Source organism: Donghicola sp., assembly GCF_025210255.1.
Taxonomy (GTDB): domain Bacteria; phylum Pseudomonadota; class Alphaproteobacteria; order Rhodobacterales; family Rhodobacteraceae; genus Donghicola; species Donghicola eburneus.
On the sequence record NZ_JAOARZ010000034.1, the window covers coordinates 1 to 56777 of the forward strand.

54 protein-coding genes (1 of these 54 running past the window's edge) are annotated in these 56777 nt (G+C 58.9%); 16 read left to right on the forward strand and 38 right to left on the reverse strand.

Translation table 11 applies throughout. The features are described from left to right. Positions 1-430, forward strand: a 430-nt coding sequence (locus N4A58_RS15440) for a CoA-transferase (RefSeq protein WP_293711120.1), incomplete at its 5' end; no start/stop codon positions are given. A 53-nt stretch (positions 431-483) separates the two neighbouring features. On the opposite strand, the gene N4A58_RS15445 is transcribed toward N4A58_RS15440, so the two are convergent. After that, on the reverse strand, positions 484-1380 hold the full coding sequence (locus N4A58_RS15445; RefSeq protein WP_072709875.1) for a DeoR/GlpR family DNA-binding transcription regulator: 897 nt from the start codon (positions 1378-1380) through the stop codon (positions 484-486). A gap of 274 nt (positions 1381-1654) precedes the next feature. Here N4A58_RS15445 and N4A58_RS15450 point away from each other — a divergent pair, with 274 nt between their 5' ends. Both N4A58_RS15450 and N4A58_RS15455 read left to right on the forward strand, forming a co-directional pair. Continuing rightward, positions 1655-2839 carry an efflux RND transporter periplasmic adaptor subunit gene (locus N4A58_RS15450; RefSeq protein ID WP_293711121.1) on the forward strand — a complete coding sequence of 395 codons (1185 nt, stop codon included), beginning with the start codon at positions 1655-1657 and terminating at the stop codon, positions 2837-2839. A gap of 5 nt (positions 2840-2844) precedes the next feature. Next, positions 2845-5943: an efflux RND transporter permease subunit gene (locus N4A58_RS15455; RefSeq protein ID WP_293711122.1), complete on the forward strand. Its 3099-nt coding sequence runs from the start codon at positions 2845-2847 to the stop codon at positions 5941-5943. Positions 5944-5998: 55 nt separating this feature from the next. Here N4A58_RS15455 and N4A58_RS15460 read toward each other — a convergent pair whose 3' ends face one another. The 4 genes from N4A58_RS15460 to N4A58_RS15475 all read right to left on the reverse strand — a co-directional run bounded on the left by N4A58_RS15460 (position 5999) and on the right by N4A58_RS15475 (position 9979). After that, positions 5999-6787 carry an inositol monophosphatase gene (locus N4A58_RS15460; protein ID WP_293711123.1) on the reverse strand — a complete coding sequence of 263 codons (789 nt, stop codon included), beginning with the start codon at positions 6785-6787 and terminating at the stop codon, positions 5999-6001. 178 nt (positions 6788-6965) lie between these two features. Continuing rightward, positions 6966-7742, reverse strand: coding sequence for an ATP-binding cassette domain-containing protein (locus tag N4A58_RS15465; RefSeq protein ID WP_293711125.1), 777 nt, complete (start codon positions 7740-7742; stop codon positions 6966-6968). After that, a complete protein-coding gene (locus N4A58_RS15470) occupies positions 7742-8824 on the reverse strand; it encodes an ABC transporter permease (RefSeq protein WP_072709881.1) in 1083 nt (360 codons plus the stop codon). Before N4A58_RS15470 ends, N4A58_RS15465 begins: the two co-directional genes overlap by 1 nt. A gap of 120 nt (positions 8825-8944) precedes the next feature. Beyond that, entirely contained in the window at positions 8945-9979 is a 1035-nt protein-coding gene (locus tag N4A58_RS15475) for a sugar ABC transporter substrate-binding protein (RefSeq protein ID WP_293711127.1), read from the reverse strand. A gap of 201 nt (positions 9980-10180) precedes the next feature. Here N4A58_RS15475 and N4A58_RS15480 point away from each other — a divergent pair, with 201 nt between their 5' ends. Beyond that, positions 10181-11401: an ROK family transcriptional regulator gene (locus tag N4A58_RS15480; RefSeq protein WP_072709885.1), complete on the forward strand. Its 1221-nt coding sequence runs from the start codon at positions 10181-10183 to the stop codon at positions 11399-11401. Here the strand turns inward: N4A58_RS15480 and cysG are convergent, their stop codons facing one another. The 12 genes from cysG to N4A58_RS15540 form a co-directional block, all read right to left on the reverse strand. Continuing rightward, positions 11402-12784 carry a siroheme synthase CysG gene (gene cysG, locus N4A58_RS15485; protein WP_293711129.1) on the reverse strand — a complete coding sequence of 461 codons (1383 nt, stop codon included), beginning with the start codon at positions 12782-12784 and terminating at the stop codon, positions 11402-11404. It lies immediately after the preceding gene. 25 nt (positions 12785-12809) lie between these two features. Beyond that, entirely contained in the window at positions 12810-13799 is a 990-nt protein-coding gene (locus N4A58_RS15490) for a glycosyl transferase family protein (protein ID WP_293711130.1), read from the reverse strand. Next, positions 13796-16426, reverse strand: a complete 2631-nt coding sequence (locus tag N4A58_RS15495) for a nitrate reductase (RefSeq protein ID WP_293711165.1) — start codon at positions 16424-16426, stop codon at positions 13796-13798. Before N4A58_RS15495 ends, N4A58_RS15490 begins: the two co-directional genes overlap by 4 nt. Positions 16427-16473: 47 nt before the next feature. After that, entirely contained in the window at positions 16474-16803 is a 330-nt protein-coding gene (gene nirD, locus N4A58_RS15500; protein WP_293711132.1) for a nitrite reductase small subunit NirD, read from the reverse strand. Further along, a complete protein-coding gene (gene nirB, locus N4A58_RS15505; RefSeq protein WP_293711134.1) occupies positions 16800-19238 on the reverse strand; it encodes a nitrite reductase large subunit NirB in 2439 nt (812 codons plus the stop codon). Before nirB ends, nirD begins: the two co-directional genes overlap by 4 nt. After that, positions 19238-19717 carry a globin domain-containing protein gene (locus N4A58_RS15510; RefSeq protein ID WP_293711136.1) on the reverse strand — a complete coding sequence of 160 codons (480 nt, stop codon included), beginning with the start codon at positions 19715-19717 and terminating at the stop codon, positions 19238-19240. The genes nirB and N4A58_RS15510 overlap by 1 nt, the downstream gene beginning before the upstream one ends. Before the next feature lie 2 nt (positions 19718-19719). Then, entirely contained in the window at positions 19720-21399 is a 1680-nt protein-coding gene (locus N4A58_RS15515; protein WP_293711138.1) for a nitrate ABC transporter ATP-binding protein, read from the reverse strand. Positions 21400-21404: 5 nt separating this feature from the next. Beyond that, positions 21405-22487 (reverse strand): ABC transporter permease, encoded by a 1083-nt coding sequence (locus N4A58_RS15520; RefSeq protein WP_072709897.1) that lies wholly within the window; start codon positions 22485-22487, stop codon positions 21405-21407. Positions 22488-22578: 91 nt separating this feature from the next. Further along, entirely contained in the window at positions 22579-23946 is a 1368-nt protein-coding gene (locus N4A58_RS15525; RefSeq protein WP_293711141.1) for a CmpA/NrtA family ABC transporter substrate-binding protein, read from the reverse strand. Between the two features lie 264 nt (positions 23947-24210). Then, positions 24211-25395 carry an ABC transporter substrate-binding protein gene (locus N4A58_RS15530; protein WP_293711142.1) on the reverse strand — a complete coding sequence of 395 codons (1185 nt, stop codon included), beginning with the start codon at positions 25393-25395 and terminating at the stop codon, positions 24211-24213. Next, positions 25392-25985, reverse strand: coding sequence for an ANTAR domain-containing response regulator (locus tag N4A58_RS15535; RefSeq protein ID WP_293711143.1), 594 nt, complete (start codon positions 25983-25985; stop codon positions 25392-25394). The genes N4A58_RS15530 and N4A58_RS15535 overlap by 4 nt, the downstream gene beginning before the upstream one ends. 137 nt (positions 25986-26122) lie before the next feature. Continuing rightward, positions 26123-29461, reverse strand: coding sequence for a DUF2126 domain-containing protein (locus N4A58_RS15540; RefSeq protein ID WP_293711144.1), 3339 nt, complete (start codon positions 29459-29461; stop codon positions 26123-26125). A gap of 132 nt (positions 29462-29593) precedes the next feature. On the opposite strand from N4A58_RS15540, the gene N4A58_RS15545 reads away from it, so the two are divergent. The 3 genes from N4A58_RS15545 to N4A58_RS15555 all read left to right on the forward strand — a co-directional run bounded on the left by N4A58_RS15545 (position 29594) and on the right by N4A58_RS15555 (position 32811). After that, positions 29594-30997, forward strand: coding sequence for a circularly permuted type 2 ATP-grasp protein (locus N4A58_RS15545; protein ID WP_072709906.1), 1404 nt, complete (start codon positions 29594-29596; stop codon positions 30995-30997). Then, positions 30997-32010 (forward strand): alpha-E domain-containing protein, encoded by a 1014-nt coding sequence (locus tag N4A58_RS15550; protein ID WP_072709908.1) that lies wholly within the window; start codon positions 30997-30999, stop codon positions 32008-32010. Before N4A58_RS15545 ends, N4A58_RS15550 begins: the two co-directional genes overlap by 1 nt. Before the next feature lie 69 nt (positions 32011-32079). Continuing rightward, positions 32080-32811 carry a peptidase gene (locus tag N4A58_RS15555; RefSeq protein WP_072709910.1) on the forward strand — a complete coding sequence of 244 codons (732 nt, stop codon included), beginning with the start codon at positions 32080-32082 and terminating at the stop codon, positions 32809-32811. Positions 32812-32835: 24 nt separating this feature from the next. On the opposite strand, the gene N4A58_RS15560 is transcribed toward N4A58_RS15555, so the two are convergent. Then, positions 32836-33426: a hypothetical protein gene (locus N4A58_RS15560; protein ID WP_293711145.1), complete on the reverse strand. Its 591-nt coding sequence runs from the start codon at positions 33424-33426 to the stop codon at positions 32836-32838. Then, positions 33419-33952 carry a sigma-70 family RNA polymerase sigma factor gene (locus N4A58_RS15565; protein ID WP_072709914.1) on the reverse strand — a complete coding sequence of 178 codons (534 nt, stop codon included), beginning with the start codon at positions 33950-33952 and terminating at the stop codon, positions 33419-33421. Before N4A58_RS15565 ends, N4A58_RS15560 begins: the two co-directional genes overlap by 8 nt. Before the next feature lie 60 nt (positions 33953-34012). On the opposite strand from N4A58_RS15565, the gene N4A58_RS15570 reads away from it, so the two are divergent. Then, complete coding sequence (locus N4A58_RS15570) at positions 34013-34252, forward strand: hypothetical protein (RefSeq protein ID WP_072709916.1); 240 nt, start codon at positions 34013-34015, stop codon at positions 34250-34252. Positions 34253-34480: 228 nt separating this feature from the next. Here N4A58_RS15570 and N4A58_RS15575 read toward each other — a convergent pair whose 3' ends face one another. Continuing rightward, positions 34481-35275, reverse strand: coding sequence for a metallophosphoesterase (locus N4A58_RS15575; RefSeq protein ID WP_293711146.1), 795 nt, complete (start codon positions 35273-35275; stop codon positions 34481-34483). Next, positions 35272-36264, reverse strand: coding sequence for a diacylglycerol kinase family protein (locus tag N4A58_RS15580; RefSeq protein WP_293711147.1), 993 nt, complete (start codon positions 36262-36264; stop codon positions 35272-35274). Before N4A58_RS15580 ends, N4A58_RS15575 begins: the two co-directional genes overlap by 4 nt. 95 nt (positions 36265-36359) lie before the next feature. Here N4A58_RS15580 and N4A58_RS15585 point away from each other — a divergent pair, with 95 nt between their 5' ends. Then, the gene (locus tag N4A58_RS15585) at positions 36360-36542 is read left to right on the forward strand and encodes a PLDc N-terminal domain-containing protein (protein WP_072709920.1); all 183 of its coding nucleotides are present in this window, start codon (positions 36360-36362) and stop codon (positions 36540-36542) included. Between the two features lie 191 nt (positions 36543-36733). Here N4A58_RS15585 and N4A58_RS15590 read toward each other — a convergent pair whose 3' ends face one another. Next, positions 36734-37072 carry a phage holin family protein gene (locus N4A58_RS15590; RefSeq protein WP_293711148.1) on the reverse strand — a complete coding sequence of 113 codons (339 nt, stop codon included), beginning with the start codon at positions 37070-37072 and terminating at the stop codon, positions 36734-36736. Beyond that, positions 37072-37386: a DUF883 family protein gene (locus tag N4A58_RS15595; protein ID WP_072709924.1), complete on the reverse strand. Its 315-nt coding sequence runs from the start codon at positions 37384-37386 to the stop codon at positions 37072-37074. Before N4A58_RS15595 ends, N4A58_RS15590 begins: the two co-directional genes overlap by 1 nt. A 173-nt stretch (positions 37387-37559) precedes the next feature. Between N4A58_RS15595 and N4A58_RS15600 the strand changes: the two genes are divergently transcribed. Both N4A58_RS15600 and N4A58_RS15605 read left to right on the forward strand, forming a co-directional pair. Continuing rightward, positions 37560-37721, forward strand: a complete 162-nt coding sequence (locus tag N4A58_RS15600; protein ID WP_072709925.1) for a DUF1328 domain-containing protein — start codon at positions 37560-37562, stop codon at positions 37719-37721. Positions 37722-37776: 55 nt separating this feature from the next. Next, the gene (locus tag N4A58_RS15605) at positions 37777-38274 is read left to right on the forward strand and encodes a DNA starvation/stationary phase protection protein (protein WP_072709936.1); all 498 of its coding nucleotides are present in this window, start codon (positions 37777-37779) and stop codon (positions 38272-38274) included. A 77-nt stretch (positions 38275-38351) separates the two neighbouring features. On the opposite strand, the gene N4A58_RS15610 is transcribed toward N4A58_RS15605, so the two are convergent. Further along, positions 38352-39170: a response regulator gene (locus N4A58_RS15610; protein WP_293711149.1), complete on the reverse strand. Its 819-nt coding sequence runs from the start codon at positions 39168-39170 to the stop codon at positions 38352-38354. A 93-nt stretch (positions 39171-39263) separates the two neighbouring features. Between N4A58_RS15610 and N4A58_RS15615 the strand changes: the two genes are divergently transcribed. From N4A58_RS15615 to N4A58_RS15635, 5 genes are all read left to right on the forward strand, one after another. Beyond that, entirely contained in the window at positions 39264-39428 is a 165-nt protein-coding gene (locus N4A58_RS15615; protein WP_143095393.1) for a NepR family anti-sigma factor, read from the forward strand. 8 nt (positions 39429-39436) lie between these two features. Then, positions 39437-39982, forward strand: a complete 546-nt coding sequence (locus N4A58_RS15620; RefSeq protein ID WP_072710012.1) for an RNA polymerase sigma factor — start codon at positions 39437-39439, stop codon at positions 39980-39982. Beyond that, positions 39979-41721, forward strand: a complete 1743-nt coding sequence (locus tag N4A58_RS15625; RefSeq protein WP_293711150.1) for a sensor histidine kinase — start codon at positions 39979-39981, stop codon at positions 41719-41721. Before N4A58_RS15620 ends, N4A58_RS15625 begins: the two co-directional genes overlap by 4 nt. Positions 41722-41785: 64 nt before the next feature. Then, complete coding sequence (locus tag N4A58_RS15630) at positions 41786-41923, forward strand: entericidin A/B family lipoprotein (RefSeq protein WP_072709942.1); 138 nt, start codon at positions 41786-41788, stop codon at positions 41921-41923. Between the two features lie 74 nt (positions 41924-41997). After that, the gene (locus tag N4A58_RS15635; RefSeq protein ID WP_293711151.1) at positions 41998-42642 is read left to right on the forward strand and encodes an exopolysaccharide biosynthesis protein; all 645 of its coding nucleotides are present in this window, start codon (positions 41998-42000) and stop codon (positions 42640-42642) included. A 7-nt stretch (positions 42643-42649) separates the two neighbouring features. Here N4A58_RS15635 and N4A58_RS15640 read toward each other — a convergent pair whose 3' ends face one another. The 14 genes from N4A58_RS15640 to N4A58_RS15705 form a co-directional block, all read right to left on the reverse strand. Beyond that, positions 42650-44392, reverse strand: coding sequence for a hypothetical protein (locus tag N4A58_RS15640; RefSeq protein ID WP_293711152.1), 1743 nt, complete (start codon positions 44390-44392; stop codon positions 42650-42652). 4 nt (positions 44393-44396) lie between these two features. Further along, positions 44397-45527 carry a chemotaxis response regulator protein-glutamate methylesterase gene (locus tag N4A58_RS15645; RefSeq protein ID WP_293711153.1) on the reverse strand — a complete coding sequence of 377 codons (1131 nt, stop codon included), beginning with the start codon at positions 45525-45527 and terminating at the stop codon, positions 44397-44399. Next, entirely contained in the window at positions 45524-46360 is an 837-nt protein-coding gene (locus N4A58_RS15650; RefSeq protein WP_293711154.1) for a CheR family methyltransferase, read from the reverse strand. The genes N4A58_RS15645 and N4A58_RS15650 overlap by 4 nt, the downstream gene beginning before the upstream one ends. Beyond that, on the reverse strand, positions 46357-46875 hold the full coding sequence (locus tag N4A58_RS15655; RefSeq protein ID WP_083595786.1) for a chemotaxis protein CheW: 519 nt from the start codon (positions 46873-46875) through the stop codon (positions 46357-46359). Before N4A58_RS15655 ends, N4A58_RS15650 begins: the two co-directional genes overlap by 4 nt. After that, complete coding sequence (locus N4A58_RS15660) at positions 46868-48595, reverse strand: methyl-accepting chemotaxis protein (RefSeq protein ID WP_293711155.1); 1728 nt, start codon at positions 48593-48595, stop codon at positions 46868-46870. The genes N4A58_RS15655 and N4A58_RS15660 overlap by 8 nt, the downstream gene beginning before the upstream one ends. 12 nt (positions 48596-48607) lie before the next feature. Beyond that, on the reverse strand, positions 48608-49108 hold the full coding sequence (locus N4A58_RS15665; RefSeq protein ID WP_072709963.1) for a chemotaxis protein CheW: 501 nt from the start codon (positions 49106-49108) through the stop codon (positions 48608-48610). Then, a complete protein-coding gene (locus N4A58_RS15670; RefSeq protein ID WP_293711156.1) occupies positions 49105-51123 on the reverse strand; it encodes a chemotaxis protein CheA in 2019 nt (672 codons plus the stop codon). The genes N4A58_RS15665 and N4A58_RS15670 overlap by 4 nt, the downstream gene beginning before the upstream one ends. Further along, a complete protein-coding gene (locus tag N4A58_RS15675; protein WP_072709967.1) occupies positions 51123-51488 on the reverse strand; it encodes a response regulator in 366 nt (121 codons plus the stop codon). Before N4A58_RS15675 ends, N4A58_RS15670 begins: the two co-directional genes overlap by 1 nt. 25 nt (positions 51489-51513) lie before the next feature. Beyond that, positions 51514-51822, reverse strand: coding sequence for a hypothetical protein (locus tag N4A58_RS15680; protein WP_072709969.1), 309 nt, complete (start codon positions 51820-51822; stop codon positions 51514-51516). Positions 51823-52069: 247 nt separating this feature from the next. Next, entirely contained in the window at positions 52070-53470 is a 1401-nt protein-coding gene (locus tag N4A58_RS15685) for a TRAP transporter large permease (protein WP_293711159.1), read from the reverse strand. 4 nt (positions 53471-53474) lie between these two features. Continuing rightward, positions 53475-54104, reverse strand: coding sequence for a TRAP transporter small permease subunit (locus N4A58_RS15690; protein ID WP_293711160.1), 630 nt, complete (start codon positions 54102-54104; stop codon positions 53475-53477). Positions 54105-54187: 83 nt separating this feature from the next. Continuing rightward, positions 54188-55198, reverse strand: coding sequence for a C4-dicarboxylate TRAP transporter substrate-binding protein (locus tag N4A58_RS15695; protein WP_293711161.1), 1011 nt, complete (start codon positions 55196-55198; stop codon positions 54188-54190). A 217-nt stretch (positions 55199-55415) separates the two neighbouring features. Beyond that, positions 55416-56429, reverse strand: a complete 1014-nt coding sequence (locus tag N4A58_RS15700; RefSeq protein ID WP_293711162.1) for a glycine betaine/L-proline ABC transporter ATP-binding protein — start codon at positions 56427-56429, stop codon at positions 55416-55418. Next, positions 56429-56777 carry the 3' portion of a proline/glycine betaine ABC transporter permease gene (locus tag N4A58_RS15705; protein ID WP_293711167.1) on the reverse strand. 485 nt of this gene lie beyond the right edge of the window, so the window shows 349 of its 834 coding nt (coding positions 486-834); its start codon lies off the right edge, out of view — the gene reads right to left on this strand; the stop codon is at positions 56429-56431. Before N4A58_RS15705 ends, N4A58_RS15700 begins: the two co-directional genes overlap by 1 nt.

Here is a 56777-nt window from a genome sequence, read left to right on the forward strand (position 1 = left end):
CAACGCCGGCAAGCAGACCATCACCGAACTGCCCGAAACCAGCTATTTCGACAGCTCCACCAGCTTTGGCATGATCCGCGGCGGCAAGATCGCAGCAGCGATTCTGGGGGCCATGGAAGTGGCTGAAAACGGTGATCTGGCGAACTGGATGATCCCCGGCAAGCTGGTGAAAGGCATGGGCGGCGCGATGGATCTGGTAGCTGGCGTAGGCCGCGTGGTCGTGGTCATGGACCACACCAACAAACACGGCGAGTCGAAGCTGCTGAAATCCTGCACTCTGCCCCTGACCGGCAAGGGCGTGGTGGACCGCGTGATCACCAACTTAGGCGTTCTGGACGTGGTCGAAGGCGGCCTGAAGATCGTGGAATGCGCCGAGGGCGTCACCGAAGACGAACTGCGCGCTGCCACTGAAGCGACGATTGTGAATTAACGATTTACCGCACAGGTTTCCGTGCACTCAGGGGGCCGACGGGCCCCCTCTTTTTATTCTTCTTCGTCAGAAGATTCCAAAGTGCGAACGGTCTTGGGCTTGGCTTTGCCCACCTCCGCGATGGCGACGTTGATACCCTTGTCTTGCATGCGGCGCAGGTCCTCGGGGGCGATGTTGTCGTCCACGATCACCGCGTCGAATTCGGTCAGCGAGGCAAAGCTGTGTAGCGCGCGATGGTTGAATTTGGTATGGTCCGCCAAGAGGATGCGCTTGTCCGCGCATTCCAGCATCGCACGCTTGGTTTCGACCATCTCGGGCGACTGGTGGTAGACCACGTCATTCGCAATCGCAGACATTGATACGAACACCGTATCCGCACGGACCTGCGCGATCTGGCTGCGGGTCATCCGGCCCATAAAGGCGTTGCACCAGTTGTAAAACTGCCCGCCCAAAGCGATCAGGGCAATATCGCGAACCTCTTTCAACTCGTTGATCATAAGCAGCGAGTTGGTCAGGACCGTGAGCGGACCCTTGCTCTCCAACAGTTCGACCATCTGCCAAACGGTCGTTGAATCGTCCAGAAAGATCGCCTGACCCGGCTCGATGAACTCCATCGCCTTGGCGGCAATGGCGCGCTTTTCAGCCACCTGACGGGACGAGCGGTAGATATCGCTGGACTCGATCAAGTTGGTTGGCGCAGCAGAGACGATCCCGCGGGTTTTGCGCAGCAGGCCCAGGCTGACCAGTTCGTCCAGATCACGGTGCACGGTCATCAGGCTGATGCCGAACCGCTCGGTCAAATCTTCGATCCGCATTGTACCTTCGGCCATCACGGCTTCGGTAATCATCTTGCGGCGCGCCAACTGCCGCGCCTGACGGCTGTCGGCGGGGGTCTTTTCAGCCATCAAACGGTCAAAGGCGGTTTCAGTGCTTGGCGGGATCTTGGTCATAGTCGTGCTTCTCTTGGTCTCTACCCATTAGAGCGAAAGTGCAGCTAAGGCAAAGACTGCGGGCGGGTTCCCTGCTGAAATGCGCAGAAAACCCTGCGCAAATACAGGATTTGGCCTGAAAAGGTCGCTTAATGTGCGCGTTTGCGCTGACATTTCCGTGATTTTTGCATCTGCAGCATCGGATAGCGACAGAAAAGGTCATAACTAATCGTTTATTGCCTAAGCGCGATTTTCCGTCGCCTTTTCATACCACAACCGAGATCGAGCCCTTTCCATGACTACACTCCCCTCCTGTTTTCGAGCTCGTAAGCTGGCCTTTGGCGCTGCAGCGCTGCTGACCTGTGCGACGCCTATGTTTGCCCAACAGGGTCCGGGCGGCGCGCCGTCCGCCACCCAAGTGGGCGTGATCGAGATGTCGCTAGAAAAGGTGCCCTATCAGGTCACTTTGCCCGGCCGCGCCGTTGCTTATGAACAAACCGATATCCGGCCTCGCGTCGAAGGCGTGATCGAAGAGATCGTCTATGCCCCCGGCCAGCAACTGGAGGTCGGCGATCTGATGTACCGGATCGAGGCTGCATCCTACGACGCTGAGCTGGCTGCCGCCGAAGCTGCGCTCGCGGGAGCCAAGGCGAGCGTGCAGTCTGCCCAAGCGACTGTGGACCGCTATCGGCAACTCGACGGGGTGGGAGTGACCCGCGAGAGTGTCGAGACTGCGGAAGTGGCCTTGATGCAGGCAGAGGCGGACGAGCGCGCCGCAGAGGCATCGCTGCAAACTGCGCAATTGAACAAGGACCGTACAGAAATCCGTGCCCCCATTCAGGGCGTGCCAGAGGTGTCCGAATTCTCGGTCGGAGCGCTGGTGACGGCAAATCAGGCTGACGCGCTAACGACCCTGACACGCTTGGACCCAATCTACGTGGACCTGACCGAATCCAGCGCGCGTCTGCTGCGCACGCGCGAACGGATTGCAGATGGGCAGTTGACCATGGGCGACGAATTGGATGTCTCCCTGACATTGGAAAACGGCCAGTCCTATGACAGCAAGGGATCTCTGGTCAGCCCCGGCACACTTGTGTCGTCGACCACCGGTGGCGTGGAATTTCGCATCCAGTTTGATAACCCTGATCGCTTGATCATGCCTGGCATGTTCCTGCGGGCTCACGTGACCGTTGGCGAAACCGAGGCTGTTTTGGTACCCCAAGGCGCCACTAATCGCGCTGCCACCGGCGAGCTGACAGCCTTTGTCGCGGTGGATGGCAAGGCCGAGCAGGTCACACTGACATCCCAAGGCACCTATCAGAACGCGTGGGTCGTCACCGATGGGATCGAAGACGGTGACATGCTGATCGTGGACGGTCTGCGGAACCTACGGAACGGTGCCGACGTCGAGACTGTAGCTGTGACCATCGACGAAAACGGTGTGGTCTCTGACGCGGTTGAAACCGCCGACGCGGAGTAAGCCCCTTGGTCGATTTCTTTATACACCGCCCTGTTTTTGCGTGGGTTCTGGCGATTGTAACAATGCTCGCTGGGGCGTTCTCGCTGACCCAGCTGCCTGTTTCCCAGTATCCTGACATTGCCCCGACCACCGTCCGCGTTTCTGCCAACTACACCGGCGCGACCGCAGAGGCTGTGCAGAACTCAGTAACCTCGACCATCGAGGATGCCATGACTGGTCTGGACGGCCTGCTCTACATGGTCTCGGATTCGAGCGAAGGCTCCAGCAGGATCACTCTGACCTTTGACGAAAGTGTCGAAGGGATTGATGCCCAAAACGAAGTGCAAACCAAGGTCCGGCAAGTAGAGACGCAACTGCCGGAGCGGGTGCAGCAAGCTGGCGTCAGTGTACAACGCTCCACCAGCTCGATCCTGATGGTGGGGGCGCTCGTCTCGACTGATGGGTCCTACAATCAGGTGCAGCTTGGCGACATGTTGGACCAAACCATCGAAGGCCCTGTTCAGCGAACCGAGGGCGTTGGCGGCATCAATACCTTTGGCTCTGGCTATGCGATGCGCATCTGGCTTGATCCTCTGAAACTGGCGCAGTTCCAACTGACCCCCGCCGACATCACCAGCGCGGTCCAGGCGCAGAACACCACGGTATCTGTCGGCAGTCTGGGCAACCAGCCTGCGGTTCAGGGCCAGCAGTTTACAGCGACCATCACCGCCCAAAGCCAGCTGACCAGTGTAGAAGAGTTCGAGAGCATCCTGCTCAAGAGTGAACTGGACGGCAGTGCGGTATATTTGGGTGACGTGGCCGAGGTTGAAGTGGGGCAGGAAAGTTATGGCGGGGACAGCCGCTTTAGCGGTCTGAACGCTGCAGGTTTCGGTGTGAACCTCGCCACTGGTGCGAATGCGGTCGATACCGCCGAAGCTGTGCGCGAAGTGCTAGAGGGTCTGGAGCCCGCGCTGCCCGAGGGCGTAGAAATCCGCTATGCCTACGACACATCACCCTTTGTCGAGTTGTCGATCGAAAAGGTTTACCACACCCTGATCGAAGCCGTTGTGCTCGTATTCCTCGTGATTTTGATCTTCCTGCAGAACTGGCGCGCCACCATCATTCCGATCATTGCCGTCCCTGTGGTTTTGCTTGGGACCTTCGCAATGCTCGCGGCGCTGGGGTATTCGATCAATACACTGACCATGTTCGCAATGGTTCTGGCGATTGGCCTTCTGGTGGATGACGCCATCGTGGTCGTGGAAAACGTCGAACGCGTGATGGACGAAGACAATCTCGAACCGATGCCCGCAACCGAGCGTAGCATGGGCCAGATCACGGGCGCTCTGATTGGTATTGCCTTGGTCCTGTCGGCCGTGTTCCTGCCGATGGCGTTCTTTGGCGGCTCGACAGGCGTGATCTACCGACAGTTCTCGGTCACGATTATCACCGCGATGGTGCTGTCCGCGATCGTGGCGCTGGTTCTGACACCCGCGCTCTGTGCCAGCATCCTGAAGCGCAGCCATGGGACAGGCATTGCGCCCGCTCGTTGGTTCAACCGGAACTTCGACCGCGTGAACCGTGGATATGAACGCACGGTGGGCCGCATCCTGCGCAAGCCGATCATCATGTTGCTCGTGCTCGCAGGCGTCGGCGTTGGTGCGTGGCAAATCTATGAACGCCTTTCTTCGTCGTTCCTGCCGACCGAAGACCAAGGCATGTTGATGACCATGGTGCAGTTGACCGAAGGCTCGACCTCGCAGCAGACTTTGGCCGTCGTTGAGGAGATCGAGGATTATCTGCTGAACGAAGAGTCTGAGACTGTGGACAGTGTCTTTGCGGCGCTAGGCTTTAGCTTCTCGGGAACTGGCCAGAACAATGCGATGCTGTTCATCAAACTGCATGATTTCGATGATCGCGAGGCCGCAGATCGGGCAGCGAGTGCCTTGTCTGGCCGTGCGAACATGCGGTTCATGAGTCACCGCGCGGGGCAGATATTCTTTATGCAGCCGCCGGCCATCCCCGGGATGGGCAACACCAATGGTTTCTCCATGTACCTCGTGGATAATGGCAGCAATGGTTATGAAAGCCTGATCGAAGCGGCCAATGAATTGGTGCAGAAGGCAAACGAGGACCCCAACCTGACCAACGTGCGCGTTTCTGGCATCGACGCCGAAAGCGCCCTGCGGGTCAATATCGACCAGCAGAAAATCGATGCCTTTGGGGTGTCGCTGTCTGACGTGAACTCGATGCTGTCTGTGGTCTTTAGCGGGTCCGAAGTGAATGACTTCGTTCTCGAAGGGAACCTGCGCCCTGTGATCGTGCAAGCGGCGCCGGAACACCGGATGCAGCCCGAAGACATCGAAAGCTGGTACGTTCGTAACGATTCTGGCGAAATGGTACCGTTTTCCAGCTTTGTCACGACTGAGTGGGTGTCCGTGCAGCCAAAGCTATCTCGCCACTCGGGCGCAGATGCGATCGAGATTTCGGGTAGCAACAGCGACACCGCGTCATCGGGTGCAGCCATGGACGCGATTGAGGCGTTGGCGACCTCGATCGACGGCGGTTACGGCGTCGAGTGGACTGGCATCAGCTATCAGGAGCGTCAGTCCGGCGATCAAGCGCCCTACCTCTATGCGCTTGCCATTCTGGTGGTCTTCCTGTGTCTCGCCGCATTGTACGAAAGCTGGACGGTTCCGTTCTCGGTGATGCTGGCGGTGCCGGTGGGTGTCCTTGGCGCGCTGGCTGCGGCCTACCTGTTTGGCCAGTCGAACGATGTCTACTTTAAGGTGGGCATTCTGACGACCATCGGTCTGGCGGCCAAGAACGCCATTCTGATTGTCGAGTTTGCCAAAGATCTGGAAGAGCAGGGCAAAGAGTTGATCGAAGCCACGATGGAGGCCGCGCGCCTGCGCCTGCGTCCGATCTTGATGACCTCGCTCGCGTTCATGCTGGGGGTTGTGCCCCTTGCGACTGCGAGCGGTGCGGGCGCTGCGGCCCAGAACGCCATCGGCATCGGCGTGCTGGGGGGTATGGCCACGGCGACGTTTATCGGCGTGTTCATGGTGCCCGCGTTCTACGTGATCGTGCGCAAAGCAACAGATCGCAAGCAAAAGACCGCGTGATCCTGAGCCGTTCCTAAAATTGGAAACGCCGCCCTGTGATGGGGCGGCGTTTTTGTTATTCGGCTGCTTGAGAGTGGGGCGGGTCCATGATGCGTGCAATGTCTGGGATGCGGCCGTTATGGGCCAAGACGCGTACAGGCTCTTTGACAAAGGTCTGGATGGGCCCGTGCTCGACCACGCCGCCCGCTGCACTGATCATGGCGAGGCCCGCTGCCGCGTCCCAAATATTCAGGGCGCGCTCGTAATAGGCGTCGAACCATCCCGAAAGAATGCCGATGAAGCCTATTGTCGCCGCCCCATGACGACGGTGATCCATGCCCGCCTCGCGGATGCGGGCGATGCGGTCTGTATATTCATGCATTGGCTGGCGGTCGGAATACCCTAGCGACACCAAGCGTACCTGATCAGGGTGCACCATGCCAAAGTCCACAGGCTTGCCATTCACAAAGGATCCGCGTCCGGCTTGACCGCTGGCCATCAGGTTTTTGTCGGGGGCATAGATCACTCCCAATTCAAAGCTTGCGCCGTTGAAGTAGCCGATGGAAATACCCCAATCGTCCATGCCGCGGCTGAAGTTGGTGGTGCCGTCAATGGGGTCTACGATCCAGCAGCCGTCCACACGGCCTTGCAGGCCCTCTTCTTCGCCAAGTACGCCGTCTTCGGGATAGGTTTCTGCGATGCGCTGGCGGATCAGGGCCTCGACCGCGTAATCTGCATTGGTTGCGTAGTCTTCGGGGGCTTTTATCGTGTAATCCAACCCTCCGGCCTGATCGCGCATAGATTGGGCCAAAGCGCCAGCCTTGCGGGCGAGAGAGACGGCAAAGCCGAGACGGTCAGCGGTCATGAATGCTCTCCGATATCTAAGGGGCGTCATCGAAAGTCCCTATCGGGGTAACGCGGCCCCGTTGATGCTGCAAGCGCGGCACAGACGTAGGGCGCAAAAAAGCACGGGCTGGTTCAGGACCAACCCGCGCATTAAGCAAAAGGCAGAGGTGGGGAGGTGTGCCCCTTGCTGGGAGAGGTTAGGCCGCTTCGGCGGGCGGCTCTGCCGCGCCGGTCATGAAGGCCACCGCGTCGGACATGGTGTAGTCCTTGGGGTTGATCGTGCAGAGACGACGGCCCAAGCGGTGCACATGGATGCGGTCTGCGACCTCGAACACGTGGGGCATGTTGTGGCTGATCAGCACAATCGGGATACCGCGCGAGCGGACGTCTTGAATGAGCTCCAGAACCTTGCGGCTTTCCTTGACCCCCAGCGCAGCGGTCGGTTCGTCAAGGATGATCACCTTGGAGCCGAATGCAGCGGCGCGGGCCACAGCAACACCTTGGCGCTGACCACCGGACAGAGTTTCAACCGCTTGGTTGATGTTCTGGATGGTCATAAGGCCGAGTTCATTCAGCTTTTCGCGGGCAAAGGCTTCCATCGCCTTGTGGTCCAGCATGCGTAGGACGTTGCCAGCGAAGCCGGGCTTGCGCAGTTCACGGCCCACGAACATGTTGTCGGTGATCGACAGGGCAGGGGACAGCGCCAGCGTCTGGTACACGGTCTCGATGCCAGATTCTCGCGCTTCGAGCGGCGATTGGAACTGGATATTTTTGCCTTCGAGAGTGATCTCGCCTTCGTCGGGGATTACGGCGCCCGAGATGGCTTTAATCAAGCTCGACTTGCCCGCACCGTTGTCGCCGATCACAGCGAGGATCTCGCCGGGGTACAGATCGAAATCGGCTTGGTTCAGGGCGGTGACTTTACCGTAGCGCTTTACCAGACCACGGGCTTTGAGAATGGGTTCTTGGGTCATCATGCCGACACCTTCCGGATCCATTGGTCAATCGAAACAGCGAGGATAATCAGCCAACCCACTGCAAACACCTGCCAGAGCACGTCCACACCGGCCAGCTTCAGTCCCGACTGGAACACGCCCACGATCAGCGCGCCAAACAGAGCACCAAGGATCGAGCCGCGACCACCAAAGAGCGAGATGCCACCGATCACAACCGCGGTGATGGACTGCAGGTTGCCCTCGTAGAACGCTTGGGGGCTGATCGAGCCGATGCGGCCCACGCTGCTCCATGCGGCGATGGCGCAGACGACGCCTGCCAGCATGTAGACTTGGGTCAGAGTGCGGTCGGTGCGGATACCGGCCAACTCGGCAGCCTCTTTGTCATCGCCGATGGCGTAGACGTGGCGGCCCCATGCGGTCTTGTTCAGCAGGAACCACAGGGCAAAGAAGACGACGATCATCAGGATCGAACCAAAGGTGATCCGCGCCGAGCCGATGTTAAACGCCTCGCCAAAGAATTTCAGCGCGCCAGCGTTGGCGTCAATGTCCTGACTGCGGATCGATTGCGCGCCCGACAGCCACAGGTTCAAGGCGTAGAAGATGTTCCACGTGCCCAAGGTCACAATGAACGGGGGCAGCTTGAGACGGGTGACCATCAGACCGTTCAGGAAACCGGCAGCACCGCCACCGGCAAAGCCGATGATCAGCGCAAAGAAGGTCGGAACGCCGAACGAGACGGCCAGATTGCCCATCACAACGCTCATCAGCACCATGATCGCGGCGACCGAGAGGTCGATGCCTGCGGTCAGAATGATCAGCGACTGGGCCGCAGCCAAAAGGCCGATGATCGACACCTGCTGCATGATCAGGGTCAAGTTGAAGGCAGAGAAGAAGCGGTCACCGGCGATAAAGCCGAAGACGATGACAGACATCACCAGAACAATCACGGGGACCAGAGTCGGGTTACCGTGCAGCGCTTTCTGGATGTGGTCCATCAGCCCTTTGCTGGTGTGCTCGAACGCAGCGACGGTTTTGTCGCTCTTGTCGAGGGATGATTCAAAATCCTGACCTCGCGGCCGGGATTGGCTCTCGTCGCTCATGCGGCTCCTCCTTCGCTGCCAGACGTGCAGCTTTGGTTTGGATGGTGTGTGGGGAAGAGAAATTTACAAACAAATCGGGGGGCGGAATGCCCGCCCCCCTAAATGGCGGTTAAGCGTTGATTAGCCCCAGCACTTGCCCAGACCCTCTTCCGAGGACAGGCTTTCGATGCCGTCTACAGGCTCGTCGGTGATCAGCTCGACGCCGGTGTTGTAGAAGTCCAGACCTTCGGTGTTCTGGGGCTTCTCACCAGTTTCAGCGAAGTGCTTGATCGCTTCGATGCCTTTGGACGCCATCAGCAGCGGAAACTGCATCGAGGTCGCGCCGATCACGCCATCAGCGACGTTCTGAACACCAGGGCAACCGCCGTCGACCGATACGATCAGAACGTCGTTCTCACGGCCCATGGACTTCAGCGCTTCATAGGCACCAGCTGCAGCGGGTTCGTTGATGGTGTAAACAACGTTCACCTCGGGATCCTTCTGCAGAAGGTTCTCCATCGCGGTACGGCCGCCTTCTTCGTTACCGTTGGTTACGTCGTTGCCAACGATACGCGGATCGTCTTCGTCACCGATGTCGGTGGGGTTTTTGATGTCGACGCCAAAGCCCTGCAGGAAGCCCTGGTTACGCAGATAGTCGACCGAGATTTCCGAGGGGTTCAGGTCGAGCATCGCGATCTTCGCGTTCGCTGCGTCGTCACCCATCTTGGCCTTGGCCCACTGACCGATCATCTCGCCAGCTTTGAAGTTGTCGGTGGCGAAGGTCGCGTCTGCGGTGTCTGCGGGCTCGAACGGGGTGTCCAGCGCGATCACCAGCAGGCCGTTCTCACGCGCTTGGGTCACAACAGGTGCCAGAGCGCGGCTGTCGGTGGGGGTGATCAGGATGCCCTTGGCACCCGATGCGATGCAGGTTTCAACAGCAGAGACTTGGCTTTCCACGTCACCGTCGATCTTGCCTGCGAATGTCTGCAAGTTAATGCCGTTGGCTTCTGCGCCAGCAACCGCGCCTTCCTTCATTTTCACGAAGAACGGGTTGGTGTCGGTTTTGGTGATCAGGCACGCGCCAACTTCGTGGCCCGCTGCCATTGCGGGGGCTGCTGCGATCGATGCGGCGACGGCTGCGCCTGCCAGCAGAGCGGTTTTGATGGTGGTCTTCATAAGTCTTCCTCCCAAGTAAACTTCGACCGTCCTCTCGGTCGTCGGATCGGCATTGCTGCCACCCTTGGCGCAAAGAAAACCGATTCACTCGCGTTCGTCAATAAATAAATCAAGTTGATTTAATATTGACAGAACGGTTCAGATTTTGAAGCTTGTGGGAATTGAGCAGGCGCAATACTCAGAGCGCCTGAGGGAGAAAGAATGGCCAGTTCCACACTCGACGCTACTGTAAATAAGGCGGTAGGCCACGTTCGCGGGTCTAATCAAACGGGTGTGCGCGCGCACAACGAACGGTTGGTTCTCACGCTCATTCGTCAGTACGGACCCATGGCCAAAGCTGAAATCGCACGTCAGACCGGTCTGTCGGCTCAGACTGTTTCGGTGATCATGCGATCTCTCGAAGCAGACGGTCTGGTCACCAAGGGCGAGCCGATACGGGGTAAGGTAGGGCAACCTTCGGTCCCGATCAAATTGCGTCAGGACGGCGCCTTCTTTTTGGGGCTGAAGGTTGGTAGGCGTAGTCTAGATTTGGTGCTCACAGATTTTCTGGGCACGATTCTCAATCGCGTTCAGTTAACCCACCATTTTCCGACACCAGACGGCGTTGTCATGTTTGCCAATCATGGGATCACCCAGCTGCTTAGCCAGCTCACGGACGAAGAGCGTGGTCGAGTGGCAGGTATGGGAATCGCAGTGCCATTCCGTTTGTGGGATTGGGCCAAGTCGCTGGGTCTCGAGGATGATGCCATGGACGACTGGCGCACCCGTGATATCCGAGAGGAGATCGAGGCGCGCTGTGATTTCCCCGTTTTCCTGCAGAATGACGCGTCTGCGGCCTGTAGCGCGGAGGTCGTCTTTGGGGATGCCGAGGACAGGTCAAACGACTTCGTCTACTTCTTTATCGGGTTCTTCGTCGGCGGCGGTCTTGTTTTGGACAACACAGTCTACACGGGCAAGTCCGGCAATGCTGGCGCGGTCGGGTCGATCCCGATTTCGTTCACCAAGACGAATTTGACCCAGTTGGTTGACGTGGCCTCGTTGTCCTGCCTCGAGAACGCTATGACCAGCAATGGGTTGTCTGCAGATGTGATCTGGGCCAACCCGAACGACTGGCATGTCCCACGCGCGCTTGTGGAAACATGGATAGAAGAGGCGAGCCAAGGTCTGGCCTATGCCATCGCGTCGGCATCTTCTTTGATCGACTTTGGGTGCGCGATGATCGACGGCTGGATGCCCGCCGCAGTTCGCGAGGAACTGGTCAAACGCACGATCCAAAAAGCCAGCATGCTCAATACAGCGGGGATCGAGTTGCCCACCGTGCGGTGCGGCACCATTGGCAGCGATGCACGCGCCCTGGGCGCGGCAAGTCTACCGCTGTCCGAACGCTTCCTCGTGGATCGCAACGCGCTGATGAAGGGCTGATCAGCCCTCGGCACGTTTGAATGCAGGCGCGGTGAGTTTCGGGCGCCGGACCATGATGATGGCTGGGTTCTCGACGCCATCTTCGGCCACAGTGCGGGCCAGATCCCCCAAGGTGGTTTTCCAGATTTTCTCGTCAGAGTGGCTGGCGCGTGTCACAATCTCGACCGTGCAATCGACTGGGGCCCCGTTCCGTACCAAGGTTTCTGCGATCTCGTCTGCGCGGGCGACCGCCATGTAGAGCGCGAGGGTCGCGCCCTCGTTCAGCATGCGCCCCCAATCAGGGTTCGGCGCGCCGGGACGGCAGGTGCCGGTGGAGAAAACGACATGGTCGGTTTGCCCACGTTCGGTCAGAGCGCGATTGATCGACGCCGCCGCTGCACTGGCCGAGGTCACGCCGGGCACGATCTCGACCTCGATACCTGCGGTTTCAGCTGCAGCCATTTCTTCGGTACTGCGTCCAAAGAGCGAGGGATCGCCGGATTTCAGACGAACCACTTTCTTACCCTGCTTGGCGCTGGCGACGATGACTTGGTTGATTTTGTCCTGCGGCCAGCTGTGCGCGCCAACCTCTTTGCCGACGAAAACGCGTTCGGAATCGCGGCGAGCCAGTTCCAGAACTTCGGGATCGACCAAACGGTCATAGTAAATGATGTCGGCTTCTTGCAAACGCGCGACGGCGCGCATCGTCAGCAGATCGCGCGCTCCTGGACCAGCACCAACGAGCGCAATGCTCCCCACGGTTGGTTCAGGAACACCGCCAGCCTCGATTTCGGCCTTCAGCATTTGGGCCGCTTCGCGTTCGGCCCCTTGGCGGTGTTTGTCCCAAGCAGGCCCACTGAAGGCCCGACGCCAGAATTCGCGGCGCGCCTCTTTGGGAACACGGAAGGCAACGGCATCGCGCAGACGACCCGCCAGCGCGGCGAAGCCGCCAAGGCGCGGGTCAAGCATGGTCTCAATCTGGGTTTTGATCTGACGACCAAGGACGGGGGCCGTGCCTTCGGTCCCGATGGCGACGACGACCGGATCGCGGTCCACCAGTGATGGCGTGGTCGCGTCGCACAGGTGGGGTTGGTCCACCACATTCACCACAACGCCCGCCTCTTTGGCGATGGCGTGGATGCTGGCGTCGATGCCCGGACAGCCCGAGCCGATAAAGACCAGAGCAGCGCCGCGGAACAGATCCGGCGTGATGGGGCCATCGTAGTGGCTGGCACGGCCGTCGGCCACCAGCGCGGCCAGTTCCGGCTCTAGCTCTGGCGCGGCGAGAACAATCTCGGCCTCGGTCTTGAGGATGAGGCGCGATTTCTGGGCGGCCTGCTCGTCCCCGCCCACAATCACCACGCGGCGCTCCGCCATCGTCAGGAACATGGGAAAGGATTTCATGGCGTCACTCCAGTGATCGTAAAAGTCAGGCCGTTACAGTTGCCGCGCGTTTTGCCCACAGGTCTTGTGCCAGTGCAAGACCTTCGCCGTCGGCAGCGGCACCGACTGCTTCCAATGCAACAGCGGCAGTGCCCAACACGATCGCTTCGGCGTAGGGATCGGCATGGGTGCCTTCCCAGAATTTGGTCAGGTACTCGGCCTCGTGCGGGGTGTCTGTTTCTGACAGGCGCTGATGGACGTCCAGAATCGGTTTCGCAGTGCCGTTCCACAGCTGGCCATCGCGCAGCCCGTGCAAGGCAATCGGCTTTGCGGGGTTGCGCTCGAACTCGCCGCCGCCGCCCTTCAGGACAGACAGTTGCGATTGACCAAGCAGGGCAGATGCCTCGGCTTGAAGGGTCAGGTAGGGCGGATGGAACACGCCCTGAACTTGCGCATCAGCCGTCGCGGGGTTCATCACGCGGCAAGTGGTGTTTATGCAGGACCGGAGGCCCAGAACATCACGCAGCTTCAGCAGCGCCAGCGCCTGCGGTGCAAAGTTTTCCAGCGGCAGATATGCGATCTGACCATCGGCCAGCAGGCGATTCGCATCCGCGTAATCCGCCGCCATCGGGATACCCACAAACGGCAGCGCCGAGCGGACGTCCGCACCCTCGGCCTGATAGCTGTTCCAGCCGTGCAGCAACACCGAATGGCCCGCCATCGCGACGATCCGCGCAGATAGCAGGAACCATGGCAATCCACGGCTGCGTCCTGCGGCATAGGTCGGCCAGTCCAGCGCCGGACGGTCCCCCTGCCATTCGGGCAGCGTAGCGCGAAACGCACGAACGAACCCCTCGATCTCCTGAGGCTCTTCTCCCCTGTACCGCATCAGCATCAGCAATCCGCCGACCGCCTCGGGGGCGCATTCGCCGCGCAGGATGACGCCCATGGCCTCCTGCGCTTCTTCGGCGGTCAGATTGCGACTGCGTCCCGGGCCACGGCCCAGAATGCGGACGAAAGGAGCAAGTTGGTTCATTCAGCAGCCTCCGGAACGGGACGTTTGGCCAACAATTGTGCCAGCTCTGGCCGACAAGAGCCACAGCTTGTTCCCGCTCCGAGTGCCTCACCGATTTGAGCGACCGAGGTCAAGCCCTGCTCGGTGATTGCGTTGAGGATCGTGTTGATGCCCACGTTCAAGCAGGCGCAGACCGTGGCCCCCGGATCGGGTTGGTCAGCGCCGGGCCGACCTGCCAGCAATTCTGGACCAGCTTTGCCCAATTCCGAAATCACATGGGTGCGAGACAGGGCGACAGGTTCCGGCGCGACGAACAGAACGGCCTGAACGCGGCCTTCTTCCATCAATGCGACGCGGGCGATGCCCTTGGTCGGATCGTCGAACACCACGGCTTCGGCGTTGGGCATGCCAAAAAGCTCGCGGGCATAGTCTTCCCAGTCGTCCTTGATTTGCAGGCCGGCGAGTTCCGCACGGTAGCCAGAGTTGCTGCGGCCCAAGGCCCAGTAGCTGGCATTTGGCGTGAACTCGTTTGCGCTGGCCGCGAAACCGTACCACGTGGCGTCGAAACGCTCGGCTGCGGTGACGCTGGCTTTGCTCTCGGGTTGGCCGGAAACGGGGTCAACATGGGCCGTGACCAAGCGGTCGATGCGGCCTGTGGGGGCGTTCTGGCCGGTCCAGTGAATGGGGGCAAAGATCGATCCGGGCTGTGCGCGGTCGGTGATCAGAACGCGCAGGATCGCCTCGCCATTCGGGTTCGACAGCTGGATCAGGTCTGCATCCGAAACGCCAAGACGTTGAGCATCCATAGGGTGCAACTCGGCAAAGGGTTCGGCAATATGCTGGGTCAGGCGCGCTGATTTCCCTGTGCGGGTCATCGTATGCCACTGGTCGCGCACCCGTCCGGTGTTCAGGCGGAAGGGCAATTCGGCGGTCGGCTGGGACTGCGGTGCACGGTGGGTCAGCGGCAGCATCCGGCCCTTGCCCGACGGGGTAAAGAACTTGCCATCGCCGAACATCCGGCCGGTCGGGCCGTTCGAGGTCACGGGCCAGCGCTGGGGCTTCATCCCGTTGTATTCGGCGTCGCTGATGTCGCGCAGACCAGAGATGTCGAAGTCGCGGCCCATATCTGCGGCTAGTCCCGAAAGCGCTGCGTATTCGCGGAAAATCTCGGCGCCGGTTTCGTAGTCGAACGCTTCGGTGTAGCCCATGCGGCGGCCTACGTCGGCGATGATCGCCCAATCGTGACGCGCCAGACCGGGCGCCGGCAGAACAGCGCGCTGGCGGCTGATGGTGCGGTCAGAGTTCGTGACCGTGCCGTCCTTTTCCCCCCATCCAGTGGCGGGCAGGACCAGATCAGCCAGCTTTGCGGTGTCGGTCTGATCTGTCAGGTCGCTGACGACCACGAAGTCACAGTCGCGGATGGCATTCGCCACGGCGTCGGCTTCGGGTAGGGAGACGGCGGGGTTGGTGCACATGACCCACAGCGCCTTGATCTTGCCGTCGGACATGGCGCGGAACATGTCCACCGCCTTCAGACCTGCCTTTTCGGGCATTCGCGGCGCGTTCCAGAAGTTCTGGACCACATGACGGTGCTCGGCGTTCTCAATATTCAAGTGGCAAGCCAGCATATTGGCCAGACCGCCAACTTCGCGACCGCCCATGGCGTTGGGCTGACCGGTGACGCTGAAGGGACCCATGCCCTCGCGGCCGATGCGGCCGGTGGCGAGGTGGCAGTTCAGGATCGCGTTCACCTTGTCACTGCCCGAGGAGGACTGGTTCACGCCTTGGCTGAACACGGTCACGACCTTTTCGGTGCCGATCCACATATCGGCAAAGGCCTGCATATCCGCAGGGGACAGGCCGGTCACGGCGGGATTGTTTGCCATCGCGGACTGGAGCGCATCGTCGAAGCCCTCGACATGGCTGTCCACAAAGTCTTGATCCACGGCACCACGCTCGGCGATTTCCGCGAGCAGGTAGTTGAACAGGGCCACGTCACTGCCCGGCTGCAACGCCAGATGCAGATCGCTGAGGTCAGAGGTCGCCGTGCGGCGAGGATCGACGGTGATCACACGCATCTTGGGGTTCTCGGCCTTGGCTGCCGCGACGCGCTGGTACAGCACGGGGTGGCACCACGCGAGGTTCGAGCCGACCAGAACCAGCAGATCGCAGGTTTCCAGATCCTCGTATACGCCTGGGACGGTGTCGGTGCCGAACGCGCGCTTGTGGCCAGCCACGGTCGAGGCCATGCACAGGCGCGAATTGGTGTCGATGTTGGCCGAGCCGATGAAACCTTTCATCAACTTATTGGCCACATAGTAATCCTCGGTCAGCAGCTGACCCGAGACGTAGAAGGCCACGGAATCGGGCCCATAGCGGTCGATCGTGTCCTGAAATTTGCGCGCCACTAGGTCCAGCGCGTCGTTCCATGGGACATCTTTGCCATGCAGCTTGGGCTGCAGCAAGCGACCGTCCAGATCAACTGTTTCTCCAAGGGCAGAGCCCTTGGAGCACAGGCGGCCAAGGTTCGCAGGGTGGTTGGGGTCACCCTTGACGGTCAGGCCACCAGCAGTGTCGGGCGTCGCAAGAACGCCGCAGCCGACGCCGCAATAGGGGCAGGTGGTGCAGACCGTCGCGCCAGCTGCCATCGGGCCGGAACGGCGGGGAACGGAGTGGGGAAGATCTGCACCATCCATTATGCTGCTACCTTGTTGATTTCGCTCAAGTCCATGAGGACGCGGCCATTTTCGACGCGGGCGGGGTAGGTGGCGATCTGACCTTCGTCAGCGCCCTGAGCCTCGCCGGTTTCCAGACTGAACACCCAGTTGTGCAGGGGGCAGGTCACGGACTTGCCGTGGACGATGCCCTCGGACAGGGGGCCGCCCTTGTGGGGGCAGCGGTCCGAGGTCGCGAAGACTTCGTCAGCGTCGGTGCGGAACACCGCGATACAGCCCGCGTGGGTTTTCACGATCCGTGCGCCGCGCACGGGGATGTCTTCCAGTGCGGCGATGTCGGTCCAGCTCATTCTGCAGCCTCCAGGGTGAAATCTGCGATGGGGGCGAAGCGCTCGGCCTTCTGGGGCTCTGCCAGATCCGCCCACGGATCCTTGCGATAGATGGATTGGGACAGCTCGAACCGTTCGGCCAGCGCCTTGCGGTTGGCCAGATCGTCCACGACCTGTTCCTTGACCCAATCAAGGCCGACTTTGGCGACCCACTTGTAGGCACGGTCCAGATACTTCGCGTTCTCGCGGTAGATCTGGATAAAGGCGCAGGTCAGCTCCAGCGCTTCCTCTTCGGTCGGCACTTTGGCAAGGAATTCGGTTTCCTTGACGTCCATGCCCGCCGCGCCAGCGACGCTGACCTCGTACCCTGAGTCCACACAGATGATGCCGACGTCCTTGCAGGTCGCCTCGGCGCAGTTGCGCGGGCAGCCAGATACCGCCAGCTTGACCTTGTGCGGAGTCCACGAGCCCCAGAGTGCTTTCTCCAGCTTGATCCCCAGACCTGTCGAATCCTGCGTGCCAAAGCGGCAGTGATCCGTGCCCACACAGGTTTTCACCGTGCGCAGACCTTTGGAATACGCGTGGCCCGAGACCATGCCCGCCTGATTGAGGTCGTACCAGATGCCGGGCAGGTCTTCTTTCTCAATGCCAAGTAGGTCGATGCGCTGGCCGCCGGTCACCTTGACGGTCTTGGCGTTGTACTTCTCGGCGGCGTCGGCGATCGCGCGCAGTTCGTCAGGGGTGGTGATCCCGCCCCACATGCGCGGCACGACCGAATAGGTGCCGTCTTTCTGGATGTTCGCGTGGTTGCGCTCGTTCACAAAACGCGACTGCGGGTCGTCCTGATACTCCACCGGCCAGTCGGCCAGCAGGTAGTAGTTGATCGCCGGACGGCAGACATGGCAGCCGTTCACGGTTTTCCAACCCAGTTCCTGCCAGACGGTTTGTTGGGATTGCAGTTCCTGCGATTTGATCAGGCGGCGGACGTCCTCGTGGGACAGGTCGGTACAGCCACATACGGACTGCGATGCCGGCATGACGAAATCATCGCCCAATGTCACCGCCAGAACCTGTTCGACTAGTCCGGTGCAGGTCCCGCAGGACGCGCTGGCCTTGGTCGTGGCGCGGATGCCCGCCAAGTCGTGCGCCCCCGCATTGATTGCGTCAACGATCTGACCTTTACAAATGCCGTTGCAGCCGCAGATTTCTGCGTCAGCCGGTAAGGCTGCAACGGCCGCCATAGGGTCCACAGAGGCGCCCCCTTGGTAGGCCGGACCAAAGATCAACGTCTCCCGCATATCCGAGATATCGGTGCCGTCTTTCATCATGCCGTAGAACCAGTTGCCGTCGGCAGTGTCGCCATACATTACGGCGCCGATGATCTTGTTGTCCTTGATCACAACGCGCTTGTAGACGCCGCGGGCGGGGTCGCGGAACACGATGTCCTCGCGGTCGGTGCCCTCGGCAAAGTCGCCGGCGCTGAACAGATCACAGCCTGTGACTTTCAGCTTGGTCGAGATTTCGCGGGGCTGGAAGGCTGCCTCTTCGCCCATCAGGGTTTTGGCGACAACTTTGGCTTGGTCATAGAGCGGTGCCACCAGACCAAAAACCGCGCCGTTGTGTTCGACACATTCGCCAAGCGCCAGAACGTCGGGGTCCGAGGTGATCATCTGATCATCCACGTGGATGCCGCGACCGACCGCCAGACCTGCCTCGGCAGCTAGCTTGGTGTTGGGGCGGATACCGACCGCCATGACCAGCAGATCACAGGGCAGTTCGGTACCGTCGTCCAGTAGCAGGGCGCGGACCTTGCCATCCTCTCCGAGAATCTCCTTGGAGTTCGCCTGACATTTGACGGTGATGCCCTTGTCCATCAGAGCGCGGCGCAGCAGGTAGCCCGCGGGCTCGTCCAACTGGCGCTCCATCAGGTGGCCCATGATATGCACCACGGTCACTTCGATGCCGCGCGCGGCCATGCCAGCTGCAGCCTCGAGGCCCAACAGGCCGCCACCGATCACGACGACTTTGGACCCTGCGGGCATGTTCATCATGCGCTCGGTATCTTCGAGATCGCGGTAGGCGATGACGCCTTTCAGATCGTGACCGGGCATCGGGATGATGAACGGATTAGAGCCAGTCGCGAAAACCAGCTTGTCGTAGCTCACTTCGCTGCCGTCGTCTGCGCGCACGATCTTGGCGGCGCGGTCGATTTCGGTGACGCGTGTGCCGAAATGGGTGTCGACGCCGTGCTGCAGGTACCAGGCTTCGTCATGGGTGACGATTTCTTGGTAGGTCTTTTCGCCCGACAAAACAGGGCTGAGCATGAGGCGGTTATAATTGCCGCGGGGCTCGGCGTTGAACAGGGTCACATCCCAGTCCGCACCGGCCTCGAAGAGGTGCTCTAGTGCACGGCCAGAGGCCATACCTGCACCGATCACAACGAGTTTCTGTGTCATCACCAAAACTTCCAAAAGGGTTTCTGTCCTGCGTGCCGCGTTGATCTGAAGCTGCGGCTGCTGGTGTCTTCGTCGTAGGCGGCCATCTTCATCACCGTGGCCATGGTGCTGTATGTCTCGTCCCAAGCCATTTCGGCCTCTTGGTGGAAATCCTCTTCCAGAGCGCGGGCGAGGGTGCGCATGAGCGATGCGCCGACCTTGTCGTAGTCATCGGGTTGCACCCCGTAGGCCACGTGCCGTTTCGCCAGTTCTTCCACCATTGGGATGGTCGTCTCTAGGTCGTTGAGCCCCTTTACCAAGGCAGACAGGGCGGCCATCAGCTTCTTGCCCTGCTGTTCGGTATCGACCCGCTCGAAATAGGGTCTGACTTCGGGTGCCGATGCGAACAGATCATCGTAGAAGTGCCGGGCAAAAGCCTCTGACTGGGGCTCGATTTTGGCAAAGGTTTCTTCAACGAGACTGATGGCAAAGGGGGTCATTCTTACTCCGCGGCGATCGCCTTTGGCGCTTTGGGTTTTGGTTTGGCGCCGTGTTCGTACTCCTCAAGGAAGTCGAGAACTTCCTGTCGGTATGTGTAGTAGTCCGGATGCTCGAGGAGCGCCTTACGCGTGCGGGGGCGCGGCAGGTCGACATCCACGATCTTGCCGATGGTGGCCTGCGGCCCGTTGGTCATCATGACCACGCGGTCGGCCAGCAGGATCGCTTCGTCGACATCGTGGGTCACACAGATCGCGGTCACCTTGGTGCGCGACCAGACTTCCATGAGCACTTCTTGGAGTTCCCAGCGGGTCAGCGAGTCCAGCATGCCAAAGGGTTCATCCAGCAGAAGCAGCTTGGGCGACAGGGCGAAGGCGCGGGCAATACCCACACGCTGCTTCATGCCGTTCGACATGGAGCTGGCTTCTTTGTCCATCGCATCAGCCAGACCAACACGCTCGAGGTAGTACTCGACCACGTCCTGACGCTCTGCCTGAGACGCGCGGGGGTAAACCTTGTCCACACCGATTGCCACGTTCTCTTTGGCGGTCAGCCAAGGGAACAGGTTTGGCGACTGGAACACAACCGCGCGCTCGGGGTCGGCGCCTTCGACATGGCGTCCGTCGAGTTTGATCGCGCCTTTGGAGATGTCGTTCAGACCTGCGGCCATGGTCAGAACGGTGGATTTACCACAGCCCGAGTGACCGATGAGGCTGATGAACTCGCCGCGGTTTACCTTGAGGTCGAAATCCTCGACCACGGTAAGCGGGCCCTTGGGTGTGGGGTAGATTTTATGCAGCTGGCTGAAGTCGAGGAAACGCTCTTCGATCAGGCCCTCTTGTGCATCCTTGACTACTGTCGGAACGCCATGGATCGGGGTGACGTTGGGCAGTTGGCGGGTGCCTTCGACTTTGGCTTCGATGCCGACGTCCATCAGGTAGTTGGTCACCTGCATGCGCAGTTGCTTGAAGGTTTCGTCGTGGTTCATCGCCATCCGGTCACGGGGACGGGGGATGGAAACGCGCACTTCGTCGCCCAAGGTGCCATCGGGGTTCAGCGGGATGATGCGGTCGGCCAAAAGGATGGCTTCGTCCACGTCGTTGGTGATCAGGACACAGGTCTTCTTATCAGTGTTCCAGATCGCCTCGATCTCGTCGCCCAAGTTGGCGCGGGTCAGAGCGTCCAATGCGGACAGAGGCTCGTCCAACAGCAGAACATCAGGGTTCATCGCCAGAGCGCGGGCCACGTTTACACGCTGCCGCATACCGCCAGACAGTTCGGCCGGGCGGCGGGTGGTAGCGTGGCTCAGCCCGACCATCTGGATGTAATGAGCAACCTTCTCTTCTTTTTCTGCCTTGGGCATCTTGGGGAAGACGGTGTCCATCGCCAGCATGACGTTGCCGTGCACGGTGAGCCAAGGCATCAGCGAGTAGTTTTGAAAGATCACGCCGCGCTCGGGGCCAGGGCCAGTAATTTCCTTGCCGCGGTAGGTGACGCCGCCAGTGGTGGGCTTTTCGATGCCCGCCATCAGGTTGATCAAGGTGGTCTTGCCGGTGCCCGAGAAGCCGAGGAGAACGAGGAACTCGCCCTCTTCGACATTCAGGTTGATGTTCTTCAGAACGTGGGTGGTATGCTCACCCGTGCCGAAGCTTTTGGAGACATTCTTGAATTCGATGACAGCCATATCGATCACCGGTTGTTCGAGAAGGTGAAGGCGGCTTGGATCGCGTACATCAGACGGTCAAGGGCGAAGCCGATGATGCCGATGGTGAACACAGCTACCATGATACGAGCGAGCGAGCTGGACGAACCGTTCTGGAATTCATCCCAGACGAATTTGCCGAGACCGGGGTTCTGGGCCAGCATTTCGGCCGCGATCAGAACCATCCAGCCTACACCGAGCGACAGACGCAGACCGGTGAAGATCAGGGGCAGAGCCGAGGGTAGAACCAGCTTGGTGATCTTGGTGTAGGTATTCATTTTCAGAACTTTGGACACGTTGATCAGGTCTTTGTCTATCGAGGCCACGCCAAGCGCGGTATTGATCAGGGTCGGCCACAGCGAACACAGGGTCACGGTGATCGCCGAGGTCAGGAACGCTTTGTCGAACCAACCGTCTGAAGTGGTGTAGGTGGCCGACACGACCATGGTTACGATAGGCAGCCATGCCAGAGGAGAGACGGGCTTGAAGATCTGGATGATCGGGTTCAGCGCGGCGTTCGCATAGGGCGACAGGCCAGCCATGATCCCGAGCGGTACAGCAACGACAGTCGCCAGCAAGAAACCGAAGAACACGGTTTTGATCGAGGTCCAGATCTGCTGGTAGTAGCTGGGCGCGCCGGTGTATTCGATGTTCTTGACCTTGTCGGCTTGACCGGCGGCGATCAGTTTTTCGTTGCGGGCGTCTAGGCGCTCTTCGAATTGTGCTTTCTTGGCGGCTTTGGCTTCGGCGTCTTCGTGCAGGTTAACTGCTTCTTCCCACACAGCAGCGGGGCCGGGGACGGCACCAAGCGAGGTTTGAACCTGCGGCGCAAGCGTGCCCCAGAGCACGAGGAAGGCCAAAATGGCCAGGACGGGGGTTCCCAGCAGGCGCCAGATTTCTTTGGCTTGGGCCTGAGGGTTGTCGCCAGCGGCGGCGCGCAGGATCGGTGTGACCCAGCCTAGACCCAGAACGGTCAGCCATTTGTCGGCGGAATTGATGCGGGTAAAGAGTTTGGCGCGGCGGGCCTCGCGGGCCTGTGCGGCTGCAAACTCAGGATCGGCGATGGTCATATGCGGGGCTCCTGCGGCTGCGGAAGAGGTGAGGAATGAACGGACAGGGAGAAAAGCAGGGGGCGAAGGACGCCCCCTGAAGTTTCAGGAGTTAGCCTTGGATTTCGGTGCCAACGACAGTCTGGTCGCCCTTCAGGCCGATCGGCAGGCTGTCGAGGTAAGCGTTGGGCGTTTTGCCGTTGTAAGGAATGCCGTCGATGATGTCTTCGGCAGGGGTCTCGGCTTTGTAGCCGTCGCTGTCCCAGGGGAAGTCAGCTTCGTTTGCCAGACCTTCGTCAACCAGAGCGCGCGCCGCTTCGAGGTAGATTTCAGGCTTGTAGACCGACTTTGCGACTTCGTCGTACCAGCTGTCAGGCTTGGCCTCGGAAATCTGGCCCCAGCGGCGCATCTGGGTCAGGTACCAGACCGCGTCCGAGTAGTAGGGGTAGGTCGCGTTGTAACGGAAGAACACGTTGAAGTCGGGAACTTCGCGCTTGTCACCTTTTTCGTATTCGAAGGTGCCGGTCATCGAGTTCGCGATCACGTCGTAGTCAGCGCCGACGTATTCAGGACGCGACAGGATTTCCACCGCTTCGGGGCGGTTGGCGTTGTCGTTCTCGTCCAGCCACATGGCCGCACGGATCAGGGCCTTCACAACCGCTTTGGTGGTGTTGGGGTACTCTTCGGCAAACTCGTTCGTGATGCCGAAAACCTTCTCGGGGTTGTTCTTCCAGAGTTCGTAGTCGGTGATGACCGGAACGCCGATGCCTTTGAATACGGCCTGCTGGTTCCAAGGCTCACCCACGCAGTAACCGTAGATGGTGCCGGCCTCGAGGGTCGCGGGCATCTGAGGCGGAGGGGTTACAGACAGCAGAACGTCTGCTGCGATTTGACCCGAGATGTTGTCGGTGCTGTAGTAGCCGGGCTCCAGACCACCTGCAGCCAGCCAGTAGCGCAGTTCGTAGTTGTGGGTCGAAACGGGGAAGACCATGCCCATGTTGAAGGGCTTGCCTTCGGATTTGTACTTCTCAACAACGGGCTTCAGAGCCGACGCGCTGATGGGGTGTACGGGCTTGCCGTCGTCGCCAACGGGAATGTTGGGCTTCATCTCTTCCCAGATTTCGTTGGAAACGGTGATGCCGTTGCCGTTCAGGTCCATCGAGAAGGGGGTGATGATGTGTGCTTCGGTGCCGAAGCCGATGGTCGCCGCCAGAGGCTGACCGGCCAGCATGTGCGCACCGTCCAGTTTGCCGTCGATCACGCCGTCCAGCAGAACTTTCCAGTTTGCCTGTGCTTCCAAAGTGACGAACAGACCTTCGTCAAGGAAGTAGCCCTGTTCGTATGCTACCGCGAGGGGCGCCATGTCGGTCAGCTTGATAAAGCCGAAGGTCAGTTCGTCTTTCTCGAGGTCCATGCTCTGTGCGTAGGCCGCGCCGGTCAGGGCGGTGCTCGCAGCGAGGGCCATCACGAATTTCTTCATTCTTTACTTCCTCTGTTGGTAGGTGCCGTTCGTTCCGGCAAAACGCAAAAAGCCGCTGACACGCATCGCGAGGGAGGATCGCGACGGGTCGAGCGGCTTTGCTCAAAGATTTTCCCGATCAATGGGAGAATTCTGTATCAGACGTAGCGTCTTTGCTGCATCTGCATCCATATTGCGGCGCGATTTATGAGTCTGGAAGTCGCAAATTTAAAAATGTTCCGTTTCGCCGCAGTTCAGCATTCGGAAATGCCGCACTTGCACAATTCATGAGCACCCTTCAGCGTAAAGGTCGAAAACCGCGCCATCAAAGAAACGGTCGCGCTCCAGAATCAGCGATCCTTTGGCGCTTGCGGCGGGTTCCGGTTGGTCGATTGCGCCTTCAACTTTCTCGGATGCGCCGGGCAGGGCGGCCGTCGTTTCAGCGAGTGCTTTGCGATAAAGATCGGTTCGGAAGACGTCCCGTGCCGTGCTCATTGCGCCTGATGGTTCAAAGCCGAGACGGGTCGCCATGCGCTGCGCGATCCATGCGGCTTGGGATTTCCAAGGGAAGGTCGCCGCACCTTTGTGGAACTCGATGAAATTCGGCACGTGCCGCTCCTCACCGCGCTGGTTTACAATCAGCTGACCGGACAAAGTGCGGTCGATGACTTCACGTGAAACGTTCAGCACATCCTTGCGGCTCAGGATCTCTGTCGCGGTCGTGTGGCTGTCAGGGTCCGAGAGCCAGCGACCTGCACGCCAGACGGCTCGGATAAGGCGCTGCGCCAATTCGGAACGGTCAGCGATCCAGTCCTTGCGCATGGCAAGGATCTTTTCGGGTGCAAAATTCCAGATCGCAGAGGTGGGCAGGATCAATTCGCCATACCCACGTTCCACTGCGATCGAACCCCACGGCTCGCCCACGCAGAAGGCATCGATTTCCCCGCTCGCCACAGCATTCGCCATAAGTGGCGGTGGAACCGTGCGGATTTCCAGTCCCTGCGGAGCCGCATATCCTAGCGCGCTCAGCCAGTAGTACAGCAGCTCTGCGTGCATCGAGAAGGGGAAGGGCACACCGATCCGCAGGCGCGCGCCTTTGGATGTCATCATCGCGTGGCCAATGCTGGTCGCATCGCGAAAATCGAGCGTAGCGCCGTTGCTTCGCATCTTTTCCGCCAACGAAATGCTGACACCAATGACGTTGCCGTTCACCGAAGTGGTCATCGCTGCATGTAGGGGCGGCAGCGCCCCACCTAAACCCAGCGATAGCGCCACGGGGACAGGCGCTAGCATGTGGGCCGCATCGACGCGGCCAAATGCCAGCATGTCCCGCAAACTGGACCAAGAGGGCGCCTTCTCAAAGCTCAGGTCTAGTCCCTCTTGGGCGGCGAACCCCATCTCCTGCGCCATCAGTAGCGGTGCAGAGTCCAGTAGAGGAATGTATCCGACGGTCAGCTCAACTTTCTTCATCCAAGAAGCCCCGCTGCTGTGACAAGGGCTGAGGCCACATCAACAACCCGTTTGTTCTGGTCCATCGCTGTTTTCCTGAGCAAGCTATAGGCAGCATCCTCGTCAATCCCACGAGCTTTCATCAGCAAGCCCTTGGCACGGTCGATCACTTTGCGCTCTTCGAGGGCGCGCTTGGTCGTCTCCAATTCCTTGCGGACACGGCTAAACATGTGAAAGCGGGTGATCGCGGCATCAAGGATGGGTTTGACCCGATCCGCGCGTAGTCCATCCACCACATAGGCGGAGACGCCAGCTTCGATCGCAGCCTTGGTCATGGCGTCGTCGGATTGGTCGACGAACATCGCGACCGGACGTTCCAGCGGGGTCGAGGCGATCGACAGTTCTTCGATAATATCGCGCGAGGGGTTGGCCAGATCGACCAGCACTACATCGGGGTTAAAAGACGCGACCGCGCGGGCAAGGCCCGTGCTCTCGGCAATGACGCGGATGTCGTAGTTCCCAGCAGCTTTGAGGCTGTCGATAATCTGGAGGGCGCGGTTCTTGTCAGGCTCGACCAGCACAATGGAGAGGGGGCTCGCTTCGGGAGGCATGGCACTCGCACTTTGTCAGACAGTCCTGTGAGTCCTGCCTGCCTGTTAGGCGAAGTGACACTCATCTTTGCGTGAAAACACCGCCAAACAGGGGGTTGCTTGGCGGTGTGATTGTTTCATGAGCGTATTTGCGTAAATTATGTGCGACGCATGTCTAGGGTGATGGGGAAGTCTGGATGCGTGCCGAGGAACGAGGGCGTTTGGCCTGGTGCCAAGTCCGCCCCCGGGAAGAAACGCGCCATACGACGGCCTTCGGCCTCGAGTGCGTTGATCGGACGATTGTCGTGCGAGCGTCCGCCAGGGTGGAACGTGTGATAGGTCGCGCCGCCAATAGAGACACCGTTGTAAGGATCGTAAATCACCAGACGCAGCGGGCCATGGGCCGGAATTGTCGGGTGCAGCGCTTTCCAAGGTTGCCACGACCGGAACCGGATACCAGCCACGTGCGAGCCGTCAGACATCTTGGTCACCGGCACCACGACCCCGTTGCACAGCAGCTGATAGCGGCTGGCGTCGAAGTTTTGCAGCTGGACCTCGACTCGCTCGACCGAGCTGTCCACATACCGTGCGGTGCCGCCGGGCACGCCTTCTTCGCCAAGGACGAGCCAAGGTTCGATGGCGTTGCGGATGGTCATGGTCGTGTCGCCAACCTTGGACTGCCCTGCGACGGGGAAGCGGAAGTTCAGCTGCGCCTTGTACCATTCAATGTCGAAAGGAACGCCGTGGGCGTTAGATAGGTCATTCAGGACAGTTTTGAAGTCGTCCCATAGCGGGGTCGGCAGCAGGTAGCTGTCATGCAGATGGGTGCCCATAGGTTTGAGCGAGCCGCGATACGGCTCTTCCCAGAACCACGCGATCAGGCCGCGGATGATCAGGGCTTGGGCCATGCTCATTTGCCAATGGGGCGGCATTTCAAACCCGCGGAACTCGACCAGACCCAAGCGGCCGGTGGGGCCGTCGGGCGAGTAGAGTTTGTCGATGCAAATCTCGGCGCGGTGGGTGTTGCCTGTGCTGTCCACCAGCAGGTTGCGGAAGATCCGGTCCACCAGCCAAAGGGGCGGGTTCTGGCCCAGACGGTCCAGTTCCTTGAGCGCAATCTCCATTTCATAGAGCGCATCGTGCCGCGCCTCGTCTAGGCGTGGGGCCTGCGAGGTCGGGCCAATGAAGAGGCCGGAGAACAGGTAGGACAGCGACGGGTGGTTCTGCCAATAGCGGATGATCGACCCCAGAACATCAGGGCGGCGCAAGAATGGACTGTCCGCGGGGGTGTTGCCTCCGACCACGATGTGGTTGCCGCCTCCCGAGCCGACAGGGCGGCCGTCAATCTGGAAAGTGGTCGAATCCAGCCCGCACTGACGCGCTTCTTCGTACAGGACTTCGGTGATCTCGCTCAGTTGGTCCCAGCTTTGGGCAGGATGGATGTTGACCTCAATCACGCCGGGGTCGGGGGTTACTTTGATCACGTTCAGGCGCGGATCGTGGGGCGGCTCGTAGCCTTCGATCCGGATGGGTTCGCCGCTGGCTGCCGAGGCTTCCTCGATCGCCTCGATCAGATCGATATAGGCCTCTCCCGAGGGGGTCGGCGGCAGGAAGACCGTCAGCTTTCCATCGCGTGGTTCGACCGACAGTGCGGTGCGCGCGTAGTTGCCGGGGCTAGATACCAGCGAACCAGAGCCGACCCAATCCTGCTGGGACCGGATGCGCATCTGACGCAGGTTTTCCTCGGCTTTTTTATCGACGTCTTTCTCGGTTTCCGGCTCCAGCTCGCGGGGCTGGGTCATCGGATCGCGATACATTTCGGGATCGGCTGCCGGATAGGCGTTTAGTGCAGTCAGAGGCAGACGGAAGCCTGCTGGGCTGTCACCTGGGATCAGGAAAATCTGGCCACGCCGCGTTGTCCATCGGGTGGCTTGCCAGCGGAAACGGCGCTTGGGACGCTTGTCCTCGGCCTGCGCGAGCTGCAGGGGTAGGACATAGGCGACGGGGTCTTTGAAGCCTTTGTCAAAGACGCGGGCCAGTCGCTGACGGTCCACTGGGTTTTCCAACCGGTTGTCGGCAGGCGACAGGTCGGCAGGCAGCTTGTGCTCCATCTCCATGAACTCAAGCGGATCCTCGTAGGCAGGCATGGCTGCCTCGGTCTCGACATCGAGCGCTTGGGTCAGGTGGTTCATAAAGTTTTCGGCCGACTTGTGGTCGGCATTGGTCTGCTTCTCCTCGGCGATGCGACTCATGTCGGACCACACAGGATTGCCATCGCCACGCCAGATCAGCGCAAATGCCCAGCGGGGCAGGGGCTCGCCGGGATACCACTTGCCTTGGCCGTGCTGAATGACACCGCCGGGCGCAAAACGGTCGCGGAGTTTGCGGATCAGTCTGTCGGCGTAATCGCGTTTGGTCGGCCCAACCGCGCCGATGGTCCATTCGTCGGCGTCACGGTTCATTTCTGACACAAAGGTTGGCTCGCCGCCCATAGTCAGACGCACGTCATTTTCTTGTAGCTTTTTGTCTACAATCTTGCCCGCGCGGTCGATTTCGGACCATTGCGACGGTGTGAGCGGGCGTGTGATACGCGGCGGCTCCGCGATGCGGGTGACCGACATCTCAAAGTCGAACGCCACCTCTGCCGGTTCGTGCGCGCCGGTGATGGGCGCGGCGGACGAGGGCGAGGGCGTACAGGCCAGAGGGATGTGGCCTTCGCCTGCGAACAGACCGGATGTCGGGTCAAGCCCAACCCAGCCCGCGCCGGGCAGGTACACTTCGCACCACGCGTGCAGGTCGGTGAAATCTTCTTCTGGCCCAGAAGGGCCGTCGACTGCCTTTAGATCTGCGGCAAGCTGGATCAGGTAGCCGGACACAAAGCGCGCCGCATAGCCGAAACGGCGGAGCATCGCGACCATGAGCCATGCGCTGTCGCGGCAAGAGCCGAGCGCCTTGCTGACTGTTTCGCCGGGTTTCTGGACGCCGGGTTCCATGCGAACGGTATAGGCGATGGACTGCTGAAGATAGCTGTTCAATGCGACCAGCCAGTCGATGGTCACGCCCTCGGGCTGGGGCGCGTCCTTCATCACCTTTTCAAACGCTTCGCGGTGCTCGGCGGTGTCGTTCGCCTGATCCACCTGCGCCAGATAGGGGGCCAGATCGACGCGCAGTTCCCGCTCGTACTCGAACGGCATTTCCATCGCGGAGTCGTCGAGGAAGAAGTCGAACGGATTGATCGCTACCATTTCGGCGACCAGCGTGACGGTCACGCTCAGCTCCTTGGCCTTCTCCGGAAAGGCCAGACGGGCCTGCCAGTTCGCGAACGCGTCTTGCTGCCAGTTCAAGAAATGGTCTGACGGGGTAATCTGCAGATCGTAACTTTTGATGGGTGTCCGCGTGTGAGGTGCGGGGCGCAGGCGGACGATGTGGGCGCCAAGACCGACCAGCTTGTCATATGAGTAAGTGGTGCGGTGTTTGAGCGAGACAGTAATTGTCATAATTTTGGGCAGTCCGTACGTTTGGTAAGCAAATGGTATGCGATACGCTTGAAGTCTTGGTGTAAACCTGCACCACTCAACCATGGATAGCTAGAGTTATTGGGGGGTTGTGTGGTCGCGTATTACGATGAAATGAAAGACCGCGCAGGAATTAAGCCAGCGTATGCCGATGTGGCCGAATGGGCCAAGGCGACAACAGCTGAGGATCTGCGACTTCGCCAGAACGAGGCGGAAGGTCTGTTTCGAAGAAATGGTATTACTTTTGCGGTGTACGGAGAGGGGGGCGACCCCGAGCGACTGATCCCGTTTGATTTGATGCCCCGCGTGTTTTCCTCGAGCGAGTGGGACGTGATTGAACGCGGTTCGATCCAACGCGCTCGCGCGCTGAACGCCTTTTTGACCGATGTTTACGGTAAGCGCGAGTTTATCAAAGCCGGTAAGATACCCGCCCGTCTGGTCGAAGGTAACCCCGCCTACGAGCCGATTATGCAGGGCATTCAGCCGGTCGGTGACATCTTCTCGCACATCATTGGCGTCGATTTGGTGCGTACCGGACCTGACGAGTTCAACGTGCTCGAGGACAACTGCCGCACGCCATCTGGCATCTCATATGTTTTGCAGAACCGCGAAGTGATGCAGCGCATCATGCCGTCGATGTTCCGTAGCGGGCAGGTTCGTCCGGTTGATCATTATGGCGATATGTTGGCCGCCGCGATGCAGTCCGTCGCCCCCGACGACTGCGACGGCCGACCCACATTAGCGATTCTGACGCCTGGCCACTATAACTCGGCCTATTTCGAGCATAGCTTCCTCGCTGATATTATGGGCATCGAACTAGTCGAAGGGCAGGATTTGTTCGTTGAGAACGACATGCTCTTTATGCGGACGATCCGCGGGCCAGAGCGAATCCACGTTCTGTATCGCCGGATCGATGATGCATTCTTGGATCCCGAAGCCTTTAATCCCGACAGTATGCTGGGTGTGCCAGGTCTGATGCGGGCCTATGCGGCTGGCGGTGTGACCATCGTCAATGCCCCTGGCGCGGGCGTAGCGGACGACAAGGCAACTTATGTCTATGTGCCGGAAATGATCCGCTTCTTCCTTGGCGAAGAGCCGATCTTGCCGAACGTAGAGACGTGGCAGTGTGCGGACGAATCCGAGTGCAAATACGTGCTGGATAATCTGTCTGAACTGGTGGTGAAAGAAGTCCACGGTTCGGGTGGTTACGGCATGCTGATTGGCCCGAAATCGACCAAGGCCGAGATCGAGAAGTTCGAAGGCCTGATCAAGGCGAACCCCGGTAACTACATCGCGCAGCCCACCTTGGCGCTGTCGACGGTCCCGTCACTCAGCGAAGAAGGACTCGCTCCGCGCCATGTGGACCTGCGCCCGTTTGTGATCTCGGGTAAGGGCAAAACGGAACTTATTCCGGGTGGTCTGACCCGTGTGGCCCTGCGTGAGGGCTCGCTTGTGGTGAACTCCAGCCAAGGTGGCGGCGTTAAGGATACGTGGGTTTTGCGAGGGGATCGTTTGTAATGCTGAGCCGTACCGCACAAGGACTGTACTGGATGTCGCGCTACGTCGAGCGCGCCGAAAACAACGCCCGTTTGCTGGACGCTGGCCGCCGGATCGAAGGTCTGCCCGGCGCGGAGGCTGCCGGAAATACGGAATGGCCGTCGATTATCATCGCGGCGGGATGTCGTGAAACCTTTGGCGAGACGTTGGAGGATGCCGACCGCGACAGCGCGACCTTCCATTTGGCGTTCGACAAGGACAACGCGTCGAGCATTCAATCCTGTTTCCACGCCGCGCGGGAAAACGCCCGAGCCATGCGTGGTGCGATAACGTCCGAAGTCTGGACTGCGATAAACACTACATGGGCCGAATTCCGGACCAAGACGATGGCCGATACCGACGAGCGTCGCTATGCGGACTTTGTGGAGAGCGTGCTTGCCGCAAGCTTTACTTTCCGCGGCGCGATCAATTCCACGCTTCTGCGGGACGAGCGCCAGTGGTTCATCGAACTGGGCAAACATATCGAGCGCGCCGATGCGACAGCGCGACTGCTGGATGTGAAATATCACGTGCTGCTCCCCCAAGCGGACGAGGTTGGGGCCGGCTTGGACTTGCTTCAGTGGCAGCAGATTTTGCGGGCTGCGAATGCTTTGCGTGCGTTCCGCCATGTCTATCGTGAACAGGTCAGCGCCCCGCGCGTGGTTGATCTGCTGGTCGTGAATAGCCAATCGCCGCGCTCGTTGCGTTATTCCTACGAGGCGATTTGCGACAACATCGACAATATCGGGGTGCACACCAAAGCACAGCGCAAGGCCTCCGACATCGCGCGCGCCTCGCGCGATAAGCTCCGCTCGGCGGACGCGCACTCCATCATCGATTTTGGCCTGCACGAATGGCTGACTGAAATGATCACAGAGACGAACCAGCTCGCCAATGAGCTGGGCGAGAGCTACGGCTTCTTCTCGCAGGTGGATCGTGATTCGCTAGACGATGAAGCAATAGGCACTAGCACTATTGAGGTATGCGAACCTTAAAAGTGTCACTTGTTTCGGGGGAAGGGCACGGATACTTGAGTGTGTGTCTTTCCCTCTGGAGGAGCTACTGTGACCTACTGTCTGGCGATGCTGCTAAACGAAGGTATCGTTTGTCTTTCTGATACTCGCACGAATGCGGGTCTCGATAACATTTCCAAGTTTCGCAAAAGCTTCACATGGGAGATCCCGGGCGATCGGGCTATCTGTTTGATGACGGCCGGCAACCTTGCCATCACCCAAGCGGTGATCGGTTTGCTACAGGAAAACATCGACGAACCCCAAGACGGCATCGACACGCTGCTCAGTGCGCAGTCCATGTTTCGCGTTGCTGAAATTGTAGGCGACGCCATGCGGACGATCCAACAACGCCACGGCGCGGCGCTGGCGCAGATGGGCGAAAGCTCTATCGCGTCGATCATCGTGGCTGGCCAGCGCAAAGGCGGCCGACAGCGTCTGTTCCACGTCTACGCGGCCGGTAACTTTGTCGAGGCGACAGAGGACAGCCCCTATTTCCAGATCGGCGAGCACAAGTACGGCAAGCCCATTATTGATCGTGTCATCACACGGGAAACCCCGTTGAAGACCGCAGTGACGGCTGCGCTGCTGTCGATGGATTCGACACTTCGCTCGAACCTGTCCGTTGGGATGCCACTGGATCTGACAGTGCTACGCTCGGACGAGTTGTGTATGTCCGACCACCGCCGGATCGAGGCTGACGACCCCCAATTTGACGCTTTGTCCAAAGGGTGGAGCCAAGCCCTCAGGGATGCGTTCGAAGAAATGGACGCCATGTGGAATTAAAAAAGGGGCCAATTGGCCCCTTTTTCATTCAGCAAGCAGTGTTGTCTGCCCAATCGGTTCTGGCGCCGTCGCCAGCGGACCGTCAGCAGACAGGATAATGATATCACCTGCCACAAAACCAGCTGTGATTTTGCTTCCAGCAGAGCCCAAGTAGCTGAACCCGTCTCCCACCTTCTTCCAGAGGTGTAGAGTTGTGTTGCTTTGGCTTTTGAGCTGCAGTGTGCCAGCACGTGTATTCCAGCTCACGGTCGCGTCCCCATATCGCGTCTCGACCACGTAGCTTTCTGTATTTACGGCGCGGGAGACCAGATAAGCAGACAAGAGTGCGGCTTTGACGCTCACAATCCCGCCGACGATCGGCTTCCAACGCAGTTTGCCTTTGGCTGTTTTTATTTCTTTTGCAAAGAGCGTGTCATGAATCCCTGCCAGCGCATTACGCGGTGGCGCGACAGGGTCTACTTGGGAAATGGCACCGGACAGGTGCTCTTCCCACCACCAAACAGCGTTATCAAACGCCTTGTCAATGCGGCGCAACCGTTCGGCTCGAAGTTCTGCTTCGCCGTCCAGTAACCCCATGGCATATTCAGCGGCCATGATCTGATGGTCTTCAGTCATCTTCGCCTCCTAAACATTCTCGAAGCTTCAACAAGCTCCGTCGCAGCCAGGTTCGCACCGTGTTCAACGGTGACCCAAGGATGTCGGCAACCTCTTGGTAAGAGAGGCCGTGCAAGTACACTTGAACCACAGCCCGCGCCTGTTCGGCTGGCAGTGTTTCAAGACAGTGAACCAGATCCTTGCGCATCTGCCACTGCTCACTCGAGGTTTGGACCGGATCGGCCACCATGTCGACTTCCTCAGAATCTGACACATTCCGCCGACTGCTGCGGATATGGTCAATTGCGACGTTTCTCGCAATGGTGGCGATCCACGCTTCCCCACTTCGCGATGGGTCAAACCGTGGCGCGCCTCGCCATGCTTTAACATATACGTTCTGTAAGGCGTCTTCTGCGTCAGACCTGTTGCGAAGAATTTTTAAAAGTATCGCAAAAACCTTTCCGGACGTTAATCTATAGACACGATCAAGCGCTTTGCGTTCTCCCGTAGCCATGCGGGAAATTTCGTGAGAAACTTGATCGTACATTCTGGGATCTATCATCCGTTAGGTTCTAGTAGTTGCATAACAGCAAGGGAGACCATCGCAATGCAATCACTTATTCAAGGAATTGATAGAGTGACATTCCAGCTCATGGCGGTCGCGTTTGTTGGTATCCATGTCCCTCTCACTGTGTTGGTTGTGTACGGAATAATCGTAGGTTTTCAAGGGCTTGTAACCGTACTTCTGCTCGCCTTAGCTGCAACACTCGTATCGACTCTCGTCTCGCTCGTCGTTGTTTATCGCATCCGTGCGGATCGTGACGATGTCGCCCACAGCCTCGGCTGACCACTCCAAACCACTCATCAAACTTGGTTGAGGCCTGATCGTATTTTGCGATCAGGCCTTTTTTGTGACGGATTCGCCCCGCAACTAACCGATGTGTTTTCGCGATTTCAGATTGTCACAAGCGCTTTCACTTTTTTGTATGCATTTGAAACTTGTAACTGCGTCATTTCGCCTTACTTGGGCACATCAAGGCGAATTCGGCAAAGCGGGCGCTGCCGCCACTGACTCTCAGCCGCTCTGGTCAGCGCTTTGCCATCCCCGCTCTGTCCTGCAATATGCGCGGGTCAGGGCGGGTTCGAACCTTCCCCCATTTTCGGACATACGCGTGATTTCAACGTGATCGCCATCTGTGCGAATGATCGCGAAATCGTTCTGCTGGTTCCGTAAACGCGAGGACAGTCCGGTGCCCACGTGGATTTGCATGACCTGACGTCCGCTGCCTTTGGCAACAAAGGGGTCATCTCGCCATTGGTGCAGGTGCCCGGTCAGGACCAGATCAAGCCCTGCATCCGCCAATTTGCCCAAGGCCTTGCCCGCGCCGCGCATGAGCGCTTTGGAGCTATCCTCTGATTGTTCGAATGGATGATGTGCCACCAACACCCTCAGCCCCTGCAACTGAGAGAGGCGGCGGCAAAGATGACCGATCTGATGCCCGTCAATTGACCCGCGTTGCCAGTGCCAAGGGGCCACGGTGTTGAGACCGAGCACCGAAAGCTCGGGCGTTCGGATCTCCGGCCAGAAATTGCGTGTCACGTATTTCTTGTAGTTGCGATAAGGGGTCACGAACCGCCTGAACGGATTGTGTAGTGGGACGTCGTGGTTGCCCGGCACGACCAGCGTCGGCGGTTCGATCTGTTCTATAAAATTGCGCGCGGCCACAAACTGGGAGGGCCGCGCCCGCTGGGTTAAATCCCCAGAAATCGATACAAAGTCTGCTTTTTGAAGTTCCGCGAGCAGAGGCGCGATGAGTTCTGGTCGGTCTTTGCCAAAGTGCAAATCCGAAATGTGGTAGAGGGTCTTCATGCGGAGTTGGGCACCATCACGTTCAAGGCATTCTCCCGCAGGTTAAATACAAAAGGCGCCTTCATGCGCTCTTTTTCTCCGTCTCGAGCAATCCACATGTGCTTTTTTCTGGCGACATCGATCTCGATGTCCTTGCCAATCAGCAATTGGAACTCGCGACCATGCTCTGTGGTGTTGCGAAACAGGTTCATGGCATGGGCAATCAGCTGGCGCCAGTTGGTCGCATTCGTCAGGTAGAGTGCAAAACTTCCGTCCCGCACGTCCTCTGCGCCATCCAAGCTGAAAGCCTCGAGTTGGTAGGCGCTATTTGCCACGAACGCGAGCGCAGTTTTTTTGTGGATCGTCGTTTCCCCGTCCACGGTCACTGTTAGATCGTAGGGGCGCTTAAGTCCCATTAACCCTGACAGTACCGACCAATACGCGGTGATCCGGCTGCGACCCCATTTTTTGTAGAGGGTTTCGCGTTCTCGCAGGATGCTGGGATAAACGCCCAAACTGGCGTTGTTCAAAAAGATTTCGCCATTCACGCAGCCCACGTGCATGGGCTTGGGTGCCGACCGACCCAAGGTTTCAATCGCTTCGGGTATGTCTTCGGGCAGGCCAAGCCCGCGAGAAAAATAGTTAAAGGTCCCCATGGGCAGCACACCCATCGCGACATCCGTATCCATCAACGCATTCGCAACACCCGCGATCGTACCATCTCCGCCAGCGGCAACCACAATGCGATACCCTTCGCGGATCGCATCTTCGGCCAATTTGGTGGGCGAGTGATCCTTTGAAACCTGCTTGATGTCGCACGGGGCGTCGAACGCGCGCTGCATCATCTGGGATAGTTCATCAGGATCCGGCTTGGTTTCTTTTTTGCCAGATTTCGGGTTGAGTATGACGCAGACATCCCCACCTTTGACTGCAGCGGCTGAAGATTGATTTTCAGGGGTTTCACTGGGGGTGTGGCTGTTCATCTCGGAACCTTTGGGCGTCGAAAGCATTCAAGTTTTCAACGTCAGGCGGAGCGAAACGTTCCATCCGGCGTCAGGTTTAAAGCCACCTTTGCGGGCGGCACTTTCAGAAAGGATTTTCGTACATGTTGGAAATCAGCGGTCTTGGTGGCCTCATTATCCTGATTTTGGATATTTGGGCTCTGGTTTCAATCGTCGGATCGAACCGTGGCACAGGAAGCAAGGTTCTGTGGATCCTTCTAGTTCTGATCTTGCCCGTGGTAGGCTTTATTATCTGGCTTATTGCCGGCCCGCGGTCCCGCCGGTAATTTTTTGAATTTTTCTGGAAACCTTTTCCAGTGGCAGCGCGTTACAATTATGAGCAGCGGGGCTGTCCCTTATCCCCGCATCCAGTCAGGGTCACCATTCCCAGCGGTCTCTGATCGGCTCGTCCCAATCCCGTAATGGGAACTGCCCCGCCAATTGGCGGGGCTTTTTTTTGTCTAGCGATGTAGAAAAATCAGCGGCGTGTCGCGCGTCCGGCGTGTAGGCCGGTGATAAATCCTTCGGTCACTTGGGCGATCACGGCTGCGGTTGGATCAATCGCCGGAGTGTGAGGGATTCTGCGGCGGCGAGACGGCATAGAGATGGCCAACAAAATCAGGCCGACGCCGAAGTATATGCCGCCAATCACTGACGTCGCGAACAACGCGCTGTGTGTAGACGCGATCAAGATGAACAGGGCTGTGGTCAGAAAACCAAGCCCCACCACAATCATCAGACCCGCCAATGTCGAGAGCGCAGCGCGTTTGGCTGCACTCTGAACGGTGTATTGCAGGCTCTGTAACATCAGGGGCATTATTTGCGGCTTGTCAGAAGACCGGCAATAAAGCCTGCGGCGACGGCCATGCCCACAGCTGCTGCGGGCTGACGTCGGATCGCGTCTGCTGCCTGCGCGCCATAATCTTCGGCGGTGGATTGAGCCATCTCGAGTTGCTTGTGGCCCTCGGCGCGTAGGTGCTCAGCTTGCGACTTTGCGCTGTTTACAGCGGCATCTTTGCGCGCTGTTCCCATCTCGGTCAGAGTCGTTGTGATCTGGCTGATGTCAGCTTTCAGTGCTTCGATTTGAGCCGAAAGATCCTGCATGTCGGGAGCTGTCTTGGTGGTAGGCATTAGAAAACCTCATCAGAAATAAAATGTTCGACAGTAGAACGCGCTGGTATCGAAAAGGTTCCATATGGAATTTCGTTCTGTATGAATCTTTTTCGACTGCCTTTTTTGGAACCATTTTCCGTCCGGCGACGTTTCAGCCCCAGATTGCACATATTCGTTGAAAGGATGAACTCATGCTCTACTGGGCCCTTATTTTCTTTGTTGTTGCACTGGTTGCTGGTGTCTTTGGTTTTGGCGGAATCGCGTCGGCATCGGCTGGCATCGCGCAAATCCTCTTCTTCCTGTTCTTGGTGCTCTTCGTTGTCACGCTGATTGCTCGAATGGTGCGCGGGTAACCCCCGCCGCAGATCCGGCTTTCACCGAATTTAACTATTAATCTGGAGGCTTGTTATGAAAGACATTCTACAGACCACCCCGCAAACGCAAAAAGTAAACACCGGCGTCACCGAGCCCGGTGCGGTCGCGACCGGTTTGGCGGATGTTTTGGCGGACACCTACCGCCTGATGTACAAAACTCACGCGTATCACTGGAACGTAGAGGGGCCGCTATTCTATTCGCTGCACCATTTGACCGAAGAACAGTATGAAAACTTGTTCGAGGCTGCGGACGAACTGGCGGAACGCATCCGTGCTCTGGGATCGCTGGCACCGATGTCACTTGGTGAAATTTGTGAACGTTCGGTGATCAAGGACGCCGACGGAACGCCCGATGCCCGCGAAATGGTGGAGGAACTGGCTGCCGATCACGAGCGGATCGCATACCGTATGCATGCGCTGGTTGAACTTGCCGGTAAGTCCAACGATCCCGTGACAGACGACATGGCAACTGCGCGCTCGGCTTTCCACGAAAAGGCTGCTTGGATGTTGCGCTCCATTGCAGCCGAGTGACGTGAGTCCGCAAAGCAGACCGCAGAAAAGCCCCGGTGCCGAAGCATCGGGGCTTTTTGATGTGGTGACAGCGGGTGTTACGCCATCAGAGTTTCGGTGCTGGTAAAGAACATTGCCTGGCTGACAGCCGAGCGGACCTGGTCTTCGGAATAGGGTTTGGTGATCAGGAAGGCAGGTTCTGGACGGTCACCGGTCAGCAGACGTTCTGGGAACGCGGTGATAAACACGACAGGACGGTCGCCAAGCTCTGCCAGAATTTCGTTTACAGCGTCGATGCCCGACGATTTATCCGCCAGTTGGATGTCGGCAAGGATCATATCTGGGGGCGTTTCGCGTGCCAGATCAACGGCTGCGGTCTTGGTACGGGCGATACCGGTAACCTCGTGACCCATCTGAGCCACGATTTCCGAGATGTCCATCGCGATGATGGCTTCGTCCTCGATGATCATGACATTACCGACAATGCCTTTGCTCATCTCGTCGCGGGCGATTTCCAGCAGCTTGGCGGCTTCGTCACCGGACACGCCTACGATCTCACCGATCTCATCTGCGTTGAACCCTTCGATGCTCTGCAGCAAGAGCGCTTCGCGGGTGTTTGCAGTCAGGCGCGACAGGCGCATCTGGGCCCGTGCCTCGGGTCCGTTGGGCGATACGCTCTCTTCGATCGGTGCGCCCGAAGAGACCCAAATCGAATTGAAGACCTTGAACAGCGCCACGCGCGGCGAGGTGGAACGGTCGAAGATTTGAGGATCGGCCAGAATCGTCTCGAGCGTAATGATCGCGTACTTGTCCCCCGTCGATTGGGTGCCGGTCAAAGCCCGCGCGTAACGGCGCAGGTAGGGAAGGTCCGCTGCGATGGTTTTCGAAATGTCGGTAGGCGCTGCAGAAGATGTCATAGCTTCCTCAAAAAAACTGAATTTGTTGGGAACCTAATGCACCCAGCGGCGTTTGGTTCCCGATAAAGTGAAAAAATCAATAGGTCGTACACGATGTCGGATAAGCCCAAGAACCGTTTGGACGAACAGATCGACGAAAATCTGCGTCGCGTCTACCAAACGGCGGCGTCAGAACCCGTGCCGGATCGTTTTACCCAGCTACTCGAACAACTTCGCCAGTCTGAAGGCGAGAAGCCGAACAATGAGGCCGGTGCGTGAGTGTTGAGATGAATGATCCCAGAGATGAGCTGGTCACCCATTTGCCTGCAATGCGCGCCTTCGCGCTAAGCTTGGCACGGAATGGCGCAGCCGCGGATGACTTAGTGCAGGATGCGCTGGTCAAAGCATGGTCGAATTTTGACAGTTTCCAGCCCGGTACCAATATGCGGGCGTGGTTGTTTACGATTTTGCGCAACACCTACTATTCTCTGCACCGCAAGCGTCGCCGCGAAGTCGAAGACCCCGATGGGGTCATGGCAGGTCAACTCTCCGTCAAGCCCAGCCACGACGGGAGCTTGGCGATGCGCGATTTCCAAGGCGCTTTTGCCCAACTCAGCGATGAGCAGCGCGAAGCGCTGACGCTGGTTGGGGCTGAAGGGTTCTCTTACGAAGAAGCCGCCGAAATGTGTGAATGTGCCGTTGGCACAATCAAAAGCCGCACCAACCGAGCTCGTAAACGTCTGGCCGAACTGATGGGCCTTGATGAAGATGAAACCTTCGAGGTCACAGACGGCAAGACGATGGCGGTGCTTTCGGGGAAACCGGCTGCATGAGTGAAGGCAAACTTGAAGCGATGCGCAGTGCCACCGGTGGGTTGGCGCTGCGATTGATTGGGGTGATGACGCTGGCGATTTTACCGCTGGCGTTAATTTCGTTCTATCAAACCGCTCAAGTCATGGAGGAATCTGATAACCTGTCCGAGACCGTGCTTTTGGACCGGACAGAGCGCGCCGCGTCGCGCGAACGCGAATTGATCCAGCAGGCGATCGGCGCGGCAAAAGCCCTGGCCGAGACCGAGATCGTGATGGTCGAGGATGCGAACCTGTGTAACGGCGTTCTGAAGAGTCTGGTCGAAGGTGACAACACCTATACGATGGCTGGATACATCACCGCTTCGGGGCGCGTTGCGTGTGCATCTGATACATCGGACGAGATTCTGCGTATTGGGCGCGACCTGTTTTCCAAAATCCAACAGAGTGATCCCAACGCGGATTTCTGGTCGAACACGTCGGCCGGTCCGAAAGCTGCGTTGAGCCTGGCAGTTCCCGTGGGTTCTTCCTCGGCCCGTCAGGGGTACGTCTGGATTTCGATCCCCTACGCGCTCGCGAACATCATGCTCCAGAGTGAAGGTAACAAGGTCGATCTGGTCATTTTCGATGCCACCGGCGCTTTGCTTGCAGCGGATTTCACCGAAGAAGAGTTGGTGTCTTTTCTGCCCCAAGGCAGATCCCTGTCTGATTTCGTTCAGCCCAACCGTCAGCTTTACAATGGTCCCAATCAGAACGGCGAGAACCGTCAGTTCGCGGTTGTTCCGATCATGGAAGATCAAGCCTTTGTCATGGGCAGCTGGGAGCCAGAGCAGATTGCGCCGTTCCCGCTCATGGGCCGTGTGATGGCACTATATTTCCCGCTGTTGATGTGGGGTATCGGCATTCTGGTTGCCTATTTCGGCACCCACCGTCTGGTGATCCGCCACATCCAGCGCCTGCGTGTCTGGATGCGTCTCTACGCGGCAGGCCGGTCCGAGGTGAGTAGCGCGCGTCTGGACAACGCCCCCGAAGAGCTGGAGGCTGTAGCACAGGCCTTTCGTGAGATGGCCCAACGCCTGAGCGAACAGGAACGCCAGCGAGCAGAGGATCTGACCGAGAAAACCACCCTTCTCAAAGAGGTTCACCACCGCGTCAAAAATAATTTGCAGCTGATCTGTAGCATTATGAATATGCAGGTCCGCAATGCCAGCAGCGACGAGGCGAAGCGCCTGCTGCGCCGCGTGCAGGAACGTGTGATGGCTTTGGCTGCGGTGCACCGATACCTCTACACAGCTCGCAAGCTATCGATGGTCCGGGCTGACTTGCTGCTCGAGGATATCATCAGCCAGATGGTCGTAGTCGGCGGCATTGACCGGCTGGACAGCCGCGTCAAGATCAGCACCAACTTCGCAAATGTCGAGATTACGCCAGAGCAGTCGGTTCCGCTGTCGTTGCTCGCGACCGAGGCAATTACCAACGCGGTGAAGTACTGTGGCGGCCACCAAGGGCAGACCGGTTGGATCTCCTTGGTGCTTGCGGACCTCGGCAATGACGAGGTTTGCTTCTCGATCGTGAACTCGAAATCGGACATAGATGCGACCCAAATTCGGGACGAACCCTCGCTTGGGCATGGCTTGATCAAGTCCTTTGCTTCGCAGCTGCAGGGGCGGTTCGAGGTCGAAGATCTGGACGAACGGTATGGCATCCACGTGACCTTTGACATCATGTACGACGACGAAGAAGAAGAGAGCCAAGCGGCTTAAATTCGGAACATAAGCAACCCTTCCGCGTTGAATATTCAGAACGAAAACACGGAAGGGTTACCTGATGACTATCTCGAACAAACTGACCGCAGCTATTCTTGTCCTGTTTGGTCTGGCCGCTTGTGAAACCATTGAAGGTGCCGGTCGTGACATCGAAGATACTGGCGAAGCGATCACGGATGCATCGCAAAATGCGCAATAATAGCGCTCTCTAAGGCAGTTCTCAGGACTGCCTTTTCCAATTTTTTACCAGCACCTTTATAGACGGATTGGCTTATGCCTCCCAGACCTGCGATGCGTGTCTATTTCCCCAAACCATTTCTACAGCCGGAGAGCCCCAACGGGCCTGTGCGCGATGTGGTTGAGCGGCTGTCGCGGCATGCGGAGAAATCCGAAGTCACGATGAGAGAGCTGCTTGCGGGGTTCGGTTCGACATCGTTTCTACCCGTGCTGATGGCTGTCGCGCTGCTGGTGGTCTCACCGCTTAGTGGCATTCCCCTATTCTCATCAATTTGCGGCCTGACCATGGCCTTTGTGTCCGCCCAGATGTTTTGGGGGGCAGACCACCTGTGGCTACCTGATTTCGTTATGCGCCAGAAGATTAGTGGGGAACGCATGTGCGGCGCCCTGCTCAAGATGCGCAAGGCTGCGGACTGGCTGGATGATCACGCGCGTAAGCGCATGTCGTTCATGGTCCGAGGCCCCATGCGCAAAGTTCTGGAATTTATGTGCATTGTGTGTGGCGCCGCGATGCCGTTCTTGGAAATCGTTCCATTTTCGTCATCAATTTTGGGTTTGGCGATCATGATGATCTCGACCGCGCTCTTGACCCGTGACGGGCTATTTGCGGCTTTTGCGGCTGCACTTGTTGCGACAGCGGCGATGGTCCCTGTCACCGTCCTTACGGCGATGACAGGGTGATTTCAATTTAGAACAGAATGTCCGACAGGTCTTCGGACCCGCCGTCTGCAGCAGGCGCTGCGGCGGGCGCAGGAGCCGCGGCTGGTTCGGGCTCTCCGAACATGTCGATACCCGAAGTCGGTTCAACCTTGGCTGGCGCAGCGGGGGCTTCGACAAAATTCGCCAGTAGATTGTCATGCAGATCGCGCTCTGCCTGCATCGTGTAAAGCTTGCGAATGCGGCCCGCGACACGCTGGAAGCGCGGCTCAAGGGTCAATGTCTCGGGGAACTTGCGACGGATATTGCTGGACTTGCGATTGCTGTCAGTCAGGTCGCGAACCAGATCGCGCAGCATGCGATCGCTGGCTTCGATCGCGCGGGCGACCTGTTCAGAGTCCGATGCCAGCTTGGGCAGCAGGTCACTGACCACTGTGACGACTTCGGGGATCATTTGAACGACGTCGACATCCATGTCACCGGTCGCGCTATCATCATGCATGCTCAGGTAAGTTTGCAGACGTTGCTTGGTGCCTTCGAGCGCCTCGCTGAAGGTCACAAAAATCTCTGGCACGGTTGAAACAACCGAGTTCACCTGCTGCGAGATCACAATCATATCTGCGGCGGCGCGTCCTTCGCGGGCACAGGCGATGATGGTGTTCAAAGAAGCCAACTGCATCTGGAACGCCGCATTGTTCAGGTTGCGGCTGTGCTCTTGCAGGCGTTCGTCATTTGCGCAGATTTCTTCGTACAGCGAACGTGTTTCTGGCGATCCAACGGTGATCTCGGCCTTCTGCTGGCGCAGCGCTTCGCCTTGCAGGACGCCGTTGCTCAGTTCGTGGCGTTCGGCAAAGGCTTTGCGCAGGGCAGAGTTGTTGATCTGGTACTGGTCCAGGCCCGCGGCCAGTGCGGACAGAGTTGTCATCGCCTTTTCCGCGTCGTTCAGGGTCTCTTTGATGGCCTGTTCCATCTGGATGTCGGCCAAAGCTGTCAGGAGTTGGCTTTCATTCGAGTCTACACCAAAGGAGCTGGCTTCATGCAGGATCTGTTGGATGTGCTCGGCGCGCTGGCGGGCACGGTCGCCGACCTGCAGCGACTGGATGATGGCCATCACGTCGCTTTCTGCCTTCCGGTAGTAGTCGTTCATCCAAGCCGCAGCTTCGTGCGAGTTGGCCAGCGCGTGGTCCAAGGTTTTCAATGCCCGCTCTAGGGCACGCACCTCGGGCTGGACCGTATCAGACAAACGGAGCGACTGACCCTCTGCGTAGACCATCAGCTTTTGCAGGGCTTTGGTAATGACCTCGGTGGCCTTCAGCATCTCGGTAACTTGCTCCGAAGCGCTGTCCGTGATCCCCGAGATATTTTCGGCCAGACGCACCAGTTGCTCGCCCTGCTTCAGGGTGCGGTGGCCCTGCGCGATGATGCGCGCATTCAACGATACAATCCCCGCTGAATGGATGTTCTGCGCCAGATCCTTGATCTCGGCATTCATCTTTTGACGCTTGTGCCCGATCTCGTTCATGAAGCCCGAAGACTGCTGGATGCGGTCCGCGATCATGGTCGAAAACTGGTTAATCTCTTGGCGCCCCTGTGCAACTTTTTCGAGTTGGTTGGAACTCGTGATGTCGACCAGTGCGCCCATGGATCCCTTGAGCTGCGATGCTTTTTCGCTTGCGAAAAACAGGCTGTCAGTCACACGACTGAAGACCGTTTCCAAGCGGAACAGCGGGCTGCGCAGGATGGCGTTATGGTCGTTTTGTACAGAGGCGGCCATGAGTTTAGCGTCCTAATGCGGGTTTGGAGGCAGAAGCACCAGCCGAGAACTGCATGATCTCGGCGGCAATATTATTCAGAGCGACAGAGCGCACCGCAGCGCCGCGTTTCACGGCTTCGCGGGGCATGCCGTAGACGACGCAAGACGCTTCGTCCTGAGCGAGCGTGAGCGAGCCAGCGTTGCGCATTTCGAGCATTCCCTGCGCACCATCATCACCCATGCCAGTCATCAGAACACCCAAGGCGTTCTGGCCCGCCTCGCAAGAGGTCGAACGGAACAGCACGTCAACGGACGGGCGGTGGCGGCAGACATAGGGGCCATCAAGGACGTTGCAGCGGTAGCTACGGCCCATGCGGGTCAGCGTCACGTGCGAGTGGCCGGGCGCGATCAAGGCGAGGCCGCGTTCCAGCATGTCACCATCCTCGGCTTCCTTGACGCGGATCGAGCACATGCCGTCCAGACGGCGGGCAAATGCCTCGGTAAAGCGTTCGGGCATGTGCTGAACGATGACCACGGGCGCGCAGTCGGGTGTCAGGTCGGTTAGAACTTTGGCCAATGCGTCGGTGCCGCCTGTAGATGCGCCGATCGACACGATGGGATCGGTGTAGGGCGTCATCGGCGCGCCAGCGGGGCGCGGGGGCATGATCACGTCAGCGCTCAGCTTCTTTTCCGCAACCAGCGGCTTGCGCTCGACTGGCTTCTTGTTCGGGCGCACGCGGGCTTGGGCTGCCGCACGGACGGAGTCGCAGATCTGAATCTTGGCTTCGTCCGACATGGCGTTGCCAAGCTGCGATTTCGACATCACTTCGACCGCACCCATCGAGAGCGCTTTCATCGCGGTGTCAGAACCGGCCTCTGTGTGGTTCGAGCAGATGACCACGGGCAGCGGGTGCTGCGACATGATCCGGCGTAAGAAGGTCAGACCATCCATGCGCGGCATCTCGATATCCAAGAGGATGACGTCCGGCAGGCCGTTCTTCATCTTCTCTACCGCGTCAAAGGGATCGCGGGCCGTATCAGTCACAGTGATATCGGGCGCACTCTCAAGCATCATCTTGAGCATAGTACGGGCCGTGATCGAGTCTTCGACGATCATGACCTGAATTGCGTCCGAATGTTTCTGCACTGTATTCATGTTGCCCTCTCCTTTTTGAAAACGGCAAATGACACCTGTTTTAAGCGGGAATCTGTCACCACCATCGATTCAGAGTGTCCGACGAAGAGATGGCCGCCGACTTTGACGTGATCCGCGATATCTTTGATGACGCGTGTCTGGGTCGGAGGATCGAAATAAATCAACACGTTACGGAGGAAAACAACATCCAGTTCCTTGTCCACGGGGTAGTTTCCATGGATCAAGTTCATCTGTTCGAACTTCACGCGGTCGCGCAAAGTTTTTTCGACACGGCCGCAGCGCAACCCCTTAGAGTTGTGCCCCATGACGAAATAGCGTTCGAGCAGCGCGTCCGGAATATCCAGAAGCTGCTCTTCGGGGTAGACGCCAGCACGGGCCTCTTCGACGATCCCTTGGGAAATGTCGGTGCCCAGAATTCCGTATTTGAAGCCGGGATTCTGTAGCGCGTATTCAGACATGAGCATGGCGATCGTATAGGCCTCTTGGCCGGACGAAGACGCTGCACTCCAGATCCGCATGGGCTGGGACGTGGGGTGTTCTGGCATGATCTTGTGCATCAGCCATTTGAAGTGCGCAGGCTCTCGGAAGAAGTCCGTTTTGTTCGTGGACATCAGGTCCACGATATAGGGCATCTCGTCCTGCAGAGTGTCGCCATCGAACAGGTGGTCCAGATAGGCGTCCATTGAGGACAGACCAAGCACAGAGAACCGACGGCGCATCCGGCCCTCGATCATGCTTTGCTTGTTCTCCGGCATCTGGATACCGGTGACTTGGGTCACCAGCGCCCGAAACCGTGCCTTGTTGCAGGACAGCTGTTCACTCACGGGGATCATGCACTGATCCCATCCATGGCGTCTTCGACATGCTTGTCGAGCGACGAGATGATCTTGCTGCTGAGCAAGCGATCAAGGTCAAGCAAGGTCACGTAGCTGCCATTGCGGCGCGCCAGACCCGACACGATGCGGTGGTCCCAGTTCAGCATGGTCCCTGTTTCGATGGGCTCGATCCGGTCGTCGTCAAAGCGGGACACTTCGGTCACTTTGTCGGTGCGCAGGGCCAGCACTTGCTCGCGTCCTTCGTCCTCGACCCAGAGCACAACGATGCGGGTGTCCACGTCGTCCTTGCGGAAGGGGCGTCCGATCAAGGTGCGCAGGTCCACAACAACAATGCTGTCGCCGCGCAGGTCGATGTAGCCCATGATATAGTCGGGCGCCTGAGGCAGGCTCTGGACATCACGTGCATCCAGAATTTCGCGAACGCGCTCGACGGGGATCGCCATGAGCGTTTCATCCAGCATGAAGTTCAGGAATGTGCCGCTGCTGGCAGGTGCGTTGATTTGCTCAGGCATGGGGCGCCTCCGGTTTGAAGTCGACGTCTGCGTCGTCAGTTGCTTCGTTTTCTAGATCGAACGAGAAGCCACCCTTGGGCGCGCCTGCTGGCCGAAAAGACACGAGGTTGTCAGCTTTCACAGGTGCGGGCTTGGCGGCAGGGGCAGCCACGGGGGCGGGTGCGTCGTTCGCGGGGCTCAGTTCTGCCACATCCAGAATGTCGTCCACGGTGACCGACACATCGAAGTCACCCGTCCGGAAGAATTCGATCGACGAGCGCAGGGTCGCAGCCTGTGCGGCCAGCTCCTCGGCGGTGGCGGACATTTCTTCGGCGGCGGCTGTGTTGGCTTGGGTTACGCGGTCCAGCTGCTGGATCGCGCCGTTGACCTGAGCCCCGCCCGAAGACATCTCGTTGTTGGCGCGGCTGATGTCGCTGACCAGCTCCGAGGTGCGCTCGATATCAGGGACAAGCTGATCCAGCATACGGCCCGCATCCAGCGCTGCGGTGATGGTTTGGACCGAAAGTTCGTTGATTTCGCCTGCGGCTGCTTGGCTACGCTCTGCGAGCTTGCGCACTTCGGAGGCCACAACAGCAAAGCCGCGACCATGCTCGCCCGCACGGGCCGCTTCGACAGCGGCATTCAAGGCGAGCAAGTCGGTCTGGCGCGCGATCTCTTGGACTACGTTGATACGGTCCGCGATGGTGTTCACGGCCTTGACCGCGTCGCGCACCGCGTCGCCGCTGGCACGGGCACGTTCGGCGGACTGGCGGGCCATCTTTTCGGTCTCGGTCGCGTTTTCGGCGGTGGCTGCGATGTTCGCCGCCATCTCTTCCATCGAAGAAGAAGCCTCTTCGGTCGAAGACGCCTGCTGGGTCGCCACGTCGCTCATCTCTTCCGAAGTTTTGGCCATCTGGTTTGCGCCGGTGGACACGTTGCTGGCCCCTGAGGCGACCTCGCCCACGACGGTGCGCAGACGTTCGACCATGGTGTTGGCGTGGCGCAGCACTTCGGTGATTTCGTCGTTGCCCTTGAGGTTCGCAGTCTGGGTCAGATCGCCCTCGGACACGGCCTTGGTCAGTTCCTTGGCACGGTTAAGACCACGTGACAGCGAAGACAGGATCCAGAAACCCGCAACCGAACCCAGAATGCCCGACAGAGCCACGAGGCCCAGGATTAGTGTTCGGCTCTGGTTGAAAGACGTGTTCGACTTGTCGAGGCTGCTTTCCATCTCGGTTGTGTTGATATCCAGCAAGGTCTCGGTGGTCTGCGTCATCTCGGTGCTCAACGCGCCGCCCTGTTCGCGCAGCAGTGTACCCGCCTCTTTGGTCATGTCGAACAGCAGGAGCTGCATGACCTCTTTGTTCACTTTGTTGATCTCGTCACGGACGCGAACAAACTCGTCGATGGCTGCTTGTGCTTCCTCGGTAAAGGCATGCTCGCGGGCTTGTTCGATCATGTCGGTCTGCGCGTTGCGCAGGTTCAGCATGCGGGTTTCCAGATCGCGCTTGGTCGCCACGTCACTCGACAGGACGTAATCGCGGATCGCCTGCTGTATCTGATCCTGATAGCGCAGGATTTCGTAGGAATGCTCGATTGCGTCCACATTTTCGTGGACCACAAGCTCGTTCCGTTCCCGCATCGCGTCCATGTCGCGCAGGGCCACCAAGCCAGAGGTTGCTGAAACCCCGATCAGGATGGCGCATGTCACGACGAGCTTTGCTTTGATGGTTAAACGCATCGGTCAGGTCTTTCAGTCTACGGTCGCGAGCTGAGGCTCTGCGGCGATCTGGTTTTCAAAGATTTGCACAACATCAGGGATCGCGACGAAGTTGTCGTTCCAGCGTGCCATGGCCAACAGGGTGCCTTCCGGCCAGCGGGTGCCCACGGCAGGGACGGGGCGCAGTGTCTCGGGGTCGATCTCGGCGATGGCGTGCACCTTTTCTGCGATCACGCCGACGGTCATCGCTTTTTCGTTGACCGTGGTTTCGATGATCAGAATGCGCGTTTCTCGATCCGCAGGCTTCTGTTCCATGCGAAACAGGGGGCGCCAGTCCGCGACGGGCAAAACCACGCCGCGGATGTTGATCAGACCGGCCGAGAAGTCGCCCGCGCACGGCACGGGGGTCAGGGCGGGCAGTTCCAGCACTTCGCGCAGAACGTCAGTGGGTAGAGCCATTTGCTCTCCGCCCATTTCAAACGCTACCACGCTGTTCAGGCGCGGGATCAGGTCGGCATAGGTCTTCTTGCTCATGCTGCGTTTCCTTTCAGGCGCTGTTCAATGTCCTGACCCAGCGAAACCAGATGCAAGACATCGAGGATCAGCGCGACGCACCCGTCCCCGAGAATGGTCGCACCCGAGAAGATCTTGAGGCGGCTGTGGAGAGGCGACAGCTGTTTGATAACGGTTTGGTTGGTGCCGATGATCTCGTCCACGATCAGACCGACGCGGGTGTCATTGGTGCCAACGATGACGATCTTCTGGTGTTCCGAAGTTGCACTCTGACGGTTGAACACCTTGTTCAGACGCAGCACTGGGACCAGCTCATTGTTTAATTCGATGACGCCAGTGGCTTCGTCGTTGGCCGCGAGCTTTTCAGGCAGTTCGAGGATCTGCTCGACTGCCAAAAGGGGCAGGGCATAACGCTCGGTGCCGACGCCGATCAGTAGACCTTCGATAATGGCCAGGGTCAGCGGCAAGCGCAGGGTAAAGTTTGTACCCTGCCCAGGTTCCGAGGTGATCTCGATGGTGCCGTTCAGCGCTTCGATGGCCTGTTTGACCACGTCTGCACCCACACCGCGCCCCGAGAGAGCCGTGACCTGAGCCGCAGTCGAGAAGCCGGGCTCCAGCACCATTTTCAGGATTTCGCTGCGGGGCACGTCGCTGTCTTCGGTCAGGAGGCCGCGCTCGATAGCGCGCTTGCGGATGGCCTCTTCGTTCATGCCGCGACCGTCATCGATGATTTCAATCACCACCTCGGCGCCCGCATGGCGTGCGGATAGCTTGACGAGACCGCGCTCGGGCTTGCCAGCTTCGGCGCGCTCTTCGGGCCCCTCAAGGCCATGGTCCACAGAGTTGCGGAGCATGTGAACGAGAGGGTCTGTCAGCTTTTCGACCACGGTTTTGTCAAGTTCGGTCTCTTCGCCTTCGACGACGAAGTCAAAAGTCTTGCCAGTGCTTTCCGCCAGATCGTGGGTCAAGCGGCGGAAGCGGCCCATGATGCTGGACAGCGGGGTCATCCGCAGCGCCATGGTCGAGTCGCGCAGACCCAGAGCCAAACGTTGAATGTCCTCGACCACGCTATGCAGCGCCTCGTTTTCCAACTGGTTCGCAATAGCTGCCAGACGCGCTTCGGCGATCACCAGCTCACCCACGCGGTCCATGATCAGGTCAACGCGGTCTGCTGCAACGCGTAGCTGCGCAACGGGGGCTGCGGCGGCCTTGGTCGGCTTTGAGGCTTCTTTGGTTGCGGGCTTTGCCTCGACAACGGGTGCGGCGGGCGCCGCAGGGGCGGCTTCAGCGGGCGCAGCAGGGGCTGCGACCTCAGCTGCTGAGGCCTCGGCGTGGACGGGGTCCAGCGATAGCTCCATCTGGTCTTCGTGGAACATAAAGACGTCGCGGATCACGCTCTCTTTGAGCGTGCCGGGCAGAATGACTTGCCAGCCAGTGTAGATCGCGCGGGCATCCATCTCTGCGATGCGCGGTAGGCGGTCGGTCAGGGGGCGAACCATAGTGGTCTCTCCGCCAACTTCGCGCAGTTCGTCCAGCATCGCGATCGGGTTGCCGCCGATTTCCATGAAGTCTTGGGGCAGGCGGAACCTAAGGTCCCATTCCTTGATTTCGGCAGGGGCCGCAGCAGCGTCGGCCACAGACGCGGCAGCCACCGCAGGCGCAGCTTCCCCAGAGGTGGCCGCTGACAGGGCAGCTGTCAGCTCTGCGTCGCGTGACGGATCGGGTTCGCCGCCTTCGAGCAGGTCGGCGATCAGGTCATATGCGGTCAGTGCCACATTGATCAGCTCTGGCGTCACAACAGCATTGCCGGACCGGACCGCTTCGAACGCGGCCTCGAAGTTGTGGACAAAGGAGGCGAGGCGCGAAAAGCCAAACATCGCGCCTGTGCCTTTGATTGTATGAAGAGCGCGGAAAACGCCAGCGACCACTTCTAGGTCATCAGGGGTATCCTTAAGCACTAAAAGCCCCTCTTGCAGGGCCTCCATGAGAGCTTCAGCTTCCTGACGGAAGATCTCTTGCGTTTCCGCGTCCATCATTATCCGGCTACCTTCTTAACGACTGCGAGAAGCTGCTCTTGCTCGAACGGCTTCACCATCCAACCCAGTGCACCAGCGGCACGGGCGGCTTCTTTCAGACCGCCTTCGCTCTCGGTCGAGAGGAAGATGATCGGCACACCGGAGCTGCTGGGATCGGCGCGGTACGCCTGAATGAATTCCAGTCCGGTCATGTTGGGCATGTTCTGGTCGGTGATGACCATCGCATAGCGGTGCGATTTGGCGGCCTCGAGCCCTTTGGCCCCGTCGACAGCTTCGGTGACGGCGTAGCCCGCTTGTTGCAGGGTCATCGACACCATTCGACGCACCGACGGGGAATCGTCGACGATCAGGATTTCTTTGCTCATATTAATCTTCCGTTATGAAAGGGGATCAGTGCTGCGTTGTCAGTGCAGACAGTTCCGCATCGGTCAGACCGATCCGGATGAACGCTTCTGCGAGTTTGGGAGAAGTCAGCAGAGCCGCCGTCACCTGATCCTTGGTGACCGCTTTTTCCTTGAGGGCGACCATGATGAGTTGGGCGATGCCAAAGAGCACCGTGTCCGAACTATCATCGTCAATTGCAGTGGTCAGCTCGGCACTTTCTGTGCCGACAGCTTCTTCGAAGCCGAAGCGAACGGACTCGAGGTCCGAAAGAGTGCTGGTCATCTGCGACGACAGGTTAATCTTAATCTTGTCCATAGGGTCCTCCGCGCAGGTTCAGCTTAAAACGCGATACCTTATTGTGGAGGTAGCGCGCCTTCTCCGCATCCTGTCAAAACGGCGGCACGATCCACCGCATTATAGTCCGAAGGTATATTCGCGGGTCACCGAAGGGCGGGAATTCACGACCATTGCCCCCGATGTTTGGCAGGACGACCCTACGTAAAGGGCTGACCCGCAATTTTGCAGGCCGGCCCGATGTTTTCGTTGATTCTGTTGGCTGGTCTTACGCCAATGACGGGAGCCATAGCACAATTTGCGGGAATGCTACGAGCAGCGCGATGGTGACCGCATCGGCGATAAAGAAGGGTGTGACCCCCTTGAACACGTCCTGAACACTCAGATCATCACGCACGCCAGCGACCACAAAACAGTTCAGACCAATGGGCGGCGTGATCAGGCAGAACTCGGCCATTTTAACGACCAGAATGCCGAACCAAATTGCACACATCGGCCCCGACATGCCAAAGGTGCTGTCTGCTGCGCTGACCATCTCGCCGCCGTTCAGGGCCATGATGGCGGGATAGACCACAGGCAAGGTCAGCAGCAGCATTCCGATCGCGTCCATGAACATCCCAAGCACCGCGTAGGCCAAAAGAATGCAGATCAGGATCAGTAATGGGCTGTACTCCAGAGACGTGATCCAGTCTGAAAATGCATGCGGTAGGTCCGCAAAGCCCAAGAAGCGCACGTAGATTAGGACCCCCCAAATGATGGTAAAAATCATAGCTGACAGACGGGCGGTTTCGATGATCGCATCCTTGAACTGGGCCCACCGCATTCCGCGTGCCAGTGCCATCACAAAGATGATAAAGGCCCCGACCGCGCCGCCTTCGGTGGGCGTGCCCCACGCGTCACCGCCGAACGGGTTGTAGACAAAGAAGATGATGATCACGACTACCGCGACGATCGGCAGGGCGGGGGGCAGAGACGCAAACCGCTGTTTCCATGTGAAACCTTTGACGGGCGGTCCAAAGTTCTTGATCGTGAGCGCGAGCCCGATGATGAGTGCGCCGTAAACGATGGCCGAAAACAGTCCGGGGATGAAGCCTGCTAGCAGCAGCTTGCCCACGTCTTGTTCGACAATAATCGCGTAGATCACGAGGATCGCTGAGGGCGGGATCAAGGAGGCCAGCGTGCCACCAGCGGCCACAACCCCAGCGGCAAAGCGTTTGTCGTAGCCAATTTTCAACATCTCGGGGATGGCCACGCGCGCAAATACTGCAGCCGTCGCGACGGATGCGCCGGACACTGCGGCAAAGCCTGCGGTGGCAAAAACGGTCGATACGGCCAGCCCGCCCGGCACCCAGGCAATCCAGCGCTTGGCAGCTTCGAACAGGGCGCGGGTTAATCCCGCATAGTAGGCCAAATAGCCGATCAGAATGAAGGTCGGGATCAGGCTGAGCGCTTGGCTAGCAACCTTGCCGTGGGGGACTTGACCAGCTGTTTTCACAGCGACCGTCAGGGCCCATCCGAATTGTTCGGGGTCCATGCCCTTCTTGGCCCAGAATATCCAGATCAGGCCGACCAGACCGGCCATTGCCGCTGCGAATGCCACGCGCATTCCCAGAAGCACCATGACCATCATGCCGCCGGTGACCCAGAGGCCGATTTCAATGCTATCCATGGCCTTAGTCCCTGCCTTCGATGTGTTCAGCCTCGGCTGCGGCTTGTTCGGCAGCACTCTGGATCAAGGGGACGGCGACGGGGCTGTCGGTTCCGCTGATGATCGCACGCCCATAGCCAATGACCTGAATGGTGCACCGCAGGCAGAGCACGGCAAAGGCGACGGGGGCCAAGAGTTTCGCGGGCCAGATCGGCAGGCCGATATCGATGGTGCTATCGCGGCTCCACATGGGTTTGCTCATGTCAAAGCTACGATCAAAATGCGCCCAACTGCCCCAGACAAGGAGCAGCATCAGGATCAAAATCAGGCCGGTGGTTATTAGTTCGAACAGCCACAGCGGGCGGCCCGACAGGCGCGCGACCAGAATGTCCATGCGGATGTGCCCACCGTCGCGCTGTACGTAGCTGATCCCCATGAACGCGATCAGCGGCATCAATTGAGTGATCCAGTCGACGTATCCCGGCAGAGGTTGGTTGAACCCGTTGCGTCCCGAGACGGACACCACAGCTAAAACCATCAGGCCAAAGACGGCCAGACCGGCCAACAAGGCCATAAAGCGCTCCAGACGCATCAACCCCTGATCCATACGGCTCAGGAGGCTGTCGTCGGTCAATACTGTGGCAGACCCCGCCATGCGTATTCCCCGTTCATTCAGAATGGACAGGCCCCGAAGGTCGTCTTCGGAGCCTGCAACAGTTTTGGGTTAGTCCAAGCGGATCACTTGCGGGCGTCTGCCAGCGTGTTGTTCACCAGATCGTAAAGCTCTTGGGCGGGCAGGCCCTGCGCACTCATCTCTTCGATCCAGGCTTGGTGGATGGGGCCGCCGGCCTTTTCCTTGAATGCCGCGATCTCTTCATCCGAGATCATGACCTTCTGAACGCCCTTCTCTTCGAGAACGGTGTCCCAACGCTTGAGCAGTTCGCCGTAGTTGGACAGGTAGTAGTCGATCGCCTCGGGAACGGATTCGTCCAGAATGGCGCGGTGTTCATCCGACAGGCTTTCGTAGGCGTCGATGTTCACGACCACGGGGCAGTTCACAGTGCCGGGGTTCAGGTTCGCGGTCCACCAATCGGCCTCGTTGATGGTGCCAAAGGACAGGTGCGCGTGCTGGGCAAAGGCCACGGTGTCCACAACGCCCGACTGCATCGCCTGGTAGGCTTCGGAGCTGGTCACAGATGTGGGGACGCCGCCCACGGCTTCGAACGCACGACCCAGACCGCCAGTGGCGCGAACGCGCATGCCGTCAAACTCGGCCAGTTCGTCGCGGGGCTCGCCAGTGCCGACCAGATTGTATTGGGGCATCGGGCTGGTCATCAGCATCTTGGCGTTCCACTGGGCCATTTCATCGGCCACGGCGGGGTGGGCGTAAACGGCGTGGCTGACGGCAACCTCTTCATCCAGCGTGTTCACGCCTAGGAAGGGCAGTTCCAACACAGTGATCGCGCGGTTTTTGTCCGCGTGGTAGCCCGCGCAGAACTGGGCCATTTCAAAGGCCCCAATCGAGATGCCGTCGAGGTTCTCTTTGTTGTTGGACAGTCCGCCATAGCTGACGTTCATGGTGAAATCACCACCCGACTTTTCCGCAACCAGTTCAGCCAGCTTTTCGATGTGCTCGGTAAAAGCGCGGCGCTTGCCCCAAGTGGAGACGTTCCATTCGGTTGCGCTGGCCTCGGCAGCGAAGCTGACAGCAACAAGGGCGATGGCCGTACGGCCAAGCAAAGTTTTCATACATTTTCCTCCCATTATCGCGCCCTATCCCGCACCTCGTTTCCAAGGCTCCTCTTGCGGTCAGAGCGTCTGATGCCTCAATTCGTGCATGACCGGACCCCACATGGCAAGGGTAACGCGCGGCTTTTTCCACCCAGCGGAAGTGTAAGACGTCAGGGCATAAAAAAGTCGCCCACCGGTGATCCAGAGGGCGACTTTGTTCGTAAGTGGCAAGGTTTTAGCCCGCGAGCGCGCCGATTACCTTGGTTAGAGACACGGTGCCTAGGTATTGGCCATCCTCTTCGGTCACGCCTAGGGTCTGGTTTGGTGCCTGAGCCAACGGGTGCAGCGCATCGTTCAGCAGCGTGCCTGCCGGAATGTTCGCGCCGTCATAAGGCGTTCCAGCCTCGGCCAGTGCCCGCAGTCGAATCACTTTGCCGCGGTTAATGTCCTTGGTGAAGTCAGCGATATAGTCGTCGGCGGGGGTCAGAACGATCTCGGGGGCGGTGCCCTCTTGGATCATGGCGCCGTCGCGCAGGATCGCGATCTTGTCTCCAAGGCGCAGCGCCTCGTCCAAATCGTGGGTGATGAAGATGATTGTCTTGTGCAGCTCGTCCTGCAGTTCCAGCAGGATGGATTGCATGTCGTAGCGGATCAGTGGGTCAAGCGCACTGAACGCTTCGTCCATCAGCAAGATTTCGGCGTCGGTGGCTAGGGCGCGGGCCAAACCCACACGCTGCTGCATGCCGCCAGACAACTGACCTGGATAGTGATCCTCGTAGCCGGTCAGGCCAACGCGGTCGATCCAGTGCTGGGCCTTTTGCTTGATCTCGTCTTCCTTGAACCCTTGTACCTCGAGCCCGTAGCCGACATTCTCCATCACTTTGCGGTGGGGCAGGAGGCCGAACTTCTGGAACACCATCGAGGTCTTCTTGCGGCGGACATCGCGCAGTTGCTTGTCCGACATGGTCAGTACGTCGTCACCGTCGATCAGAATCTGACCATCAGTGGGCTCGATCAAGCGGTTGATGTGGCGGATCAGGGTCGATTTGCCCGAACCGGACAGGCCCATGACGACCTGAATCTGTTTGGCCGGAATATCGAGGCTGACGTTGTTGATCCCCAGCACGTGGCCGGTCTGGTCCAAGAGTTCTGGCTTGCCGAGGCCGCTTTTGACCTGCGGCAGCACCTTTTTCGGGTTCTTGCCAAAGATCTTGTAGAGGTTTTTGATCTGTACCTTGAGCTCGGACATCATTTGCCTCCGTTGCGGTAGGCTTGCAGACGCTTGCCGTAGGTTTGCGACACGCGGTCAAAGATGATGGCCAGAGCCACGATCGCCAGACCGTTCATGAGGCCAAGCGCCAGATACTGGTTTGAAATCGCGCGCAGGACGGGCACACCAAGGCCTTTGACCCCGATCATCGAGGCGATTACGACCATGGACAGCGCCATCATGATGGTCTGGTTGATGCCAGCAAAGATGTTGGGCAAGGCGAGTGGAACCTGCACGCCCCAAAGCTTCTGCCAAGGCGAGGTGCCGAAGGCATCGGCCGCTTCGAGTACGTCTTTGTCCACCAGACGAATGCCAAGGTTGGTCAGG

Coding starts and splice junctions, on each gene's coding strand:
- N4A58_RS15445 (WP_072709875.1), bottom strand. CDS start 1,380: ATGACCAAGATCCCGCCAAGCACTGAAACCGCCTTTGACCGTTTGATG.
- N4A58_RS15550 (WP_072709908.1), top strand. CDS start 30,997: ATGCTGAGCCGTACCGCACAAGGACTGTACTGGATGTCGCGCTACGTC.
- nirB (WP_293711134.1), bottom strand. CDS start 19,238: ATGACACAGAAACTCGTTGTGATCGGTGCAGGTATGGCCTCTGGCCGT.
- N4A58_RS15475 (WP_293711127.1), bottom strand. CDS start 9,979: ATGAAGACCACCATCAAAACCGCTCTGCTGGCAGGCGCAGCCGTCGCC.
- N4A58_RS15585 (WP_072709920.1), top strand. CDS start 36,360: ATGTTGGAAATCAGCGGTCTTGGTGGCCTCATTATCCTGATTTTGGAT.
- N4A58_RS15680 (WP_072709969.1), bottom strand. CDS start 51,822: ATGGACAAGATTAAGATTAACCTGTCGTCGCAGATGACCAGCACTCTT.
- N4A58_RS15645 (WP_293711153.1), bottom strand. CDS start 45,527: ATGAATACAGTGCAGAAACATTCGGACGCAATTCAGGTCATGATCGTC.
- N4A58_RS15695 (WP_293711161.1), bottom strand. CDS start 55,198: ATGAAAACTTTGCTTGGCCGTACGGCCATCGCCCTTGTTGCTGTCAGC.
- N4A58_RS15525 (WP_293711141.1), bottom strand. CDS start 23,946: ATGAAGAAATTCGTGATGGCCCTCGCTGCGAGCACCGCCCTGACCGGC.
- N4A58_RS15520 (WP_072709897.1), bottom strand. CDS start 22,487: ATGACCATCGCCGATCCTGAGTTTGCAGCCGCACAGGCCCGCGAGGCC.
- N4A58_RS15595 (WP_072709924.1), bottom strand. CDS start 37,386: ATGCCTACCACCAAGACAGCTCCCGACATGCAGGATCTTTCGGCTCAA.
- N4A58_RS15685 (WP_293711159.1), bottom strand. CDS start 53,470: ATGGATAGCATTGAAATCGGCCTCTGGGTCACCGGCGGCATGATGGTC.
- N4A58_RS15675 (WP_072709967.1), bottom strand. CDS start 51,488: ATGAGCAAAGAAATCCTGATCGTCGACGATTCCCCGTCGGTGCGTCGA.
- cysG (WP_293711129.1), bottom strand. CDS start 12,784: ATGAAATCCTTTCCCATGTTCCTGACGATGGCGGAGCGCCGCGTGGTG.
- N4A58_RS15460 (WP_293711123.1), bottom strand. CDS start 6,787: ATGACCGCTGACCGTCTCGGCTTTGCCGTCTCTCTCGCCCGCAAGGCT.
- N4A58_RS15650 (WP_293711154.1), bottom strand. CDS start 46,360: ATGATCCCCGTGAGTGAACAGCTGTCCTGCAACAAGGCACGGTTTCGG.
- N4A58_RS15535 (WP_293711143.1), bottom strand. CDS start 25,985: ATGCCTCCCGAAGCGAGCCCCCTCTCCATTGTGCTGGTCGAGCCTGAC.
- N4A58_RS15510 (WP_293711136.1), bottom strand. CDS start 19,717: ATGACCCCCTTTGCCATCAGTCTCGTTGAAGAAACCTTTGCCAAAATC.
- N4A58_RS15610 (WP_293711149.1), bottom strand. CDS start 39,170: ATGACATCTTCTGCAGCGCCTACCGACATTTCGAAAACCATCGCAGCG.
- N4A58_RS15615 (WP_143095393.1), top strand. CDS start 39,264: ATGTCGGATAAGCCCAAGAACCGTTTGGACGAACAGATCGACGAAAAT.
- N4A58_RS15530 (WP_293711142.1), bottom strand. CDS start 25,395: ATGAAGAAAGTTGAGCTGACCGTCGGATACATTCCTCTACTGGACTCT.
- N4A58_RS15690 (WP_293711160.1), bottom strand. CDS start 54,104: ATGGCGGGGTCTGCCACAGTATTGACCGACGACAGCCTCCTGAGCCGT.
- N4A58_RS15575 (WP_293711146.1), bottom strand. CDS start 35,275: ATGAAGACCCTCTACCACATTTCGGATTTGCACTTTGGCAAAGACCGA.
- N4A58_RS15660 (WP_293711155.1), bottom strand. CDS start 48,595: ATGCGTTTAACCATCAAAGCAAAGCTCGTCGTGACATGCGCCATCCTG.
- N4A58_RS15670 (WP_293711156.1), bottom strand. CDS start 51,123: ATGATGGACGCGGAAACGCAAGAGATCTTCCGTCAGGAAGCTGAAGCT.
- N4A58_RS15665 (WP_072709963.1), bottom strand. CDS start 49,108: ATGAGCAAGAAGACCTATGCCGACCTGATCCCGCGCCTGAACAGCGTG.
- N4A58_RS15625 (WP_293711150.1), top strand. CDS start 39,979: ATGAGTGAAGGCAAACTTGAAGCGATGCGCAGTGCCACCGGTGGGTTG.
- N4A58_RS15605 (WP_072709936.1), top strand. CDS start 37,777: ATGAAAGACATTCTACAGACCACCCCGCAAACGCAAAAAGTAAACACC.
- N4A58_RS15450 (WP_293711121.1), top strand. CDS start 1,655: ATGACTACACTCCCCTCCTGTTTTCGAGCTCGTAAGCTGGCCTTTGGC.
- N4A58_RS15590 (WP_293711148.1), bottom strand. CDS start 37,072: ATGCCCCTGATGTTACAGAGCCTGCAATACACCGTTCAGAGTGCAGCC.
- nirD (WP_293711132.1), bottom strand. CDS start 16,803: ATGAGCTGGACCGACATCGCCGCACTGGAAGACATCCCCGTGCGCGGC.
- N4A58_RS15540 (WP_293711144.1), bottom strand. CDS start 29,461: ATGACAATTACTGTCTCGCTCAAACACCGCACCACTTACTCATATGAC.
- N4A58_RS15570 (WP_072709916.1), top strand. CDS start 34,013: ATGCAATCACTTATTCAAGGAATTGATAGAGTGACATTCCAGCTCATG.
- N4A58_RS15620 (WP_072710012.1), top strand. CDS start 39,437: ATGAATGATCCCAGAGATGAGCTGGTCACCCATTTGCCTGCAATGCGC.
- N4A58_RS15600 (WP_072709925.1), top strand. CDS start 37,560: ATGCTCTACTGGGCCCTTATTTTCTTTGTTGTTGCACTGGTTGCTGGT.
- N4A58_RS15545 (WP_072709906.1), top strand. CDS start 29,594: ATGAAAGACCGCGCAGGAATTAAGCCAGCGTATGCCGATGTGGCCGAA.
- N4A58_RS15640 (WP_293711152.1), bottom strand. CDS start 44,392: ATGGCCGCCTCTGTACAAAACGACCATAACGCCATCCTGCGCAGCCCG.
- N4A58_RS15515 (WP_293711138.1), bottom strand. CDS start 21,399: ATGGCTGTCATCGAATTCAAGAATGTCTCCAAAAGCTTCGGCACGGGT.
- N4A58_RS15495 (WP_293711165.1), bottom strand. CDS start 16,426: ATGGCAGCTGGCGCGACGGTCTGCACCACCTGCCCCTATTGCGGCGTC.
- N4A58_RS15565 (WP_072709914.1), bottom strand. CDS start 33,952: ATGTACGATCAAGTTTCTCACGAAATTTCCCGCATGGCTACGGGAGAA.
- N4A58_RS15635 (WP_293711151.1), top strand. CDS start 41,998: ATGCCTCCCAGACCTGCGATGCGTGTCTATTTCCCCAAACCATTTCTA.
- N4A58_RS15465 (WP_293711125.1), bottom strand. CDS start 7,742: ATGACCCAAGAACCCATTCTCAAAGCCCGTGGTCTGGTAAAGCGCTAC.
- N4A58_RS15480 (WP_072709885.1), top strand. CDS start 10,181: ATGGCCAGTTCCACACTCGACGCTACTGTAAATAAGGCGGTAGGCCAC.
- N4A58_RS15700 (WP_293711162.1), bottom strand. CDS start 56,429: ATGTCCGAGCTCAAGGTACAGATCAAAAACCTCTACAAGATCTTTGGC.
- N4A58_RS15560 (WP_293711145.1), bottom strand. CDS start 33,426: ATGACTGAAGACCATCAGATCATGGCCGCTGAATATGCCATGGGGTTA.
- N4A58_RS15580 (WP_293711147.1), bottom strand. CDS start 36,264: ATGCTTTCGACGCCCAAAGGTTCCGAGATGAACAGCCACACCCCCAGT.
- N4A58_RS15490 (WP_293711130.1), bottom strand. CDS start 13,799: ATGAACCAACTTGCTCCTTTCGTCCGCATTCTGGGCCGTGGCCCGGGA.
- N4A58_RS15470 (WP_072709881.1), bottom strand. CDS start 8,824: ATGAGCGACGAGAGCCAATCCCGGCCGCGAGGTCAGGATTTTGAATCA.
- N4A58_RS15630 (WP_072709942.1), top strand. CDS start 41,786: ATGACTATCTCGAACAAACTGACCGCAGCTATTCTTGTCCTGTTTGGT.
- N4A58_RS15655 (WP_083595786.1), bottom strand. CDS start 46,875: ATGCCTGAGCAAATCAACGCACCTGCCAGCAGCGGCACATTCCTGAAC.